Source organism: Oerskovia sp. USHLN155, assembly GCF_037145535.1.
GTDB lineage: Bacteria > Actinomycetota > Actinomycetes > Actinomycetales > Cellulomonadaceae > Oerskovia > Oerskovia rustica.
This window is the reverse complement of the sequence record NZ_JBBCXG010000004.1, coordinates 1-57,671: the sequence shown is the minus strand read 5'-3', so window position 1 is coordinate 57,671 and position 57,671 is coordinate 1. Positions and strand designations below refer to the sequence as shown.

Sequence of the window (57,671 nt, the reverse complement as noted above, 5' to 3'; positions counted from 1 at the left end):
CGGTGTCGGCGTCGATGTCCGCGGCCTCGAGGACCTCGGCCGGGACGGTCCACCACACGGCGGTCGTCGGGAGCGTGTGCTCGGGCAGGTCGAGCGGTTCGGTGCCCAGGATCTGCAGGTCCGGCAGGCGCCGGCGCTGGAAGCTCACGACCTGGCTCGTCACCTCGACAGGGCCGAAGCCCCAGCCGATGGGTCCCCACCAGCGCTGGATCGCGGGGTGCGCGGTGTCGTTCGGGGACGTCCCCTGCGGGACGGACGGTTGGGGCCCCGGGGTGGGCTCCGCCGTCGGGCCGTCGCTCGGGGCGTCGACGGGGTCCGTGGCAGGGACCGCCGCCGGGGCCTCGCCCGGCTCCTCGTCGCGGACGCCGTGGATCGCGATCTCCGTGACCGAGCGCGACCACGTCCCGAAGTCGACGTCCCGGCGGGCGACGAGCGCGACGCCGTCCCGCAGGTCGAGCGACTCCACGACGTAGCTCACGCCCTGGTGGACGTAGACCGCGCCGTCGTGGACCGAGCCGTCGGCCGAGGCCGCGTCGACCGTGCCGAGCAGGCGTCCGGTGCCGGCCTCGACGACGCGCACGGGCGAGCCGCCCGAGCCGCGCAGGTCCGTCATCGCGGCAGCCGACCGAGCGTGCGTCCAGTACCACCCGGACGCCCGACGGCGCAGCGCACCCCGTGCGACCAGCACGCCCAGGAGCTCGGTCACCGCGGCGGCGTCGCCGAACTGGGGGAGGTCGGACTGCCGGAGCGGGACCTCCGCGGCGGCCGCGCACAGGTGCGGCGCGAGGACGTACGGGTTGGCAGGGTCGAAGACGGTGGCCTCCAGGGGCGCCGCGAAGATCGCCTCGGGGTGGTGCACGAGGTAGGTGTCGAGCGGGTCCTCGCGCGCGACGAACGCGACCAGGCCGTCTGCCCCGGCGCGCCCCGCACGCCCGGCCTGCTGCCAGACCGACATGCGCGTGCCCGGCCACCCCGCGATGAGCACCGCGTCGAGGCCCGAGATGTCGACCCCGAGCTCGAGCGCGTTGGTCGTCGCGAGGCCGCGGATCGCGCCGCTGCGCAGCGCCTGCTCGAGCTCCCGGCGCTCCTCGGGGAGGTAGCCGCCGCGGTAGGCCGCGACGCGGCGCGCGAGCTGGGGCGAGACGACGCGCAGGTGGTCCTGGGTCTGGGTCGCGACGGCCTCGGCGCCGCGGCGCGAGCGCGTGAACGCGAGCGTGCGGGCACCTGCCGCCGTGAGGTCGGCCAGGAGGTCCGCGGCCTCGGCCGTCGCGGACCGGCGCGGACGCTCGGGGGAGTCGCCCGGGGTCGCGGGCTCGTCGGGGTCGCTCGTCAGGCCCAGCTCGTCGTGGGCCGTGGGGTCGATCAGCAGGGCCTCGGCGAGGGCCGCGTCGGCTGCCGGGTCGTTCGCCGCCGCCGCCCTGGCCTGCGCGGCCTCGTAGCCCAGGACCTCGGGTGGCTGCCACAGTGCGAACGTCTTGCGTCCGGCCGGGCTCGTGTCGGCGTCGACCGTGACGATCTGCTCGGGCGGGACCCCGATGAGCCGGCCCGCGCTCACGGCGGGGTCGGCCGTCGTGGCTGACGCGACGACGAACGTGAGGCCCCGAGCGGGTACGTCGTCAGCAGCGGGCCGGACGATCCCCCGGCGGGGCGCCGACGACCCGGGGCGGGACGTCGCGGGCGCTGACGCGTAGTGCGTCGCGAGCCGTGCGAGGCGCCGCAGCACCAGGGCCACGTGCGCCCCGAACACGCCCCGGTAGGAGTGCCCCTCGTCGACGACGACGTAACGCAGGTTGCTCAGGAAGCGTGTCCAGCGCCGGTGGTTGGGCAGGAGCGCGAAGTGCAGGAAGTCGGGGTTGGTCAGCACGACGTCCGCGTACTCCTGCACCCACTTGCGCTCCTCGAACGACGTGTCGCCGTCGCACGTCGAGACCTTGACGTCGTTGGCGCGCGAGGCGTCGAGGAGGCGTTGGAGGCCGTCGACCTGGTCGGCCGCCAGGGCCTTGGTCGGGCTCAGGTAGAGGACCGTGCCGCGCGTGCGGGCGCTCTCGATCCGGCCCGGGGCCAGGGTCTCGGCGGCGCGGTCCGCGCGCACCGCGGTGAGCGCGGGCAGCCAGAACGCCAGCGACTTGCCCGAGCCGGTCGACGTCGCGAGCGCGACGTGGCGCCCCGACCAGGCGGCCTCGGCGGCCTCGACCTGGTGCGACCACGGGCGCTCGACGCCCATCGAGCGGTAGCCCGCGACGAGCGACGCGTCGGCCCAGCCGGGCCAGTCCGCCTGCTGCCCGGGGCGACCGGGCAGGTGCTCGACGTGCGTCAGCCGGTCGGCACGACGGCCGCCCGCGAGCAGGACGTCGAGGAGGGCACCGGGCCGGTCGGAGAAGGACTGACGGCCGCTGCTCGTCCCCGGACGTCTGGCGCCCGCCGTGTCGTCCGACGCGGCGTCCGGTTCCGGGGTTCGCGACGGGCTGGGCACGTCTCAGAGTCTCCCACCTGGCACCTGCGGGCGCCGAACCGTCGAGCGGGCGCTGCCCCCGAGGGCGACGAGGTAGAACGTTCCGCGCGACGTAGTGCGCGAGGGGTTCTACCTCGCGCACTACGTTCTACCGCGGTGACGCGGTGACGCGGTGACGGACGTCCGCCGGTCTCAGCCGGCGAACACCTGCGCGATCGCGCGGGACAGGTAGTACGGGTCCGCGACGGCCGTGAGCTCGCGCGCCGAGTGCATCGAGAGGATGGGCGCGCCGACGTCGACCGTCCGGATGCCGAGGCGGGTCGCGGTCAGCGGCCCGATCGTCGAACCGCACGGCACCGTGTTCTCCGAGACGAACTCCTGGCTCGGGACCCCGGCCGCCGCGCAGGCCGCGGCCCAGGCCGCCGCCCCGTGGGCGTCGGTCGCGTACCGCTGGTTGGCGTTGATCTTGAGGATCGGGCCACCGCCCGCCACGGGGCGGTTCGCCGGGTCGTGCCGCTCCGGGTAGTTGGGGTGGACCGAGTGCCCGACGTCGCTCGACACGCACAGCGACCCGGCGAGCGCGCGGTGCCGGTCCTCGTCGCTCGCCCCGGACCCGCCGCTGATGCGCGACAGGACGTCCGCGAGGAACGGCCCGCTGGCCCCCGAGCGCGTCTCGCTGCCGATCTCCTCGTGGTCGAACGCCGCGAGGACCGCGATCGGCGCCTCGCCGCCCGGGGGCTCGGTCGCGGTCCCTGCCGCCACCTCCAGCAGCGCGACGAGTCCTGCGTGCACCGAGAGCAGGTTGTCGAGCCGTCCCGACGCGAGCAGCTCCTCGTGCGCGCCGAAGATCCGCGGCGCCTGGGTGTCTGCGACGACGAGGTCGTACCCGCCGACCTCTGCTGCCCGGATCCCCGCGTGCTCGGCGAGGAGCGCGAGCAGGTCGGCGTCGGGGGCACCGAGCGCCCCGAGACCCCACACGGGCTGGGTGTGGCGCTGCTTGTCGAGCTTGAGGCCGTCGTTCGCGGCGCGGTCGAGGTGGATCGCGAGCTGCGGGATGCGGAGCAGGGGGCCTGTCCGCACGAGGTGGCTGCGGCCGTCGAGCGTCACGAGCCGCCCGGCGAGCTCGAGCTCGCGGTCGAGCCACGAGTTGAGCAGTGGCCCGCCGTAGACCTCGACGCCCGCCTGCCACCAGCCCTCGCGGCCCGTGGTCGGCCTGGGCTTGAGCTTGAAGCCGGGGGAGTCGGTGTGCGCGCCGAGGATCGCGAAGGGCGTCGTCCGGTTCGCGCCCGCGGGCGTGACCCACGCGATGACGGCACCGTCACGCACGACGACGTAGCGGCCCCCGGCGGTCGGGTGCGGCCAGGCGTCGGCCTCGTCGAGCAGTGTGAAGCCTGCCTCGAGGGCGCGGCGTGCGACCTCGTGGGCCGCGTGGAACGACGAGGGCGAGGCCTCGACGAATCGCGCGAGGTCCTCCGCGTGGGCTCGCGCCTGCGGGGACGGGCCCCGTGGGGTGGCGGCCACGGGGGAGGTGGGACGGGCGGGGGCGGGGGCTGCGTCGTCGGGCATGGGTTCATTGTCCGCCCGCGAGCGGGGCCGGGTAGTAGCGTGAGTCCCCCCATGAGCCCGTCAGACGTCGTGTCCACCCTGCGTGCAGCGGGGTGCGTGTTCGCGGAGGAGGAGGCCGACCTTCTCCGTTCGGCCGCGACGTCCGCGGCCGAGCTGGACGCCATGGTGGCGAGCCGGGTGGCGGGCCTGCCTCTGGAGCAGGTCCTCGGTTGGGCGGAGTTCTGCGGGCTGCGCATCCTGGTCGAGCCGACGGTGTTCGTGCCGCGACGACGCACGGAGCTCCTCGCGTCGCTCGCGAGCGGGCTCACGGGCGAGCGCGCGACGGTCGTCGACCTGTGCTGCGGCACGGGCGCGCTGGGGGCGGTGCTGATCGCGAGGCACCCGGGCATCGACCTGCACGCCGCGGACATCGATGCCGCCGCGGTGCGCTGCGCCCGCCGGAACCTTGATGGACAAGTGTACGAGGGCGACTTGTACAACGCCCTGCCGGCGCGGCTGCGCGGGGGCGTCGACGTCCTCGTCGTCAACGCCCCCTACGTCCCGACCGGCGCGATCGAGACCATGCCACCCGAGGCGAGGATCCACGAGGCCCGCGTCGCGCTCGACGGCGGCCACGACGGCCTCGACGTGCACCGCCGCGTCGCCGCCGAGGCGTCGGTCTGGCTGGCCCCCGGCGCCCACCTCCTGATCGAGACGAGCGAGCGACAGGCGCCGGTCGCGATCGGGCTCTTCGAGCGTGCGGGACTTCAGGCGCGCGTCGAGACCGACGACGAGCTCGGGGCGACGGTCGTGATCGGCGAGAAGCCGTAGCGCCTCGGGACGGGGCCGTCCCGCGCAGGCCCGGCCCGTAGAATCAGGGAAATGCAGTGCCCTCACTTCGACGCCCACGAGTGCCGTTCGTGCACCCTCATGGGCCAGGGCTACGCCGCGCAGCTCGCCGACAAGCAGCGGCACGCGGGCGAGCTCCTCGCGGCACACACCGACCTGCGGTGGGAGCGACCGGTCGCGAGCCGCGAGTCGGGCTTCCGCAACAAGGCCAAGATGGTCGTGGGCGGCACGGTCGAGCGCCCGACGCTCGGCATCCTCGACGGGGGCGGACGCGGCGTCGACCTCCAGGACTGCGGCCTCTACCCAGCCGATCTCCAGGCCGTCTTCCCCGTCCTCGCGCACTTCGTCACCCGGGCGGGCCTCACGCCCTACGACGTGGCGACGCGGCGCGGCGAGCTCAAGAACGTGCTGGTCACGCAGTCCCCGGACGGCGAGCTCATGGTGCGCTTCGTGCTGCGCTCGCAGGAGCCGGTCTCTCGCCTGCGCAAGCACCTGCCGAGCCTGCTCGACGCGCTGCCGCAGGCGCGCGTGGTGTCGGCCAACATCCTGCCCGAGCACAAGGCAGCGCTCGAGGGCGAGCAGGAGATCCTCCTGACCGAGGCGGACACGCTGACCATGCGCGTCAACGGGATCGAGATGCACCTGCGTCAGCAGAGCTTCTTCCAGACCAACACCGAGGTCGCCGCGGCCCTGTACCGACAGGGTCGCGAGTGGGTCGACGAGGCCGCGCCGGACAGCGTCTGGGACCTGTACTGCGGCGTGGGCGGCTTCGCGCTCCACTGTGCGACGCCTGGTCGTGAGGTGGTCGGGATCGAGTCGAGCCGCGAGGCGATCGTGAGCGCCGAGCGCAGCGCGGCCCAGGCCGGGCTCGACGACGTGACGTTCACGGCCGGCGACGCCACGGCGTTCGCCCTCGCGGCCCAGCACGTCCCCGACCTCGTGATCGTGAACCCGCCGCGGCGCGGGATCGGCGCCGAGCTCGCGGGGTGGCTCGAGTCCTCGACCGTGCAGCAGGTCGTCTACTCGAGCTGCAACGCGGTGTCGCTGGCCCGCGACCTCGCTGCCATGCCGTCGCTGCGCCCCGTGCGGGGCCGCGTCCTGGACATGTTTCCGCAGACCACGCACTACGAGGTCATGGTCCTGCTCGAGCGCACGGATCAGGCGCCGGTCTGAGGCTCGTGCCGCGGGGCCGTCAGCGGTCCAGCGCGGTGAGCCGCTCCGCCGCTGAGAGCGCGGCGGCGGCGAGCGCGGCGCGCAGACCGGTGAGGTCGACGGGTGTCCCGTCGGCCGTCCGGTCCGGCACGCCGGGCAGGAGGTCCGCGGCGGACGGGGGCTCGGGGACGTCGGGAGGTGTCGGTAGCTCGCCGAGGGTCCGCCGGCCCGACGGCGCAGCGCCCGTTCCCTCGTTGCTCGCCGGGGCGCCGGTCGGGTCGGGCGCGCTGTCCACCGACGGGTCCGGCGGCTCGGCGGCCGGCGCGGGCGACGAGAGCCCGCGCAGCGCGTCGAGGACCTGCTCGCGGGACCGCCCGCGCAGGAGGAAGAGCACGAACGGGTCGGCGTCGAGCAGCCAGCCCGCCTGGTAGCTCAGCGCTGCGGCGTGCAGGCAGGGGAGGTCCCAGGTGGGGCAGTCGCACTCCGGTTCGAGGTCGCCGATCCCCGGGAGCAGCGAGATGTCGGCGTCGACCGCGGCGGCGACGACGTCGCGGGGCATCTCGCCCGAGAGCAGCGCTGCGAGCCGCCCTGACCGGGACGCGAGGATGCGCAGGAACCGGTCCCACTCGTCGTCGGTCAGCGGTTCGAGCGAGACGACCGTGTGGTACATCTCGCCATCATCATCTTGTACACGCGCCTGGACGGCTCCTGGGCTGACCGTGATCGACCCCACGCGCCCCGTCCGGGCGTAGGCGCGCCCCTTCTTGAGCGGCCCTGCGTCCAGGGCGAACTCCTCCATCGACCGGACCCAGGCACGTGCCCACCACGACTGGCCACGCCGGACGGCCCCCTTGGTCGCGGTGCCCGTCGGGGGGAAGGCGGGGAAGCCCACGGCGCTCACGGGCGCCTCCTCTCGTCGCCGCCGGGCGTTCGTCGGTCACCCTCGGCGGCAGGCACGTCGCCCTCGGCGGCCTGCGCGTCGCCCTCGACGCTCCGCAGGGCGACCAGCTCGGCGAGGTCGGCGGTGCTCAGCTCGGAGATCGCTCCCTCGACACCGCCCGCCCCCAGCACGGCGTCGGCGAGCTCCCTCTTGGACTCGATCATGCGGGCGATGTGCTCCTCGATGGTTCCTTCGCTGGTCAGGCGGTGCACCTGGACGGGCCGTGTCTGCCCGATCCGGTACGCCCGGTCGGTCGCCTGCTCCTCGACGGCCGGGTTCCACCAGCGGTCGAAGTGGATGACGTGGTCGGCACGCGTGAGGTTGAGCCCGGTCCCCGCGGCCTTGAGCGAGAGCAGAAAGACGGGCGGCATCCCTTCGGCCGCCTGGAAGCGAGCGACCATCTGCTCGCGCTGCGCCACGGGCGTCCCGCCGTGCAGCAGCATCGTCGGCACGCCGCGCCGAGCGAGGTAGGACTCGAGGAGCCGGGCCATCGCGACGTACTGCGTGAACACGAGGATCGCGCCCTCCTCGGCGCGGACGGTCGTGACGAGCTCGGTGAACGCGTCGAGCTTGCCCGACCTCCCCGACAACCGAGGATCCTCCTCGTGCAGGTACTGCGCCGGGTGGTTGCAGATCTGCTTGAGGTGCGTGAGCAGGCCGCCGATCATGGCGCGACGCCCCATGCCCTCGGCCCGGTCGATCTCCGCGAGGGCCGATCGCACGGCATCCTCGTAGAGCCCGACCTGCTCGGCCGTGAGCGGCACCACCTGATCGGTCACGGTCTTGGGCGGGAGCTCGGGCGCGATCCCCGGGTCGGACTTGCGCCGCCGCAGCAGGAACGGCCGCACCAGGCGCGCGAGGCGTTCGGCGAGGACCGGGTCGCGGGTCCCTTCGATCGGGTCGGCCCAACGCCGCCGGAACTGCCCGCGCGTGCCCAGGAGGCCCGGGTTGAGCCAGTCCATGACGGCCCACAGCTCGGTGAGGTTGTTCTCGACGGGCGTCCCGGTCAGCGCGACGCGGGCCGCGGCGGGGATCGTGCGCAGCGCCTTCGCGGTGCCGGACCCCGGGTTCTTGACGTGCTGCGCCTCGTCCGCGACGACGAGCCCCCAGCGGTGCGCCCCGAGCACGGGTGCGCTCCGCGAGGCGTCCGACAGGACGGTCCCGTAGGTCGTCAGCACGAACCCGTCGTCGACCCCGCGCAGGTCGCGTGACGCACCGTGGAATCGGCGCACCGCGACCCCGGGCGCGAACCGGCGGATCTCCTGCTCCCAGTTGCCCAGGAGGGAGGCGGGGCACACGACCAGGGTGGGCCCGGTGGCCGTGGCGCCCACCTGTGGCGGCGCGGCGTCGTCGGGCCGGGAGCGGTGCAGGTGCAGCGCGATCAGCGTGATCGTCTTGCCGAGTCCCATGTCGTCGGCCAGGCACGCGCCGAGCCCGAGCCCGGTCAGGCGCGCGAGCCAGCGCAGGCCGTCGAGCTGGTAGTCGCGCAGCGAGGCGTTCAGTCCTTCCGGTACGACGACGTCGCGCGCCGGGCTGGGGTCCTCGAGCTCGGCGCGGAGCCGGTCGAGCCACGGCGTCGGCGTCACGACCAGGTCGTGGTCGCCCACGCGGGCCACGCCCGTGAGCGCTGCGGAGACGGCGTCGAGCGCGGAGACGGGCTGGGCCGTGCGTCGGGTGGCCGCCTGCGCCGCGGCAGGATCGGCGAGGACCCATCGCCCGCGCAGCCGCACGACGGCGGAGCGCCCCTCGGCGTGGACGCGCGCCAGGTGCTCGCGCTCGGCCGCGGTGAGGCGGACCCCGTCGAGCGTGAGCTCGTGCGTGAGCGTCATGGGGCTCGACAGGGAGCCGGACGACGCGGAGGCGCCCCCGTGCGCGCCGGTCCGCAGCAGGGCGGGGAGCGCGCCGACCGCGTCGGGGGCCTCGGTCGGTGAGAACACCGCGACGGACCGGACCTGACCGGCGAGGCTCGCCGGCCACTCGACACCGACGCCGGTCGCGGCAAGCGCTGATGCCCCTTCGGCGAGGAGCTCGCGCACGTCGGCCGGGGCGAGGACGAGGCAGTCGGGGACCGGCCGGTCGAGCAGCCCGTCGAGCGGGGGCCAGGCGTGGGCTCCCGCACGCAGCCGGACCAGGACGTCCCCGACCGCCTCGCGGGCACCCGTGTCGGTGCGGGCGGACGCCCACAGCGCGTCCGCCGTCCGGGCCCCGTCGCGCCCGCGGACGACGACCGTCGCGAGCCAGTCACGGACGGCGAGGTCACCGTCGACGGACGGTTCGTCACCCTCGGCGGACGGGCCGCCTCCCTCGGCGAGCGGGCCGTCGTCCGGCAAGGGTGCGAGCCGGAGGGTCACGGTGACGCGAGGGTCGAGCAGCGCGGCGGCGTCGTGCGCCCATCCGGCGAGCTCGGCGTCGGCTGCACCGGGGGTCTCGTGCGGCGTCGTGTCGCCCGACGAGCCCACCAGCAGGCCGGCGGGCCCCTGGGGAACGTCGGCGGTCGTCGCGGCGCGCCGGACCCACGCGTCCGCGACGGCATCCATGACCTGTCGCACCGTGCTCGTGCGTGCCGCTCCGTGCATCGCGACGCCGTCGGTGCGCGTCCCGTCGTCGACGACGCGGTCCGCAGGCGTCCCGGTCCCGGCGCCGAGCGCCTCCGGGACGGCGACGTCGTCGGGCATCGCGTCCGCGAGGGCGTCCACACGGTCGAGGGCGGCGCCGTCGAGCGGGCCGACCCGCCAGCCCGCGCGGCCCGCGTCGAGCACGGGCACGAGACGACCGGCCGCGACGTGCCCGAGGGCCTCGGCGCACACTGCTCCCCAGAACACGTCGGCGGGGCTGCCGTCGCCCGCCGCCCAGGCGTCGAGCAGTCCGTCGAGGAGGTCGTCGGGCACCACCGCTGGTTCGTCGCTCGCCGGGTGGCCGACAGTTGGGCGTGGCGCTGGTCGCGGCACAGGGCCTCTTTCCTGGTGCGTCGTACGTCGATCTTCCGAGCGATCAACGTACGATGTACGCAGATCATTCCCGACAGGTCGGGCATCCGTCGAGCCCCTTCGATGATCCCCGATCGCTCACGAGGAGGCAGCCCGTGCCGACCCCGACGTCCCCCGCGACCCCTCGCGACCCCGCGCGCACCCTCGCGCTCCTGTGGGGCCTGCACGCCGACCGTGGCGCGAGGGGACCCCAGCAGTCCCGGACGCCCGACGAGGTGGCGCGGGCCGCCGTCGGGCTCGCGGACTCGGAGGGTGCGCTCGCCGGGCTGTCCATGCGCAAGGTGGCCGCCGAGCTCGGGATCGGCACCATGTCGCTCTACACCTACGTCCAGAACAAGGACGACCTCGTGGACCTGGTCGTCGACCGCGCGTACGGCGAGCTCTACCCGCAGGGCGAGGCGCGGGGTGCCACGTGGCAGGACCGGCTGCGGTCGGTGGCCCGCGCCAACTGGGACCTCTTCGCGGCGCACCCCTGGCTCCTCGACATCGACCTCGCGCGCCCTGTCCTCGGGCCGGGCGAGACCCGCAAGTACGACGTCGAGCTGCGGGCGATCGAGGGAGTCGGCCTCGACGACGTCGCGATGGACGCGACCGTGACGCTCGTCGTCGGGCAGGCGACCACCGCGGCGCGCCGTGCCCGCGCGGCCCGCCTCGCCCACGAGGAGAGCGGGCAGACCGACGACGAGTGGTGGACCGCGAACGCCCCGCTCCTCGAACGGATCAGCGAGATGAGCACGTTCGCCGTGGCCGGGCGCGTGGGCGCCACGGTCGGCGAGGCGCAGCAGTCCGCGTACTCGGCCGAGGCCGAGCTGGAGTTCGGGATCGACCGCATCGTCGCGGGCGTGCAGGCTCTGGTCGCGTGAGGGGGGCGCAGGCCGCCCGGACAGGGCCCACGAGCCGGCTCGTCACGGTCGCTCAGGTCCTCCTGACCCTTGCCGGGATCCTCTACGTGGGCGTCGTGCTGGAGGCGGCCGCCGGGTGGCCCCTCGACCCGACCCGTTCGTACCTGTCCGAGCTCGCGGCGCTCGACCAGCCGACGTCCGCGCTCTTCCGGGGGACCGATCTCGCCGCGGGCGCGCTCGTGGTCTTCGGGCTCGCGGTCCTGGGCGTCGCGTACCGGCGTCGGCGCGCGGCCGGGCACCCGGCAGCGACCCCCGTGCAGCGGGTCACGTTCTGGGCGCTCGTGGCGTTCGGGCTCGCGACCATGGCCGACGCCCTGCTGCCCCTCGACTGCGCGCTGTCCGTCGGGACCTGCGCCGCGCGCGAGGAGGCGGGAGCCGTGAGTGCTGCCCACCACGCGCACACGTTCTCGAGCGTCGCGTCGGGGATCGGCTCGTTCGTCGCGAGCGCGGGGATCGTGTGGCTCGCGCGGGCCCGACGTCGGACCCCCCTCGGGCTCTCGGCCCGCCTCGCGGGCGCCCTCGGGCCGGTCCTGGGGATCGTGACCGGCACGATCGGCATGTTCGGCAGCCCGTTGCCGCTCGGGACGGGGATCGCGCAGCGCGTACAGATCGTCGCGTTCTCGGTCGTCCTGGTGCTCGCGGTGCAGGTCCTGAGGATCCCGCAGCGCCGCTCGCGCCCCCGGGAGGACCGCACAGCGGAGGTGGGGACCGAACCCACAGCCTCCTCCGAGGCGAGTCCCAGGGACGCGTGATGGACTGGGCTCCATGACGACGGCGACCCCGCCCCCCACCACGTGGGTCATCCTGCCCGGGCTCCTGCTCGCCCCCTCCGACATGGAGCCTCTGGCGCGCGTCGTGCGGGAGCAGTTCCCGGCCGCGACCGTGCTCGTGCTCGACTCGTGGGAGACGGCGGTCACCGCGCCCGTCGCCGCGATCCGGGCGTCTCTCGGGCTGGAGGGGCGGCACGCCCCCGCGAGCATCGGCCTCGTGGGGCACAGCGTGGGCGGCCTCGCAGCGATCGAGTGGGCGCTGACGCACCCCGAGGAGCTCGGGGCCGTCGTGCTCCTCGACCCGACGGCACCCTTCCTGCCGCGTCGCCCCGAGCGGCCCGCCCCGGTCGGGGCGACGCTGTTCGCGGAGCGGCTGCTCCACGCGGGCGGCACCCTGCTCGCGCGCTGCGGGGCGGTGACGAGGCGCGGGCCCGCGCTGCGCCGTCGGGCCTGGTACGACGGGACGCACCGCCCCGACCCCATGCCCGACGACGAGGCCGCCCGCCGCTACGGCACGCCCGAGGCGTGGCGACTCCTGGTGGGGCAGTACGAGCAGAGCTGGTCGCAGGCCGAACGCGTCACCGCCCTGTTCGCCGGCCGCTCCGACGCGCTCGACCGTCTCGCGGTCCGCCCCGTCCAGCTCGTCGGGTGGGGGAGCCGAGGGCAGGGGCCGTTCCTGCGGGAGGAGCGCGAGCTCGGGGCGCGCCTCGGCGCGAGCGTCTACGGGCTACCGGGCGAGGGACACATGTTCCCGCTCACGAGGCCCGACGTCGTCGCGCAGGTCCTGCGAGGAGAGGTCCCGGACGGGGCGCTCGCGCCCGACCGGGACGCGGCGTTCCGCTGAAGGACGGCGGCTACCAGCCGGCCGCGTACTCGAAGTGCCAGGGCTCGGGCTTGGACCCGTTGGGACGGGCCCACGCGGGGTTGTCCCACCCGTACAGGGGGGCGTTCGAGCGCAGCCACTTGTACTGGGCCGAACCGGGGCTCGATGCCGGCGCCGCAAGATCGATCGCGAGGCCCCAGCCGTGGTTCGAGGTCCCGGGGACGGCCGCGAGGCCGGGCTTGGCGGCCCGCGTCGAGACCTGCTCCGAGTAGGACCGGTACGTGTCCGTGAGCGGGATCGACGTGCCGAACCGCTGGGCGTAGGCCGCGGACAGCTCCTCGAGCATCGCGGCAGCGTCGCAGCGCAGGGACTGGCTCGGTGCGAACGACAACGACGTGAGGGCCGACGCCGGGATCTTGCCGTTGGAGAAGTTGGCGGACCCGCACTGGTCGAGCAACGTCGCCGCACGGGTTCGACGCTCGGCCGCGAGCTCTGCCGGGGTCGCGGGGGCCGGCGTGACGACCGACTGGGACGTCTCACCGAAGTCGTTGAGCTGCATCGCCACGTTGTTCATCGCCTGGCCGAGGTCCGCGGTCGTGAGCGGACCCGTGGCCGCACCCTCGTCCTGCGTGACCGTCGTGTCGGCGACCTCGGCGCTGTCGGCGAGGGACGTGCGCTCGTTCGAGCGGGACGCGCGCTGCGAGCCCTCGCTGCGCTCGGCCAAGATCTGGTCCTTGAGGGCTGCGAGCTCCGCACGCGCGGTCTCGAGCTCGTGCGTGGAGGCCGAGGATGCCTCGGCACGTGCCAGGAGGGCCTCCGCCTTGGCGATCATGTCGTCCTGGGTGGCGTCCGCCTGCCCGGCGAGCGTCGTGGTGTTCCCGCCCTCGTCGTCCGCGAGGTCGGCCTGCTGCCCGCCGGGGGCGAGGTCGCCCGACGCCGTGCCGGGGATGATCATGGGCACGCACGCCAGGGCACCGACGAACGCGGCGCCCGTCGCGGCGCGTGCCACGAGACGCGAGCCGAACAGGGTCCCCCGGGCCGGTGTCGCGGGGGCGACCGGGGTGGAGCCGGTCGCGGGGCCGCCCGACTTGCGCTCACGCCGGCTCAGCGGCGGGAAGGTCGGGTCGGTGGTCGGAGCGGCGGGCGCATCCGCGGCGGTGGTGACGACCGGCGTGGGCGTCGAGCGCAGCGGCGTCGGGGCCGGGACCAGGACGACGGGGATCTCGCCCGACGGTGTCCGGAGCGGCGCGGCGGGCTCGGGGGCCGCGCGCAGGATGCCGGTCGGCGGGAACGGAGAGGTCCGAGGGGCAGCCGCCACGGCCGCTGCCGGTGCGACGACCTGCGGCGCGGGGGACGTCACCGGGGTCGCCGCCGTCGGCACGGGGAACGGTGCCGGGCGTGCCGCGGTCTGCGGCACGGCGAACGTCGCGGGGCGCGAGCTGCTGGTGTGCCGGTGCTCGACCTGCAGGTGGTCGACGTGGGGGCGTCCCTCGAGTCCGGCCGCGGCGAGCTCTCGCGCGCGAAGCTCGGCCTGACGTTGACGCCGCGTGGGGGTCGGCGCGGCGCCGTGCGGGCGCTGCTGGACCGGTGCGGACGTTTCCACCTGACGTGACTCCTGTGCTCTGGGACGGCCTCCGGCTGGAGGTCGGTACCGACTTCGTGGTGCGGGAGCCAGTGGTCGTTGCCGTCCGTCGTGCGCCCGATCGCGGCCTACGTTACTCGTTCGTTATCGACAAGTGTGACGCCGTCGGCCCCCGAGACGGCCGGGGCCGCACGGTGGTGCGGAAAACTCGTCCGATCCCGCCGTCGTCCCACGTTCGTCCCGTCCTGCGGCTGGCCGACGCGTGTCCGGTACGTCATGGTTGGTGCGGACCGACCCCCGACCGGGACGAGGGATGACGATGCTGTACCTGTTCGCCGTGGTCTTCGGGGCCGCGACGGGAGTGGTCCTCGACCACCTCAAGCAGCAGCGCGCCACGACGGCGATGCTCGCGCTCGTGCTCGCCTTCGGCGCCGGGGGCGGGGCCTTCGGTGCGGTGGCGGACGCGCCGTTCGCGGTCGGGGCCGCACTGGTCTCGCTCGGGCCCGGGATGATGCTCGGCGCGGGTCTCCGGCGCGCGGCCACGCGCTGACCGCGGGGCCGGTGACCGGGCCCGGACCGGGTCAGCCCCGCCCCGACGGGCGGACGAACGGGAACGCGAGCGTCTCGCGGATGCTCGCCCCGATGAGCATCATGTAGACGCGGTCCACCCCGATCCCGAGCCCGCCGGTGGGCGGCATCGCGAACTCCAGGGCGGAGAGGAAGTCCTCGTCGACCTCCATGGCCTCCGGGTCGCCCGCCGCGGCGAGCAGCGACTGCTGCGTGAGGCGGTTGCGCTGGTCCACGGGGTCGATGAGCTCCGAGTACGCGGTGCCCAGCTCGGCGCCGAACGCCACGAGGTCCCACCGCTCGGCGAGCCGCGGGTCGCGGCGGTGGGTGCGCGTCAGGGGCGAGGTCTCGAGCGGGAAGTCGGTGTAGAACGTCGGCTCGACCGTCTGCCCCTCGACGAACGCGTCGTACAGCTCGGTCACGATCGCCCCGTGCGTCATGTCCGGCGTGAAGTGGACGCCCTTCTCCTCGCAGATCGCCTGGAGCGTGGCCATCGGGGTGTCCGGGGTGACCTCCTGGCCCACGGCCTCGGACACCGCCCCGTGCACGGTGCGGACGGGCCACTCGCCGTCGAGCCGGACCACGGTGCCGTCCGCCCGCCGCGAGACCGGCTCGCCGTGCACGGCGATCGCGGCCTCGACGATGAGGTCGCGCGTGAGCTCGCGCATCGTCGTGTAGTCCCCGTACGCCTGGTACGCCTCGAGCGACGTGAACTCGGGGTTGTGGGTCGCGTCGACGCCCTCGTTGCGGAAGTTGCGGCCCAGCTCGAAGACTCGCCCGACGCCGCCGATCGCGAGCCGCTTGAGGAACAGCTCGGGCGCGATGCGCAGGTACAGGTCGAGGTCGTACGCGTTGATGTGCGTCGTGAACGGCCGGGCGTTCGCACCGCCGTGCACGCGCTGCAGGATCGGGGTCTCGACCTCGATGAAGTCGCGCGCCGCGAGCGAGTCGCGCAGCGACTTCACGGCTGCGCTGCGCCCGCGCAGGATCTGCGCCGTCCGGGTGTCGAGGGCCAGCTCCATGTGCTTGAGCCGCACCTTCGCCTCGGCGTCGGCGAGCCCGCGGTGCTTGTCGGGCGGCGACGTGAGGGCCTTGGACGCCATCTGCCACGCGTCCGCGTGCAGGGACAGCTCGCCGCGGCGGCTGCGGGTCAGGTCGCCCGTGACGCTCACCTGGTCGCCCAGGTCGACCGCGCGGCGCCAGAGCCCGAGGTCTGGTCCGGGCCGGTCGGCCGTGAACATGACCTGGATCTCGTCGACGCCCTCGCGCAGGTCGGCGAAGATCACGCCGCCGTGGTCGCGCAGACGCACCACACGCCCGACGACGGACAGGTCGCCCTGGGCGGCCACGTCGCCCGGTGCGGTGCTCGCCCCGGCCGGTGCGGCGCCGTCGGGCCCCGGAGCGTCCTGCGACCGGCCGAGCGACGTGCCGCGTCGCACGGCCTCCGCGATCGAGACGGTGCGCGGGACCGAGACGGGGTAGGGCTCCATGCCCGCCGCGCGCAGCACGCCGAGCTTGGCGTGGCGCGTGGCCTGCTGCTCGGTCAGGCGGCGCGTGGGCGCCGAGACGGTGAGCAGCGCGGTCTCCTGGGCCCGCACGGCCTCGGCGAACGCCGCGGAGACCTCGGGGCGGTGCAGGTCCGGCGACCGGTCGCGGCGGTGGAACAGGTTCGGGGTGTTCGGCAGGAAGCCCTCGGCCTGGCCCACCGCGAAGATGACCTGCGTGAGCTGGCCCGCGTTCTGGAAGCACAGGAGGCGCGGCTTCCAGTCCGGCAGGTACTTCTCGTTCGACTTGTACAGCGAGTCGAGCTGCCAGAACCGCGACGCGATCAGCAGCAGGCGGCGGTTGAAGCGTTGGATCGGGGTCGCGCCGATGCGTGCCCCCTGCTCGAACGACCCGCGGAACATCGCGAAGTTCATCGAGATGCGGTCGACGCCCATGCTGCGCCCGGCGGCGACGAGCTCGGTCACCATGAGCTCGGTGACCCCGCTGACGGCCTGCGGGTGGCGGCGCATGACGTCGAGGGACAGACCACGGCGGCCCCAGGGCACGAACGACAGGAGGCCCCGCGGGTTCCCGTCGGCGTCGTGCGCGGAGACGATCATCTCGCGCGGGTCCGCGGCGTCCCCCAGACGGCTCAGCGACATCGAGAAGCCGCGCTCCTCGCCGTGTCGCCACTCGTCGGCGGCGGCGACCAGGGCTGCGAGCTCGTCGGCCGGGATCTCGGCCTGGCGGCGGACCAGGACCCGGTACCCCTCGCGCTCGGGGCGTGCGACCGCGTGACGCACCGACCGCATCGCCGGGCCGTCGAGCGTGAACGTCCGCGTGTTGATGATCGCCTCGTCGCCCAGCGCGATCGGGTGCAGGTCCACGGCCTGGAACGCCTTGGCGCCCAGCTCGCTCGTCGACAGCACCGCGGGCACCCAGCCGAAGCGGCGTGCGTGCGCGCGCCACTGCTCGATCGCGTCGGGCCAGCTCGCCTTGTCGCCGATGGGGTCCCCCGCCGCGAGGCACACGCCGGAGATGACCCGGTAGGTCACGGCCGCCCGCTGGTCCTGGGAGAAGATCGCGCTGCGGTCCCAGCGCGTCGCGAAGTACTCGAGCGAGTCGTCGCTGGGGTGCTCCAGCAGGAGCTTGCGCACGGCGAGCTCGTCGGCCGCCTCGACCTTGGCGTCGTGCGGGGCCGAGCGCATGAAGACCGCGATCGCGAGCACCAGGGCGAGCGCCGAGATCAGACCCGCGACGAGGGCCAACCAGCCAGGACCCGAGCCGTCGGCGTGCAGCGGGTAGTCGCTGGGCTTGAGGCCGAGCGCGACCGACAGGCTCCAGTTCACCCGGTTGCGCATCCCGTGCAGCGTGTGGGGGAAGACCTCGAGCAGCAGGAGCGTGAGGAACGCCGAGACGGCGACACCGCCCACGAGCACCAGGATCGCCCGCCACCACGCACCCTTGCTGACCCGGGCAGGGAACGCGGACCGGGCCGCGATCAGCAGGACGACCGCCGCGACGGCCACGACCCACGACGCGATCTCGAGCGGTGAGAGCACCAGGCCGTCCGCTCGCAGCGCCTGCTTGTCCTCGTCGAAGACCCACAGCAGGCCCACCGCGAGCCCCAGCACCGCGACCGGGAACTGCCACACGATCACGACGAACCACAGGGCCGCCCGCTGCCGGCGCAGGAGGCCGCTCGCGATCACGCCGACCAGGACCACCGAGAAGACGCTCGGGAACGTGGGGATGTTCAGGACCGCCAGCCAGTCGCTCACCGTCCGCACGAAGCCGGGAGCGAACAGCAGCAGGATCAGCGCGAGCACGAGCCAGAAGGCCACGGCCTGCACGATCCTCCCCGCCCACGAGGCGACGGTCTCGGCCCAGGGTGGGGCGGAGGTGCGGGACAGGGAGGTCGAGCGGGGCATGCGTGCTCCTCGGTGCAGGTCGGTGCACTCATTCAAGCGCAGGAGCGGTGGATGCGAGAGGTGGAACACGGCTGACCACGCCGCTGACGTGGTGCGGCGGCCGGCTCGACGTCTCGTCGGGCCGGCCGCCGCGACGGCGCAGTCGTGGGCGGCTACTGCACCGTGAACGTGACGGGGGCGGATACGAGGCGGCCCTTGAACAGCGCCTCCGCTCCCGCCTCCCGCTGGATGGTGCGTCCCCACGTCCCGTCCGTCTGCTGCAGCGCGTACGAGTCGATCATCCAGGGATAGATCGCATGCAGCTGGTACGTGCCGGGGGGCAGCGGCTGGGGCGTGCTCGTGCCGTACGGGTCGCACGACGCGGTGGCCGCCAACGTGAACCGGCCGTCCTGCACCGACCCGGGCTGCATCTCCGCGTTCTCGTACGAGTCGGTGGCGATCAGGGGGCTCGAGACGATCACGCCGTCCTGGGAGATCACGTACTCGTAGAGGAAGGACCAGTCGACCACGTCGAGCCTGGCGTGCGCGTGCGTCGTCAGGCGCGCGGTGACCGACTTCTCGGACGAACCGCTCATCACCGGGACCGGTCCGGCGACCTTGAGACGTGCGAGCGCCCCGTCACCCGTGGCGGCCGGCGCGGGGCTGCCGCACTGGAGGTCTTCCCACTCGACAGGGGCGGGGAAGGTCGCCTTCTCGGAGTCGAAGGCACCGGGCAGGTAGGTCGGCGGCTCCGGGGTCTCAGGGACCTCGGGGGGAGTGTCGGGCTGGGCGGGAGGGACGGCGACCGTGCGGCCGTCGAGGCTCGTCACCCTGCCCTGGTCGTCGACCGTCACGGTCCACGGACCGCCGACGACGGTGCCCGCGGCTGCGACCCCGTCCGCGGGCGTGGTCTCGGTGGCGAGCGACCCGATCGCGGACCAGGTCCCGGCCGCCGGCAGTGCCGCGTCGCCGCAGGGCCCGACGCCCGAGAGACCGAGGCCACCGGACTCGCCGGGGGCGAGGTCGAACGGCTGCGGTGCCTCGTTGGTCGCGGGGTCGTCGGGCACGTGGGTCGAGGCGACCTTGCCCTCGGCATCGAGCAGGTAGACCGCGACGCGGCCCGCCGACGCGACGGTGAGCGGGGTGTCGCCGGTGTTCGTGACCTGGAGAGGCGTCTCACCCGTGCCGTCGGACGTGTCGGGCCCGAGCGCCACGGGGGTCGTGGTCGCGAGGAGGTCCGAGAGGTCCTCGCCGCACGCGGGAGCGAACGCACCGTCGAGAGGCTCGACGGCCTCGGGGGTCGGCGACGGCACCGGCGGGGCCGGCAGGATCTCGACCGGGGCAGGTGAGAGGACGCCCGAGAGCCCGATGCCCGCGACGCCCAGGAGGACGAAGCCGGCGGAGCCGAACGCGGTCGCGCGCTGGCGGCGCGAGCGCTTGACCAGGCGGCGCACCTCGGCCGAGCCCGTGAGCCCGTCGGAGGCGGCACGGCTCGCGTCGGTCGCGATCTCGGAGAGGGCGGCGTCGAGGTGAAGCGGTGTCGACGGCGGGATCTTGTCGTTCATCGGGCTCCTCCCAGGGGAGTGACGTCGAGGTCGTCTGACGGGGTGTCGATCGGGCCGAGGGAGGCCGCAAGCTTGCTGTTCGCGTCGCTGAGGTACCGCTTGACCGTGCCCTCGCTGAGCGAGAGCTGTTCGCCGACCTGGCGGATCGTGAGGTCGGAGTAGTAGCGCAGGACGACGCAGGCGCGCTCGCGGGGAGCGAGCGTCATCAGCGCCTTCTGCACGTCGAGGCGGGCGTCCGTGGCGGCCGGGGTGCCGGGGCCGGTCGCTTCGGTCTCGTCGGAGCCGCTGAACAGGTGCCGGATCCCTTCCCAGTGCCGCTGGCGTCGGAACCCGTCGAGATAGGTCGTGAGGATCGCCTTGCGGACGTAGCTCTCGGCGAGCTGGAAGTCGGTCGCGGCACGCCCGCGCCGGAACGTTCGGACGAGCCCTTCCTGGACGAGGTCCTCCGCCTCCCGCAGGTCGCCGCACAGGAGGTACGCGTACCCCACGAGCGCTCTCCGACGGGTGCGGACGATCTCGTCCAGCACCTGCTCCCAACGGGCCATGAAGTCCTCCTGCGTCGATCTGCGTGCCGTGTCACTGCTCTCAACGAGCAGCAGCGACGAAAGGTTGGGGTGAGGTCGGGGCGGACCGTCGGGTGTGGCGCACGTCGGCCCCGCTCACCGTGGGGTGAGCGGGGCCGCGGCCCGGGGGGCGGGGTCAGGATCCTTCGCAGATCAGGGCGAGGGAGTCTCCGCCGACGTCCGTCGTACGCATCAGGTCCACGCCATGGACGATGGACCACCAGGCGCTGGGGGAGCTGATCCACCGTGCTCGCAGCTCCCGGTAGAGCGAAGAGTCCGCGGCAGGAACCGTGTCTCCGGCGAGCAGGACGAGGTCGTCCATGTACGTGCCCAGGGGGCCGCCGGCGGTGTCGACGCCCCTGCTCGCGTCGATGTAGGCGTCGCAGACTTCTCGATCCTTGGTCGCCGGGGCCTCGACGGCCATCCCTCCTTCGATCACCTGGAGGCTGATGGTCGGGGTCGCTCCCGAGTCGTCCACCAGCACGTCGTAGGTCCCGACGAAGCGGGAGAAGGCCAGGCCCGACGGCGTCGGGGCGGAGAAGGGCGCTCCACCCCGCAGGACCAGGGTCCATCCGTCGTCGCTGGTCGTCCGCTGACGCTCACCGGTGCTGGCGTTCGGGGCGACGGTGAGCGTCCACGTCCCGTACGGTCCGTCGGCCACGGGGATCCGCGAGGGATCGACGAGGAGGTCGAGAGCCACGGGGTCGCCTGCCTCCGCCGCCTGGCGGAGGGACGCGTAGACGGCCGACGTGTCCGTGAGCAGGACGTCCTGGAGCGCGACAGGATCGGTGTCCGTCGCGGGCGTGATCGTCAGCGGCACGGGCTCCGAGACGAGCCACCCGTCGTACAGCGCTCCTGTGGTCTCCGGTCCCACGGTGCCGTCGGGCCCGACGGGGGCCCAGGAGTCGAGCTGGAACCGGGACAGCGCGAACACCTGGTAGTCGCCCGGGAGCATCGAGGGCGAGTGGTCGTTGAGCCCCTCAGGGTCGCAGGAGGCGAACGAGTCGACGCTCAGCTCCTGGGTGACCGAGGAACCCGGCTCCGGGGCGAGGGGGCCGTCGGTCTCCGGGAGGGGGAGGAGCGAGCTGACGATCACCCCGTCCTGCACCACGACGTAGGCGCCCGACCACTTCTCCCCGGCGAGGGTGATCCTCGCGTCGTCGGTGAAGGTCGACGTGACCGTGGTCTCGACGAGCTCGAGGTTCTGCACCGTCAGCGCGGCCGCGTCGATGCTCAGAAGGGCGGGGAGCCGGTCGCCCGTCGGGGTCGGGGCGGGCTGCTGGCACTCGAGGGCCTGCGCGGTGAGCGGCGTCGGGAAGGTCGGCAAGGACGCAGGCGTCGGCGAGGGGGTCGCTGACGGCGACCGGGCCGGTGCGATCGGCTCCGGCCGGGCGTCTTGCGGGAGCGAGACCGCGGCGATGCCGAGGGCCCCCGCGACGCACAGCGTCGTCGCCCCGAGGGCGACCTTCTTCGCTGCCCGACGGCGTCGCGTCCGCCCGCGGACGACGTCGAGGTGGGCGTCGAGACCGGGCAGGGACGCGTCGTCGACCAGGTCACGCAGCGCGCGGCCCAGGTCGTCCTCGTGGTTCGAGGGGCCGTGGTAGGTGGTGCTCACTTCGTGTTCCTCCCGTTCGTCGTGCGCTGTGCCGTGACTGTGGGCGCCGGGTAGGCGGTGGGTGCGGCGGTGGACCCGGCGGAGGGTGCAGAGGAGGTCGCCGTCGCCGCGGCGGAGGCCGTCGTCGGGGACGCTGCGCCCAGCGTCTGCTGCATGACGGCCATCGCGTCCGACAGGTGACGCTTGACCGTCCCCTCGGCGCACCCGAGCTCCTCGGCGATGCGCGGGACCGTCAGGTCCTCGTAGTACCGGAGCACGACGCACGCCCGCTGCCGCGGAGTCAGCCGGGCGAGCGCCCTGGCGGTGTCGGCACGGGCCGTGGCCGGAGCCTCCGGTCCGGCGACGCCCTCCCGCTGACCGACGAGATGTCTCAGCCCGAGCCAGTGCCGTCGGCGGCGGTACCCGTCGAGGTAGAGCGTGAGGATCGCCCGGCGCACGTACCCCTCGAGGTGCGCGACGGGGCGGTGCGCCTCCCGGTCGGCGGTGTCGTCGAGCATGAAGAGCCGCGTCCCGCCCGAGGGCGAGCCGGGCGGCGCCTGCCGCTCCGTCGTCGTGCCCCTTCCGCGGAGCCTCGAGAACACCTTGACGAGTGCGTCCTGCACCACGTCCTCCGCGTCACGCCTGTTCCCGCAGAGCAGGTAGGCGTACCCCACGAGCGCGTCACCGCGCTGGCTGCTCAGCGCGGTGAGCTCGTCGTCCCAGTCGGCCACCGTTCCCCCCTTCTTCCGTCCGACCGCCCCTGGTGGGCGGTGTCACTGATCATGACGCTCGGCGCCCGTGGATCGTTGGGGGTGAAGTCGGGCGCGCCTCCTCGTGACGTCTCTCACGACGTCTCGTGACGCACGCCACACATGGCTAGACTCGGGCGCATCCTCCGGGGGTGCCGGAGGACCAGCCGGTGATCCCGGTCCAGCAGTCGTCAAGGAGGACGGATGCTCACGCTCAGCTCCACCAGTCTCACGATCGTCGCGGTGATCGGGGCCATAGGCCTCGCCGCGCTGGTCTTCGCCTTCGTCCTCAGACGCCAGGTCCTGGCCGCTCCCGAGGGCACCGCGAAGATGCAGGACATCGCCCAGGCCATCCAGGAGGGGGCCTCGGCGTACCTCAACCGGCAGTTCCGGACCCTGGCGCTGTTCGCGGTGATCGTCTTCGGTCTGCTGTTCCTCCTGCCGGGCGACGCCGGGATCAAGGTGGGCCGGTCGGTCGCGTTCCTCGTCGGTGCCGGGTTCTCGGCGTGCATCGGCTACCTGGGGATGTGGCTCGCGGTGCGCGCGAACGTGCGCGTCGCCTCGGCCGCGACCCGGCCCGGGGGACGAGCCGAGGGGGCGCGCGTCGCGTTCCGGACCGGTGGTGTGGTGGGGATGTCCGTCGTGGGTTTAGGCCTGCTCGGTGCGGCCGGCGTGGTGCTGCTGTACCGAGGGGACGCACCGGCTGTGCTCGAGGGGTTCGGGTTCGGGGCTGCACTGCTCGCGATGTTCATGCGCGTGGGCGGCGGGATCTTCACCAAGGCGGCGGACGTCGGTGCGGACCTGGTGGGCAAGGTCGAGCAGGGGATCCCCGAGGATGACCCGCGCAACGCCGCGACCATCGCGGACAACGTGGGCGACAACGTGGGCGACTGCGCGGGCATGGCTGCCGACCTCTTCGAGTCGTACGCCGTCATGCTCGTCGCGGCCCTCATCCTCGGCAAGGCCGCGATGGGCGAGCAGGGGCTCGTCTTCCCGCTGATCGTCACGGCCATCGGCGCGTTCGTCGCGGTGCTGGGCGTCTTCGTCACACGCGTGCGCGGCAGCGAGAACGGCCTGCGGGCGATCTACCGCGGCTTCTACCTCTCGGCGCTCCTGGGCGCGGTCCTCGCGGGCGTCGCGGCGTTCGTGTACCTGCCGTCGTCGTTCTCCGAGCTGTCGGGCACCGCGGACCTGGGCGACGTCACGAGCGACCCGCGCGTGGTCGCGGCGCTCGCGGTCCTCATCGGCGTGGTCCTGGCGGGCATCATCCTGTGGGTCACGGGCTACTTCACGGGCACGACGTCGAAGCCCACCCTCCACGTGGCCGCCACCTCCCGCACGGGTGCGGCCACGGTCGTCCTGTCCGGGATCGGGGTCGGGTTCGAGTCCGCGGTGTACACCGCGGGCATCATCGCGGCAGCGATCTGCGGCGTCTTCCTCATCGCGGGCGGCTCGGTCTGGCTGTCGCTGTTCCTCATCGCGCTCGCGGGTTGCGGGCTCCTGACGACGGTCGGCGTGATCGTCGCGATGGACACGTTCGGGCCCGTCTCGGACAACGCGCAGGGCATCTACGAGATGGCCGTCGGCGAGTCGGGCGACGGCAACCCGGAGGCCGCGCAGATCCTCACGGACCTCGACGCCGTGGGCAACACGACCAAGGCCATCACCAAGGGCATCGCGATCGCGACCGCGGTCCTCGCGGCGACCGCGCTGTTCGGGTCCTACGCCGACGCCGTGGGCGGGGCGCTCGCGGACATCACGAACCCGGCCGGCGGGCTCGTCGTCTCGATGCTCGACTACTCGATCATCTCGCCCATCACCCTGGTCGGGGTGATCCTCGGCGCCGCGACCGTGTTCCTGTTCTCGGGGCTCGCGATCGACGCCGTGACCCGCGCGGCCGGCGCGATCGTGTACGAGGTGCGTCGCCAGTTCCGCGAGCACCCCGGGATCATGACGTACGACGAGCGCCCCGAGTACGGCAAGGTCGTCGACATCTGCACCCGTGACTCGCTGCGCGAGCTCGCGACCCCGGGCCTGCTGGCCGCGTTCGCGCCCATCGCGGTGGGCTTCGGGCTGGGGGTGGGGCCGCTCGCGGGCTTCCTCGCGGGGGCCATCGGTGCCGGCGTGCTCATGGCGGTCTTCCTGGCGAACTCGGGCGGTGCGTGGGACAACGCGAAGAAGATCGTCGAGGACGGCGCGTACGGCGGCAAGGGATCGCCCGCGCACGAGGCGACCGTCGTCGGCGACACCGTGGGCGACCCGTTCAAGGACACGGCCGGTCCGGCGATCAACCCGCTGCTCAAGGTCATGAACCTGGTCTCGGTGCTCATCGCCCCGGCCGTGGTGCTGCTGAGCGTCCCCGAGGACGCCAACCACACGTTGCGCATCGCGATCGCGGTGGTCGCGGCGGGCATCGCGTTCGGAGCCGTCATCCTGTCGAGGCTGCGCGCGGCGCGCGTGGACCGTGAGCAGATGTCGGAGGAGCCGCAGGCGGTGCGGACGAGCTGAGGCCCAACCGGGGGAATCTCGTCGGAAGGGGGTCGGGCGCTGTCGCCCGGCCCCCTTCTGTCGAACCGACCCCACGCGCGCGCTGTCTCCTGACGGTCGTCGCGCCCGTCTCAGCGCCAGTGCTCCAGCAGCCGCGCCGTCGTCCCTGTCGCCCTGTCGAGGACGTCCTCGGTCCCGTCGGCGGCCGCGGACAGGAGCGCGGCGTCGATGAAGTGACCCAGGAGGTCGACGTCGGTGACGTGGTCGTACCCGCTGGCCTCGAGCACGGTCCGCAGGGCCGCGAGCAGCCGGGGGCGGCTCGCGCGCAGGATGGGGCGCAGCGCGGGGTCGCGCATCGCGGTGAGCACGGGGTCGAGCCTGACGTCGACCACCTGGTCGTCGACCGAGGGCGCGTAGAACGTCTCGATGAGCAGCCGTGCGGTCGTCGCGGTCGAACGGTCGCGACGTGCGAGACCGTCGGCCTTCTCGGTCGCCGCGGTGCCGCGCAGGTCCTCGGCGGCCTCGACCGCGGCCGTGACGAGCGCGGAGCTCGACGGGAAGTAGTACGAGGCCGAGCCCTGCGGGACCTGTGCCGCGCGTGCGACCCGTCGGTGCGTGACGGCCGGGAAGCCCTCGGCGAGCAGGAGGCGTGCGGCGGCGTCGACCATGGAGCGCTGACGGTCGCTGCTGCGGGCCTGGACGGGGACGCGCGCGTCGGTGCTCCGCCGTCGGGCGGTCGTGGGGTCCGGGGGGACGGTGGGAGGGGTGTCGGGGCGGGCGAGGAGGGGCTCGCCCTCCGGTCCCGTGGCGTGGGAGGGTCCGACCGTCTCTCGCTGCGTCGCGCTCACGCGGTCATCCTAGGGAGAAACCGGACCAAGGGGGCGTCGTCCACCGTGGAGAACTGGTGACGGTCGCGGGGCAGGTGGTCGGGGACCGGGTCGGCCGAGCGCTGACGGAGTCCGTTCCGCGTCGATCCGGCTGCTCCGGCGCGGGTCGGGCGGTTTCGGTGCAGGGCCTCCAGCCCGCATCATGGAGGGATGAAGACCTCGTTCCTGCGCCCGACGACGGCGCTCGCCGTCGTCGGGCTGCTTGCCCTGGGAGCCTGCTCGGGTGGGGGCGACCCCGAGTCGTCCGCCGCGTCGCCCACGTCGTCCGCGACCGACGGGGCTGCCGAGACGGCGGCCGACAGCTCCGCGGTCGACGCTGCGACCGACGCTGCGTCGGCGGCCGACGCGGACGCCGACGCAGCAGCGGAGGGTGACCCGGCCGCCCCGGCCGACCCCGCCGTCGACACCTCGTTCTGCGCCGAGACCGAGGCCGCGTGGGCCGCGGCCAACACCGCGCAGGTGTCGATGAGCGTGGACCATCCCCGCACCCTGGTGACGGGGTTCGAGAACGCCCGGGTCGCGCTCACCAGCGTCGAGCCCCCCGCGGACGTCGCGGCCGACTGGAAGACCGTGACGTCCTACGTCTCGACCGCGGCCAAGGCGCTCGCGAAGGCCGACAGCGACGCCCCGAAGGAGATCGTCAAGGCGCTCGACGACGCGGGCAAGGACCTCGACACGGACGCCATGACGGCGGCGTCGGCACGTGTGACGGCATACCTGGACACCACCTGCCGCGCGTGAGGCGCATGGGGAGAACTGCCCAGGGGGCGAATTCTGGCGCCGATGCTCACAGCAATGCTCCAGGATGGGGTCCGTGACCAACCGAAAGAGCACGACCACGACCCTCGGCGGTATCGCGACCGCCGTCCTCCTGACCTTCTCCCTCGCCGCGTGCAGCGGCGGCGGCGCGGACGTCGCCGCGTTCTGCAAGGCCGGCGAGGACCTCGACGCCACCATGGCCGACGTCGACCCGTCGGACCTCGCGAGCACCGGTGGCGCCTTCACCACCCTTGCCGCCGAGATGGAGAAGATCACCGCCCCCGACGACGTCGCCGCGGACTGGAAGGTCCTGACCGGAGCCATGGGCGACGCCGGGGCGGCCTTCACCGAGCTGAACGACCTCGACCCGACCGACCCGGCGTTCGTCGACAAGGCGACCGCCGTCGGTGACGACATCCAGAGCGACGAGGTGACCGCCGCGATGAAGAACCTCGAGACGTTCTCCGCGGAGAACTGCAAGGCCTGACCCGAGAGCCGTCCCGGAGGGGCCGGTCCCGCAGCGCGCGCTGTGAGGCCGGCCCCTCGTCGTCGGCCCGGGCGCCCCGCGGGTCGCCCGGGGGAGGATAGGGGCATGTCCCTCGGTGAACCCACGATCGACCCACGCCTCCTGCCGCTGCTGCGCGACGACCTCGCGGCCGCCTCCTACACGGTCGACGGGGTCGAGGACTTCCTCGGTCCGCTCGCGGCCGCGGCCCTGCACCGCGAGCAGGCCGTCCCCGCGCTGCGCGTCGCCCGGGCCGCGCTCGACGACGCGACCGGTGCGGCGTCGTCGGGCAGGAAGGACCCGCGGGCCGTCCTCGCGGGGCTCTTCCTGCTGGGCCTCGAGGTCCGCCGCGCGGACCTCGACGCCGCGCTGCCGGGCGTGGGGACCGACGGCGCCGCCCGCCTCGGGCTCGTGACCGCGGCGGGCAACGGGCCCGACGACGGCGTCCGTGCCCTCCTCGACCTGCGCCCCTACGCCGCGGCCGACGCGGCCGGTCCGGTCACGTGGTGGCTGGCCTCCGACCTGGGCGAGCTCGCGACCGGGCGACGCCTCGCAGGCGACCACGTGCTCGGCGCGGGCGGCGCCTCGATCACGCTCGCGCAGGTCACGATGCGCACGCCCGTGGACCGGGTGCTCGACCTCGGGACCGGCTGCGGCATCCAGGCCCTGCACGCCTCGCGGCACGCACGGTCGGTCGTCGGGACCGACATCTCCCGGCGAGCGCTGCGGTTCGCCGAGTTCAACGCGGCCCTCGACGGGGTGAGCCTGGACCTGCGGGAAGGGTCGATGCTCGACCCCGTCGCGGGCGAGCAGTTCGACCTCGTGGTCTCCAACCCGCCGTTCGTCATCACGCCGCGCGGTGTTCCGGGCGGGACCAGCAGCGCCCTTCCTGAGTACGAGTACCGCGACGGGGGCCGCGCGGGCGACGACCTGGTGCGCGACCTGATCGTGAACGTCGGGGACGTGCTGGCGCCGGGCGGCGTCGCGCAGATGCTCGGCAACTGGGAGCACCGGCGTGGCGAGCCGTGGACCGAGCGCGTGGGTGCCTGGCTCGAGGAGGCCGGGCTCGACGGCTGGATCATCCAGCGCGAGGTCCTGGACCCGGCCGAGTACGCCGAGACGTGGATCCGTGACGGTGGCACGACCCCCGAGCGCGAGCCCGGGGCGTGGGCCACGTCGTACGAGGCGTGGCTCGACGACTTCGCGACGCGCGACGTCGAGGCCGTGGGCTTCGGGATCGTCACGCTCCGCAAGCCCGCCGAGGGGCACGGGGTGAGCCTGCGCCGACTCGAGGAGCACACGGGGTCGGTGCGTCAGCCGCTCGGCGGGCACCTGGCCGCCTCGCTCGCGGCGCACGACTGGCTCGCGGCCCGCGACGACGCGACGCTCGCGTCCTCGCGCCTCGCGGTGGCTCCCGACGTGACCGAGGAGCACTACCTGACGCCCGGCGCCGAGGACCCCAACGTCGTGATCGTGCGCCAGGGCGACGGTCTGGGGCGGGGGATCCAGGCGTCGACCGGGCTCGCGGCGCTCGTCGGGGCGAGCGACGGAGAGCTCACCGTGGGACAGCTGATCGGGGCGATCGCGTCGCTGTTCGAGGTCCCGGCCGGCGACCTCGCGGGCGAGCTGCTCCCTGCGGTGCGCGGCCTGGTGCGGGACGGCTTCCTGCTCCCGTGACGCTCGGGTGCCGAGCACGGGGTTGAGGTCGTTCTCCCGGCGACGACGGCCTCAACCTCGTGCTCGACCGCACGGAACCCCGTGGTCGGCCGCAGCGACCGGAAAGGCCGTGCGGCGGGCGACGCGCCTCCCTAGGTTGAGCCCATGACCTCTCGCATCCAGCACACGACGTTCGACGCCCGCGACGCCTACGCACAGTCGGTCTGGTGGTGCGGGGTCCTCGGCTACGTCGAGGACCCCGACGACCCGAACCTGCCCGGCCACGAGGAGTGCATGATCTTCCCGCCCGCCGGCACCCACGCCCCGGCCGAGTCCCGCGGGCGGCTGCTGTTCATCGAGGTCCCGGAGAGCAAGGAGATCAAGAACCGGCTCCACCTGGACCTGCGGCCCACCGACGGGACGCGCGAGCAGGAGGTCGAACGGCTCCTCGGCCTGGGGGCGACCAGGCTCGCCGACCACCGACGACCCGACGGGTCCGGGTGGGTCACGCTCGCGGACCCCGAGGGCAACGAGTTCTGCATCCTGCGCAGCGACGCCGAGGTCGCGGCCCAGGGCGGCTGAGCCGCACCCCGCTCGGACCCGCCGTCAGTCCCGCCCGAGGATCATCGCGAGGCTCAGCTCGCGCACGGCCCGCGCGTCGTCCCCCGTGGGCGCCAGGTCCGGGGTCGCGAGCGTCAGGTGCTCGGCGCCCACGACGGTCGCGAGCGCGATGGTCGCGCGCGCCCGGGCCTCGTCGGGCGAGAAGCCTGCCGAGCGCAGGAGGCGCGTGACGACGTCGAGCCGCTGGGCCGTGACGCGGGACATGGCCGCGGCGACGCCCGGGAGGTCGGTCTGCGCGTAGAGGAGCTGCTCGCCCGTCCGGGGCGAGCGGCGGCGGGTCACGGCGGTGAAGAGCGCGGCGAGCTGGTCCGCGGGGCTGCCGGGCGTGTTCTCGACCTCCTCGACGATCCGCGCGGTCTCGGCCTCCCAGCGGGCGAGGACGGCGTCGACGAGGGCCTGCCGGTCGGCGAAGTGCCAGTAGAACGACCCCTTGGTCGCGCCGAGCGCGCGCGCGACGGGCTCGACCTTGACGGCGTCGAGCCCGGCGGTGGTGAAGGCGTCGTAGGCGGCGTCGACCCAGGTGGCGGCGTCGAGGCGGGTGGTCGGCGGCATGTTCCGTACGCTACCGTACGGAGAAACCGTACGGCGACGTACGGTCCGGTTCGAGGAAGGCGATCCCATGACCGCAGCACCCGTGAAGCCCCACTTCTCCTCGCTCGCGTTCGAGGACGTCCCCCGACCCGACCACGCCGACGTCGTGGTCGTTCCCTTGCCCGACGGCGCCACGACCGACCCCGCCGCATGGGCCCGCGCGATCTTCGACGTCCGTTCGACGTCCCTGTGGGTGCGTGCCGCGTTCGTCCTGCGCCAGGCCCTCGTCCCGCTCATCGGGGTGAGCCGCGGCGACCAGAGCGTCTTCGACGTCTCTCGGGTCGAGGGGGAGGAGGCGCTCATCGTCGCGGACGACACGCACCTCGACTTCCGCTGCGCGGTAGGGGTCGACGGCGCCGCTCGTCTCGTGCGCGTCACGACCGTCGTGCGTCTGCACGGCTGGAAGGGGCGCGCCTACTTCCTCCCCGTGCGCCTGGCCCACGGTCCCGTGCTGACCGCGATGCTTCGCCGGGCGGCCCGCCGCATGGGCAGCTCTCCCGGACGGTGACCTGCCGAGCACGGGGTTGCGGTCGCCATCCGGGCGATCGCGACCTGAACCCCGTGCTCGACCGCTCGGAACCCCGTGCTCGCGCACCGCGCAGGCGCGGAACATCACCCGCCGCGCTAGTTTCAGGCGCATGGACCTCGAGCTCCGTCACCTGCGGCTGATCGTGGCCGTCGCGGACCACGGGAGCGTGACGCGGGCCGCGGCGGCCCTCGGGATCGCCCAGCCGGCGCTGACCGCGCAGCTCAACCGCATCGACCGTTCGCTCGGCGGGCAGGTCTTCACGCGCGACCAGCGCGGCGCCCACCCCACGGCCCTCGGTGAGCTCGTCCTGGGTCGGGCCCGCATGGTCCTGCCCGCCATGACCTCGCTGCTCGACGACGTCCAGCAGCACGTCAACCGTGACGAGGACGGCCCGGGGACGCTGCGCGTCGGGACCGTGGCGAGCGCGCTCGCGGGACGGTTCGTGCACCGCCTCGTCACGGCCCTGCCCGACGTCCGGGTCACGACCGCCACGAGCTGGTCCGTGGACGACACCGCGCAGCAGATCGCGGCGGGCACGCTCGACGTCGCGCTCGTGGGTCTGTGCTCCGACGCGAGCCCGCCCACGACGGGCGGCGTGACGTGGTGGCGCGTCGACGTCGACCCCGTGTTCGTGCTGCTGCCGGACGCGCACCCGCACGCCGACCGCTCGTCCGTCCCGCTGGGCGAGCTCGCCGACGAGGTGTGGCTCAGCGGCCCCGGGGACGGCTGCTTCGAACGCTGCTTCGCGCAGGCGTGCGCACGGGCGGGCTTCACGCCGTCGGGCCTGAGCGAGGCCGACCGCCCGACCGTGATCGACCTGGTCCAGGCCGGGCACGCAGTCGCCCTGGTCCAGCCGACGTTCCCCGACACCCCGGGCACGCAGGTCGTGCCGCTCGACGGTGCGCCGCTGCGGTGGGCGCACTACGTGGGGTGGCGCGGGGGCGCGGCGCACCTGCCCGTCGAGGTGCTCGTCGACGCCGCCGTCCGGTCCCACCACGACGCCGTGAGCCGCAGCCCGCGCTACCTGTGCTGGCTCGACACCTACGGGGAGACCCGTACATAACGCCCCGGTATGACCCGGCTGGCATCTGTGCCGCCCGCTTCCCGCTCCCTAGCGTGAGCCTCGTTCACCCGGCGATCCCGGGACCCGACGAAGGGACAGCGAGATGGCACGATCATTCTGGAGGACGCTCGCCACGGCGTGCGCCGCGACGGCGATGGTTGCCGGACCCACAGCGCTCGCCGCGAACGCGGTGACACCCAGCCCCGATGCACCGACGATCTCACCCCAGACGTCCTCGAAGGTCTCGCCCGAGGTGCTCCGCGCCCTCCAGCGGGACCTGGGGCTGAGCGCCAAGGACGCGACGAGGCGTCTGGCGTTCCAGTCCGACGCGGCGAGCACCGAGGACGCTCTCGCCGAGAGCCTGGACGCCTACGCGGGCGCCTGGGTCGACCCCGCCAAGAACACCCTGTACGTGGGCGTCGCCGACGACGCCGAGGCCAAGGAGGTCCGTGCGGCGGGCGCGACCCCCGTGGTCGTCGACCACACGCTCGCCGAGCTCGACACGTGGAAGGCGGCGCTCGACGGCGAGCTCACCGACCCGGCCGCGGTGCCGAGCTGGTTCGTCGACGTCACGACCAACCAGGTCGTCGTCAACGTGCACGACGGCGGCCGCGCCCTCGCGGAGCAGGCCGCCGCGAGCGCGGGCGTTCCCGCGGGCGCCATCACCTACGTGACGACGACCGAGGCACCTCGCCCGCTGATCGACGTGGTGGGCGGCAACGCGTACACGATGGGCTCGGGCGGACGCTGCTCGGTCGGCTTCGCCGTGAACGGGGGCTTCATCACGGCTGGGCATTGCGGCACGGTCGGTACCCGGACATCCGGGCCGGGCGGCACGTTCCGCGGGTCGAGCTTCCCCGGCAACGACTACGCCTGGGTACAGGTCGACGTGGGCAACACCCCGGTCGGCGCGGTCAACAACTACAGCGGCGGGCGCGTCGCGGTCGCGGGCTCGACGGCCGCGCCCGTGGGGGCCTCCGTCTGCCGGTCCGGTTCCACGACGGGCTGGCACTGCGGCACGATCGCGGCCTACAACAGCTCGGTGACCTACCCGCAGGGCACCGTCTCTGGGCTCATCCGCACGAACGTGTGCGCCGAGCCGGGCGACTCGGGCGGCTCGCTCCTCGCGGGCAACCAGGCGCAGGGCGTGACCTCTGGCGGGTCGGGCAACTGCTCGTCGGGCGGGACGACGTACTTCCAGCCCGTCAACGAGGCGCTCGGGGCGTACGGGCTCACGCTCGTGACCTCGGGTGGTGGGGGCACCGAGCCGCCGCCGGCCGGGTGCCCGGGCTATGCGCGCACCTACCAGGGCAGCGTCTCGGCCGGGACCTCGGTCGCGCAGCCGAACGGTTCGTACGTCACGGCCGGCAGCGGGGCGCACCGGGTGTGCCTGAGCGGTCCGGCGGGCACCGACCTGGACCTGTACCTGCAGAAGTGGACCGGGTCCGCGTGGGCGAACGTCGCGCAGTCGACGTCGTCCGGTGCCGCTGAGGCGATCACGTACACAGGGACCGCCGGGTACTACCGGTACGTGGTCCATGCGTACGCGGGCTCGGGTGCGTACACGCTAGGGGCGACGACGCCGTAGCCCCCTCGGTCGAGAACGGGTTTGAGGTCGCTACCGGTCCGGTGGCGGCCTCAACCCCGTTCTCGGCACCTTCGACCGACGCCGGCGGCATGTTCAGCGAGCCCTGTGGGCGGCGAGGGCCTAGTCTCACGATCGTGCTGATCGCCATGGCGGGACTGCCCGGAACCGGCAAGAGTCGACTCGCGCGCCTCCTCGCGCGCGACCTGGGGGCGGTGATGCTCAGCGTCGACCCCGTCGAGGACGCGTTCCTGCGGGCGGGGGCCGTGCACGACGACGTCACGGGCCTGGGCGCGTACCTCGCCGTCGAGGCGGCCGCCGAGGAGAACCTGCTCCTGGGCCACGCCGTGATCGTCGACGCGGTCAACGACCACCCCGCGGCCCGGCAGCAGTGGGTCGACCTCGCGGCGCGGGCGGCCACCCGGCTCTGGTTCGTCGAGGTCTACCTCGCGGACGAGGACCTGCACCGCGAGCGCCTCGTGACCCGGGGCACGCGGTACCCCTCGCTGCCGGAGCCCTTGTGGGACTCGCTCGCCGAGCGTGCCCGGGCGCTCGCAGGCTGGACCGACCCGCGGCTGCGGCTCGACGCGTCGCTCGACGACGCGGAGCTCCTCGCGGCGGCCAAGGACTGGCTGGACGGCTGAGCCCCCTCCCGCCAAGCCCCAACCCAACCCCGGCCCCTCCGCCCGCCCAGCCTCGCTGCCGAGCATGCGGTTGGCGTCGGGATCCGGCCCGGATCCGACCACGACCGCATGGTCGACAGACGCCCACCGCACGTTCGGCCAGCGGCGCCGTCCTCACGCGCCGTCCGACCGGTGGCCACCCACCGAGTCCACCGGGGTCCGCGAGTCCACCGGGGTCCACAGGACCCGCCGAGTCGGCCGGAGCGGCTCGCTCGCCCCGCCCCGAACCGGTGTCCTTCGAGTCGTCCTTCTTCGCGTCGCTCCCGAGCCCGAGCAGCACCCACACGGGACCGAACACGACCCACGCCCCGAGCACGACCGAGACCCGCAGCGCCCAGGTCCACAGCGGGTCGTCGGGCCACTGCGCGGGCGGGAGCAGGCCGTCGCCCGCGACGACCGACAGGGTGCTGATGACTCCGAGCGCGATCACGGCGGCGATCAGCGCCTTGCCGAGCTCGCGCATCTCGTGCACGAGCCCCGCCAGGCCGTCCTTGGGGGGCTTGACGGGCGCGGGCCCGTCACCGAACCAGTGCGCGGCGCGGACGTCGGCCCACGAGACGATCGAGTGCCCGAACGCGACCGTGAACCCCAGGTAGACGGCCGCGAGCCCGTGCACGGCCTCGGGCGGCGACCCGCCCGCGACGTCCGCGATCGACACGGGCACGAGCAGCAGGTCGATGAGCGGCACGGAGAGGAGCAGGACCGTGCTGAGCCGCCTCCGGCGCAGCACGTACCGCGAGATCAGGCCCGCTCCGAGCACGACCCAGAAGCCGACCTCGCACGCGAGGATCAACAGGACCAGCGGGTTCTCCAGGAGGCTCGGCATGGTGTCCATGCTGGTCGGGTGCAGGCCCGACGGCGTCGCCCACCTCGCCGATCTTCGCTCGCCGCGCATACATCGTTCGACGGAGGGCTTCGACGGAGGTCCGCGTCGGCGGGCACCGGGTGTGCCGGACGACCGTGCCGATCCCGGGATCGTGGGACCCGGCGCCTAGGATGCTCGGTGCGGCTGATCGTGCGATCCCCTGCGGCGACCGCCCGACCGGCGCACGACCCAGCCCCCGGTCGACACCGACACCGGACACGCGCGAGAGGGCTTGAGTGCAGCACGACGACATCGACGCCCTGCGGCGCACCCCCGCCTGGCGCCTCCTGCGCTCGGACAACGCCCCGCTCGCACTGAGCTTCCTCGGCACGGTCTTCGTCGAGCAGAACGTCCGCTCGATCGGTGAGGCCGAGCTGGTCTCCCTCCTGGACGACGCGCTGTACGCGATCGACGGTCCCGTCCCTGCCCGCGTGCAGCCCCGGCCTGTCGCCGAGGGCGACGAACCCGCGACGGGGAGCGACGCCGTCGGGCAGGAGGGGGCGGACGCCGAAGGGGAGACCGCGGCCGGGGCGCGCAGGTACCCGCGCTCGCCCAAGGCCTACCTCGACCACTGGGCCGCGCCCGAGCAGGGCTGGCTGCGCAAGTTCTACCCGACGGGTTCGGAGGAGGCGCACTACGACGCGACCCCGGCCGTCGAGAAGGCCGTCTCGTGGGTCGTCGCGCTGCGCGAGCGCAGCTTCGTCGGCACGGAGTCGCGCCTCAACACGGTCTTCGAGCTGCTGCGCCAGCTCACGGTCGGCACCGAGTCCGACGCCGACGCGCGCCTGCGCGAGCTCGAGGCGCGGCGGGCACGGATCGACGAGGAGATCGAGCGCGTGCGCGCGGGCCAGCTCTCGCTGCTCGACGCCGCGGCCCAGCGCGACCGGTACCAGCAGCTCACGGGCACGGCCGCCGACCTGCTCGCGGACTTCCGCGAGGTCGAGGCGAACTTCCGGACCCTCGACCGTGAGATGCGCGAACGCATCACGGGCTGGGACGGCGCCAAGGGCGACCTGCTGGACGCGGTCGTCGGGAGCCGGTCCGCGATCGCGGACTCGGACCAGGGGCGCAGCTTCCATGCGTTCTACGACTTCCTCCTGGACCGCCAGCGGCAGGAGGAGTTCGCCGAGCTCGTCGAGAAGGTCCAGGCGCTGCCCGCGCTCGAGGAGCAGGTCGGGGACGACGGCGAGGCCGCTCCCGGCGTCACGGGTCGCGCGGCCGGGCGCCGCCTGCGCCGCATCCACTACGACTGGCTCGACGCGGGCGAGCGCACGCAGTCGACCGTGCGCGTCCTGTCCGAGCAGCTGCGTCGCTTCCTCGACGACCAGGTCTGGCTCGAGAACCGGCGCGTCATCGACGTGCTGCGCAGCATCGAGTCGCGCGCCCTCGCGCTGCGCGACACACCGGACCGCCTGCGGCTGGGGGCGGCCGAGACCGGGCCGCTCGCGACGACCATGGACGCGACGTCGGTCGACGTGCACCTGCCGACCGAACGCCCCCTCTACCGGCCCCAGCACCAGGAACCGCTCGCGAGCGAGGGCGTGACCGCAGGCGTCGCGGACTTCGACGCGTCGGCCCTGTTCACGCAGGTCCACGTCGACCCCGAGCGCCTGAGCCGCACCGTCCGCGACGCGTTGCGCCGCCGGGGCCAGGTCTCGCTCGCGCAGCTCGTTGAGGAGAACCCGCTCGAGCAGGGGCTCGCGGAGCTCGTGACGTACCTGTCGCTCGACGACCCGCGCTTCGCCGTCGTGCACGACCCCGCGCACACCGACGAGGTGCGGTGGGTGGTCGACGATCACGTGCCGGGCGACCCTGGCGGTGCGCCCGTCGGTGAGGGCGAGACGATCGAGACCACCGAGGCCGCCCGAGCCGCAGAAGCCCGGGTCGCCGGGGCCGAGGACGACGACGGGTTCGCCGCGAGGCCCACCGGGCCGCGCGTGCGCGTGGCCCGCGTCCCGCGCGTCACGTTCGCCCGGACGGGGGCCAAGGACCTCGCGGGCGCGGTCGCCCGCTCGCTCGCACAGGCGCAGCCCGCCGCGCCCGACCAGCCGTCCGCCCCGTCCGGCCAGCCGTCCGCCCAGAAGCCTCCCCAGCCGACTCCCCAGCCGACTCCCCAGGAAGGAACCCCGTGAGCCAGCAGCCCGTCCGGACCGAACGCCCCGGGCAGACCGGTGGGCCCAGCCCCGAGCTCTCGCTCGTCGTGACCTCGCTCGTCAAGGGCGTCGTCTACCGCGAGGCGGGCACGCGCACGTGGCGCGACCTGCTCGCGCTCGAGGCGCAGGCGCGGGACTTCGTCGCGACGCTGGGCCTGGAGATCGTGATCGACGAGTCCGAGGGGTACGCGTACCTGCGCGCACAACCCGAGGAGGAGCACGACGGTACGTTCATCCCGCGCCTCGTCGCGCGCCGCGAGCTGTCGTTCGACGTGAGCCTGCTGCTCGCGCTGCTGCGCAAGCGCCTCGCCCAGTTCGACTCCGAGGGCGGCGACACGCGCCTGGTCCTGACGCGCGACGAGATCGTGGACCTCGTCCGGGTCTTCCTGCCCGGCTCGAGCAACGAGGCCCGCGCGCGCGACCGCGTCGAGGCCAACGTGCGCCGCGTCGTCGAGCTCGGCTTCCTGCGCCCCGTGCCCGACACCCCGGACACCTACGAGGTGCGGCGCATCCTCAAGGCGTTCGTCGACGGGCAGTGGCTCGCGGACTTCGACGCGCGCCTCGCGGAGTACGCGGCCGAGCTCGCGTCGCGTGACGGGGGAGCGCTCCTGCCCGACGACGACCGCGTGCTCGGCACCGAGCCCGGCACCGGCACGACCCACGAGGAGGCCTGATGGCCGAGGCACTGTTCAGCGCGGTCGAGCTGCACGACGCGGCGGCGGACCTGGACCAGCGGTCGGGCTACCGCCTCGACCGGCTCGAGGTCCTCAACTGGGGCACGTTCGACAAGTACGCGTGGAGCTTCGAGCTCGAAGGGCGCAACGCGCTGCTCACGGGGGACATCGGCTCGGGCAAGTCGACCATCGTCGACGCGATCACGACCCTGCTGCTCCCCGCGAACCGCATCAGCTACAACAAGGCGGCCGGTGCGGACACGCGTGAACGCACGCTGCGCTCCTACGTCGCCGGGCACTACAAGTCCGAGCGCAACGAGGTCACGGGCGCGTCCCGGCACGTGGGCCTGCGCCGCGGGCACACCTACTCGGTCATCCTGGGCGAGTTCGCCAACCGCGGGTTCGACTCGCGCGCCGTGCTGGCCCAGGTGTTCTGGCTCAAGGACGGCGCGCAGGGCCAGCCCGAGCGCTTCTACGTCACGAGCACGTCACCCATGACGATCGCCGACGACTTCGCGGGCTTCGACGGGGACATCAACGTCCTGCGCCGGCGCCTGCGCGAGTCCGGCGCGCAGATCCGCGACCACTTCCCGGAGTACGGGCGCGACTTCCGCCGCCTGCTCGGGATCGAGTCCGAGCAGGCCATGGAGCTGTTCCACCAGACCGTGTCGATGAAGTCGGTCGGGGACCTCAACGAGTTCGTGCGCGAGCACATGCTCGAACCGTTCGACGCGGCCCGCTGGACCGAGAAGCTCGTCGCGCACTTCGACGACCTCACGAGCGCGCACGACGCCGTCGTCAAGGCCCGTGCGCAGATCGACCAGCTCGCGCCCCTGCTCGCCGACGCCGACGCGTACGACGCCGCGGGGGAGCAGGTGCGGACCCTGTCCGCCCAGCGCGAGGCCCTGCGAGGCTTCACCGCCGGGCGCCGGGTCTCGGCGCTCGACCTGCGCATCGGCGAGCTCGAGGCGTCGACCGCGGCTCGCGCCGACGGCCTCGACCGCCTCAAGGAGGAGCTCGCGCTGCTCGACGCCGAGCGCCAACGGCTCGAGGTCGAACGCGCCGGGCACGGCGGCGACCGGCTCACGCAGATCGAGGGCGAGGTCGCGCGCCGCGAGGTCGAGCGGGCCGAGCGCCGCGCCAAGGCCGACGAGTACGCGCGCTACCTGGCCGCCGCGGGCCTGGAGCCCGTGACGTCACGGGACGAGTTCGCGGCGCTGCGCGAACGCACGGCCGATCTGCAGTCGCAGGCGCAGGACTCGCTCGGTGAGATCGAGGGCCGCGCGGGGGAGGTCGCGGCCGAGCTGCGAGCGGTCGAGGCCGAGGCCCGCGAGATCAACGCCGAGCTCACGTCGCTGGCCGACCGCGAGTCCAACCTGCCCCGCACGAGCCTGGACCTGCGCTCGCGCCTGTGCTCCGACGTCGGCCTCACGGAGGCCGAACTGCCCTTCGCGGGCGAGCTCATCGGCGTGCGGGCCGAGCACGCCGAGTGGGAGGGCGCCGCCGAGCGCGTGCTGCGCGGCTTCGCGCTCTCGCTCCTCGTGCCCGCCCAGCACTACGACGCCGTCTCGGCGTGGATCAACTCGCACGACCTGCGGTCCAAGCTCGTCTACCACCGGGTGCCCGCGCCCACCGGCGGCCGCTCGGGGAAGGGGCGCGGCGCCGTCGGGAAGGCCGCGAGCCGGGACGACGGGCCGCTCCTCGCGGACCTGCTCGAGGTCAAGGACGGCGACCTCGCGACCTGGCTGAGCGACGAGCTCGAACGCCGCGCGGACTACGTGTGCGCCGAGGCCCTCGCGGACTTCCAGCGCGTGCCGCGCGCCGTGACGCGCGAGGGGCAGGTCAAGCACTCGGCGAGCCACCACGAGAAGGACGACCGCCGCGCCGTCCGCGACCGCAGCGGCTACGTCCTCGGGTGGAGCAACCAGGGCAAGATCGACGCGCTGCTCGACGAGGCCACCGACGTCACGACGCGCCGCACGGCCCTGGAGGAGCGGCGGGACGCAGTCGGGCGTGAGAAGAACGAGGCGATCTCACGGTCGGGTGCGCTCAACCGGCTCGACGTGTTCCGCGAGTGGCGCGAGCTCGACTGGGAGGAGCCCGTGCGGGCGATCGCCGAGCTCCACGAGGAGAAGCGGCGCATCGAGGGCGCGTCGACCGAGCTCAGCCGCATCGCCGACCAGCTCCGCGACCTCGCGCGCCGGGCCGCGGGCATCGCGTCCGAGCGTGACGCGTTGCTCTCGGCGGCAGGAGCCGACAAGCACGCTCTCGACAGTGCGCGCACACAGCGCGACCGGTCGGCGCGCGTGCTCACCGAGCAGGGTCCGCTCGACGCGGCACTCGTCGACGAGCTCGCCCGGCTGTTCGACGCCGAGGCCCGCGACCAGGCCACCGCCCAGGGCGGGGTGCCGGGCGACGTCGAGCCCGACGCGGTCGAGAGCGCGCTGCGGACCCGGCTCACGAGCCGCGTCGAGGAGGCGCAGGCCCGGCAGGGCCAGCTCGGGACGCGCATCGCCGCGCAGATGACGGCGTTCCGTGCCGCGTACCCGGTCGAGACGACCGAGCTCGACAACGACGTGCGGTCCGCACCCGAGTACCGGGCGCTGCACGAGCGGCTCACGCGCGACGACCTGCCACGCTTCGAGGTCGACTTCAAGACGTACCTCAACACCAACACGATCCGCGACATCGCGGGCTTCCACGCCGAGCTCTCCAAGCAGGCGGACCTGATCCGTGAGCGCGTCGAGATCATCAACGACTCGCTGCGCGCGATCGACTACAACCCCGGCCGGTACATCCGCCTCGAGATGGCGCCGACGCCCAACACCGAGGTGCGTGAGTTCCGGGCGGACCTGCGGGCGTGCACCGACGGCGCCCTGGGGCTCGACCTCGAGGGGCGCCGCGACGAGGACACGGGCGAGGAGGGCGTCGCGTACTACTCGGAGGAGCGGTTCCTGCGGGTCAAGGCGATCGTCGAGCGGTTCCGCGGACGTGAGGGGCAGGCCGAGGCGGACGAGGCGTGGAAGCGTCGCGTGACCGACGTGCGGAGCTGGTTCGTGCTGTCCGCGTCGGAGCGCTCGCGCGAGGACGACGTCGAGCACGAGCACTACTCCGACTCGGGCGGGAAGTCCGGTGGTCAGAAGGAGAAGCTCGCCTACACGATCCTCGCGGCCTCGCTCGCGTACCAGTTCAAGCTCGACTGGGGCGCGGTGCGGTCCAAGGCCTTCCGGTTCGTCGTGATCGACGAGGCGTTCGGCCGGGGGTCCGACGAGTCGACGCGGTTCGCGCTCGAGCTCTTCAAGAGCCTCGGGCTCCAGCTGCTCATCGTGACGCCGCTGCAGAAGATCCACGTGATCGAGCCGTACATCTCGGCCGTGGGCTACGTCGACAACCCGACGGGCCGCAACTCGCGCTTGCGGACCTTGACGATCGAGGAGTACCAGCAGGAGAAGGAGGCCCACGCGGCCCTCTGAGCGCCCTCCGTTGCCGAGAACGGGGATGAGGTCGCCATCCGACGGATGACGACCTCAACCCCGTTCTCGACCCCCTACGGAACGTTTTTTCGGGGCAGGCGGACCTCGAACGTCGTGCCCGACGACGGAGCCCGGCCCGCGTCGCGCACCGTGATCTCGCCGCCGTGCGCCTGGACCACGGCCTGCGCGATCGCGAGGCCCAGGCCTGTCGAGCCGCCGACCCGGTTGCGCGCCGAGTCCCCGCGGCTGAACCGTTGGAACAGCGACGGCACCAGGGCGGGCGGGATGCCGGGGCCGTCGTCGGTCACGGACAGGACGACGTGGTCGTCGCCGTCGGGCCGCAGACCCACGACCACGTGCGTGCCCGGCGGGGTGTGGACGCGGGCGTTGCCCAGCAGGTTCGTGAAGACCTGGCGCAGTCGCGCCTCGTCGCCCACGACCGTGACGTCGGGGATGTCGAACGAGTCGTCGTCGCCCTCGGCGAGAGGCAGGTCCAGGTCCCACACGTGGTCGCGGCTGGCCGCGTGCGCGTCGGCGACCGCGTCGATCGCGAGCGCCGCGAGGTCCACGGGCTCCCGCTCGAGCGGTCGGCCGGCGTCGAGCCGGGCGAGCAGCAGAAGGTCCTCGACGAGCTCGCCCATGCGCAGCGCCTCTGACTCGATGCGGTCGAGCGCGCGCAGGGTGTCGGGCGGAACGTCGTCGGGGGAGCGGCGCACGAGCTCGGAGTACCCGCGGATCGACGCGAGGGGCGTGCGCAGCTCGTGGCTCGCGTCGGCGACGAACTGGCGGACCTGGGTCTCGGACTCGTGGCGCGCGGTGAGGGAGGCCTCGACGTGGTCGAGCATGCGGTTGAGCGCCGCGCCGACCTGCCCGACCTCGGTCCGCTCGTCCGTGAACTGCTCGTCGACGCGCGGGATCTCGCCGACCTCTCCCCGGTCCAGGGGCAGCTCGGACACGTGGACGGCGGCGTCGGCGAGCGCGTCGAGCGGGCGCAGGGAGCGGCGGACGAGCCAGGTCCCGAGCACCGACGCGAGCGCGATCCCGATGACCGCGAGGACGACCTCGACCAGGAGGTAGCCCTCGACGGTCTGGCTCACCGAGGCGGTGCTCATGGCCGTGATGGACGGCTCGCCGTGCTGGGTCGTGGTCGAGATCGCGCGGAACGTCCCGAGGTCGGTGACCTCGACGTCGTGCGGCCTGCCGTCCGCGGGCACGGACTCGAGGTCGTCGATCTGGGCGGCGTCGAGCTCGCGCCGGTCGCCCAGGTCGTCGACGTACCCGGCGAACCGCACCTCGCCGCCCGAGTAGACGACGTTGATGGTCCCGGCGCCCTGGCCGGGGGGCAGGGGGTCGCCGTTCCCCGTGCCCGACGACGGAGCATCCCCCGGGGAGGCCGCGGCGCCCGGGTCCTGGGCCGGGTCCCCCGGCCGGTCGAAGGGACCGCGCTCGGCGCGCTGGCTCGCCTGGACGAGCTCGTCGTCGAGGCGGTCGACCAGGCTCGTGCGCAGGGCGAGGGTCGAGCTGACGGCGAGCGCGACGCTGAGCACGAGCAGGATCCCGACGAGCACGACGACGAGCTGTCGGCGCAGGGTGCGCGGTCGGGCGGTGAGCGACGCCCGGGGTGAGGTCACGCGTCAGGCCTTCGCGGCGCCGTCGGGCTGGGGGCGTGCGGTGTCCGCGGCTCCCTCGGCGGGCTTGATGACGTACCCGACGCCGCGCAGCGTGTGGATCATGGGCTCGCGGCCCTTGTCGATCTTGCGGCGCAGGTAGGAGATGTAGAGCTCGACGATGTTGGCCTGCCCGCGGAAGTCGTAGTTCCACACGCGGTCGAGGATCTGCGGCTTGGACATCACGCGCCGGGCGTTGCGCATGAGGTAGCGCAGGAGCTCGAACTCGGTCGCCGACAGGTGGACGGGGTCGCCGCCGCGGAACACCTCGTGCGAGTCCTCGTCGAGGACCAGGTCGCCGACCACGACGGTCGAGTCCTCGCGGGCGGCGGTCGCGCCGCCGCGACGCATGAGGCCGCGCAGCCGGGCCACGACCTCCTCGAGGCTGAAGGGCTTGGTCACGTAGTCGTCGCCGCCGGCGGTGAGCCCGGCGACGCGGTCCTCGACGGTGTCGCGGGCCGTGAGGAACAGGACGGGGACGTCGGGGGAGGTCGCGCGGATGCGGCGCAGCACGGTGAGCCCGTCGAGGTCGGGCAGCATGACGTCGAGCACGATCACGTCGGGCCCGACGTCGCGGGCCGTGCGGATCGCGGACTGCCCGTCGAGGGCGGTCGAGACGTCCCATCCCTCGTAGCGCAGGGCCGAGGTGAGGAGCTCGGCGAGGTTGGGCTCGTCGTCGACCACGAGGACGCGCACGGGGGAGCCGTCGGCCCGGGTCAGGCGCTCGGGGGCGCGCGGGGAGACGAGGGGTTCCGTGGGCGCGGGGGTCGTGGTCATGGGTCCATGGTGAGCGCGGTGTCTCGGTCGCGCCTGTGGTGTTCCTATGAATCGACTGTGAGGGCGTGCCGTCAGTCGAGCGGCCGCTCCCGGTGGGACGCCGCGAGCGTCGAGGCCAGGATCGCCTCGATCGCGAAGGCCGTGGCGCCGGCGAGGTCGACCGCGTCGGGGTCGAGCAACCACTGGGTCTGGAGGCCGTCCATGACGGCGATGATGGTGCTGGCGGCCCGGTCGAGGGCCTCGGGGTCGAGGTCGACGTCGTCCTCGGGGGTCAGGAGGCCGGCCTCGCGACGTTCGGCGATCACGGTGGTCAGGGCGCTCGTGATGTCTCCGCGCAGGCCGGCGAAACGGTTCGCGGCCCAGTCGCGCGCGGGGTGCTGGTCGGTCACGGACTCGCCGGTCAGGACGGTGTAGGCCTGTACGATGCCGGGGCGCTCGGCATTCATCCGGGCGGTCGTGACGAGGTGGCGGAACAGGTCGAGCCCGCCGGGGATGTGCTTGCCCTCGAGGTGCTCGACGTCGACGACGTCCCGGAACTCGAGGACCTCGATGAGGAGCTGGTTCTTGGAGCCGAAGTGGTGGAGCACCCCGGCGTGGGTGATCCCGACCTGCTCGGCGACCTCGGCGAGCGAGCCCTGGTGGTACCCCTTGGACCCGAAGACGCGCATGGCTGCGCGCAGGATCTCCTCGCGCCGGGCGGCGGTGCCCTTGCGCGGTCGGCGCGTGCGCGCCGGTGTGGCCTCTGTCATGACCGCAACCATACTGTGATCTTCGTTGACTTACTGACCTGTAAGTAAGTGTGGTTGTATATCGGCCAGCAGACAACGCCGTCCGAACGGAGCACCTGGTGTCACTGAAGACCCACGACGTCACGACCGACGTCACCCCCGACGTCAGCCCTGAGGGCGCGGTCGACGTCGACGGGACCGAGGAACGCCTCGCGCGCCTCACCGCAGACCTCACGGTCGAGGAGAAGGTCTCCCTCGTCGTCGGCGCGGGCATGTGGACCACGACCCCGATCGAGCGCATCGGCCTCCGCGCCGTCGCGATGTCCGACGGACCCGTGGGCGTGCGCGGCACGGGCGGTGAGACCGACGGGGCCACGCCGGGAGCGCAGACCTCCGCGATGCTCCCCGCCCCCAGCGCGCTCGCCGCGACCTGGGACCTCGACCTCGCGGCCCGCGCCGGCGCGCTCTTCGCGTCCGAGGCCCGCCGCCACGGCGTCCACGTGGTCCTCGCCCCGCAGATCAACCTCCAGCGCACGCCCGTCGGCGGCCGCCACTTCGAGTGCTACTCCGAGGACCCGCACCTGACGGCCGAGATCGCGGTCCGGCTCGTGCGCGCCTCGCAGGAGAACGGCGTCGGGATGAGCGTCAAGCACTACGTCGCGAACGACTCCGAGACCGAGCGCACGCGCTACCTCGCCCGCCTCGACGAGCGCACGCTGCGCGAGGTCTACCTCCCGCCGTTCGAGCGCGTCGTGCACGAGGCCCAGGCCTGGAGCGTCATGGGTGCCTACTCGGGCGTCGACGACGGCGTGACCGCCGCGCCCGTCCTCGAGCACCGCCCGCTCCTCACCGGGATCCTCAAGGACGAGTGGGGCTTCGACGGCGTCGTCGTGAGCGACTGGGTCGCGACCAAGTCGATCCGCGACGCGGTCGAGGGCGGGCTCGACCTCCAGATGCCCGGCCCCGACGGCCCCTGGGGCGACGGCCTGCTCGACGCCGTCCGCTCGGGCGAGGTCGCCGAGGCCGAGCTCGACGACAAGGTGCTGCGCCTCCTACGCCTGGCGCACCGGGTCGGCGCGCTCGACCTCGGCGCCGTTCCCGGCACCGCACGGGTGACCGGCCTCCAGCCCGACGACGCACCCTCCTCCGCGTCGTCGGCCCGCGACGGGCTCACGGGCCAGGAGGCGTCGGCCGCCTTCCTCCGTGAGCTCGTCGCACGCTCGATCGTCGTGCTCAAGAACTCGCCTGTCGCACCGCGCGCAGGGGCGTCAGGCGGGGTGGCCCGGCTCGTCCCCCTCGACCCGGCCGCCCTCGCCGCCCCGGGGCGCCCCCTGACCGTGGCGCTCCTCGGCCCGGCCGCGACGGCCCCCTTCCTGCAGGGCGGCGGCTCGTCGTTCGTCGTCCCGGACCGGGTCTCGACCCCCGAGGAGGAGATTCGCGCAGGCCTGCCCGAGGGCACGCGCCTGCTCGTCCACGACGGCGCGCGCTCCCGCTCCAACCCGCCCGCGCTCGACGTCTCCGGCCGGTGCAGCGACCCGCTCACGGGTGCTCCCGGGCTGCGCGTCGAGCTGCTCGACGCCCGCGGCGAGGTCCTCGACTCCCGCACGGCCCCGACGTGGGACGGCTGGCTCCAGGACGTCCGCGCGGACGCCGTGGCCGTGCGGGTCCGCGCCGACGTCGACCTCGACGAGCCCGGCACGCACGAGCTCGGCATCGGTACGGTCGGCGTCCACACCGTCACGGCCGACGGCCAGGTCGTCTCGACCGGCGACGTCGTGGTCGACGAGGACGTCGTGCTCAGCTCGGGGCACAACCACCCCGTCGCGCGCACCGTGACCGTCGAGGTCGCCGAGCCGCGCACCGCGCACCTGGACGCCACGCTCCAGGTGGTGCACGCCGTCGGGTACGCGTCGTTCGTGCGCGGCGAGCTGGTCCACCGGCTGCCCGGCGCGAGCGCCGAGGAGCTGCTCGACGACGCCGTGGCCGCGGCCGCGGCAGCCGACGTCGCGATCGTCGTGATCGGCACGACCGAGGAGGTCGAGTCCGAGGGCTACGACCGCCCCGACCTCGACCTGCCGGGCAACCAGAACAGGTTGGTCGAGCTCGTCCTGCAGGCGAACCCGAGGACCGTGGTCGTCGTCAACGCGGGCGCACCCGTCCTGCTGCCGTGGCTCGACGACGCCCCGAGCGTCCTGTGGGCCTGGCTCGGCGGGCAGGAGGCCGGGACCGGTCTCGCCGACGCGCTCCTCGGGGTGACCGAGCCCTCGGGCCGTCTCCCGTGGACGCTGCCCGCGCGGGCCGAGGACGTCCCCGTCCCGCACGCCGTCCCGCGCGAGGGCGTCGTCGAGTACACCGAGGGGCTCGACGTCGGCTACCGCGCGTGGGAGCGCACGGGCACCACGCCCGCGGCCCCGTTCGGTCACGGCCTCGGCTGGTCCGAGTGGGAGTACCTGGGGGCGACGGTCGTCGGGCCCGACGACGGCTCGGACGTCCTGCTCGACGTGACCGTCCGCAACGCGGGCACCCGCGCGAGCCGCGAGGTCGTGCAGGTGTACGTCGAACCCGGCGACGCCTCGGCCCACGACGCGTCCGAGGCGCCCTACCGTCCCGTGCGCTGGCTCGGCGGCTTCGCCGTCGTCGACGCCGCCCCGGGCGAGACCTCCATGGCTCGCGTGCGCATCCCCGCACGCGCCTTCCAGACCTGGGACGTCCCCGCGCAGCAGTGGGTCGCCGCTGCCGGTGGGCACGTCCTGCGGGCCGGCCGGTCGATCCGCGACCTCCGGCTCCGGGCGACCTTGCCCGACTGACCCCGGGGCGCTGGTCGACCGGTCGACCCGCTCGACCAGCTCCCCGAACGCACGACCCGCACCGCCCTGCACGACCAGCACCGCCCGCTCGACCCAGCACCGCCCCGTCCCACCAGCAAGATGACCGGTTCACCGCGGACCGCACGTACGGTTCGTTCAGATTTTCAGTGCAAGGAGGCACTCATGAACAAGCGCAGGATCAGCACGGCGATCATCGGGCTCACGTCCCTCGCCCTGGTAGCCACCGCATGCAGCGGCGGCAGCGGCGACGGGGGCACCTCGTCGGCAGCCAGCTCGGACGTGCTCACGATCGGCATGCCCAACGGCCCGCAGACCGACAACTCGAACCCCTTCGCGAACACGTCCTCGGCGATGTCGCTCGGCTACGCGTTCGCGATCTACGAGCCGCTCGCCCAGGTCAACACCGTGCGGCCCTCCGAGGACCCCACGCCGTGGCTCGCGAGCGAGTGGGAGTGGAACGCCGACTACACGCAGCTCACCCTCACGGCCCGCGACGGCGTCAAGTGGTCCGACGGCGAGGACTTCACCGCCGAGGACATCGCCTACTCGTTCCAGATCCGCAAGGACAACGAGGGCCTCAACACGTTCGCCCTGCCCTTCGGCGACATCGCGGTCGACGGCAACAAGGTCACGGTCTCGTTCACCGCGGGCCAGTTCGTCAAGCAGGCCCAGATCCTCCAGCTCTTCATCGTCCCCGAGCACATCTGGAAGGACGTCGACGACCCGACCACCTGGACCAACGAGGAGCCCGTCGGCACCGGCCCATACACCCTCAAGTCCTGGACCGCGCAGGCCGCGACCCTCACCGCGCGCGACGACTACTGGGGCGGCGAGCTCGGCGTCAAGGAGCTGCGCTACAGCTCCTACAACGACAACAACGCCCTCACCAACGCCCTCGCCTCGGGCGAGGCGCAGTGGGGATGGACCTTCATCCCCGACTACCAGAAGGTCTACATCGACGCGAACCCCGACGTGAACAACCAGTGGGCCCCCACGGGCCTCGGCGTCGACTCGCTCTTCCTCAACACCGAGACCGAGCCGTTCGACGACGTCGCCGTCCGCAAGGCCGTCCAGATGGTCCTCGACCGCCAGCAGATCTCCGACCTCGCGTCCTCGGGCGTCTTCCCGCCGCTGCTCAACGTCACGGGCATGCCCGAGCCCGCGGGCACCGACTTCATCACCGCGCCCTTCCAGGGCAAGAAGTACGCGGTGGACGTCGACGGCGCCAAGAAGGTCCTCGCCGACGCCGGCTACACCCTCGACGGCACGACCCTCAAGGACCCCGAGGGCAACGCCGTGACGTTCACGCTCACCAACCCCACCGGCTGGTCCGACTACCTGACCGAGCTCCAGATGGTCGCCGACGCCGTCAAGCCCCTCGGCATCGACGCCACCGTCGAGGGCCAGAACGCCGACGCATGGTTCACCGCGATCGCCGAAGGCGACTTCCAGGCCTCCATGCACTGGACGGACGGCGGCGCCACCCCCTGGGACACCTACTCCAACCAGATGGACGGTGCCCAGTACATGCCGCTCGGCGAGCGCGCCAACTGGAACTTCGGCCGCTTCAAGAACGACGAGGCGACCGCAGCCCTGGCCACGTACGCCAACGCCACGGACGAAGCAGCCCGCACCGCCGCGCTCGAGACCGTCCAGCAGGTCTTCGTCGACGAGGTCCCGACCATCGCGCTCCTCGGACGCCCTGCCGCGGCCCAGTACTCGACCAAGAACTTCGTGGGCTGGCCCTCGGACGAGGACCCGTACGCGAACCCGCAGCCGACGACGGCGAACGCGTCGCTGATCCTCACGAAGCTGAAGCCGGCTTCCTGATCGTGTGACTGCTCGTGAGTGAGGGGGCGGGGCCGTCGCCGGGCCTACCATCCGGCCTCGTTCCTCGGCCTCCCGCCAGGCCCGACCACGGCCCGGCAACGGCCCCGCCCCCTCGCGAGCAGCCGGTCAGCGCTGACTCCACCCCGTTCCCCCCAGCAGTCAGGTTCACCCATGAGTTCCGACACGTACCACGCCCCCGCGCCCCCGCCCGACGTGCCCGTCCTCGAGGCCCGCGGGCTCACCAAGCACTTTCCCGTCAAGGGGCTGCGGTCCCACGCCGTCGTGCACGCGGTCGACGGCGTCGACGTCTCGCTGCGCAGCGGCCAGGTCGTCGCGCTCGTGGGGGAGTCCGGCTCCGGCAAGTCGACCATCGCCCGGCTCCTCGCCCGTCTGTACACGCAGACGTCGGGCGAGATCCTGCTGCACGGCGAGCCCGTGACCGCGCACCGCGGCCGGGCGTTCCGCCGGTACTGCCGGCGCGTCCAGATGATCTTCCAGGACCCGTTCGGCTCGCTGAACCCGGTCCACACGATCCGCTACACGCTCACGCGCTCGCTGCGGATCCACCAGCCGAAGCTGCGCGGGCAGGCGCTCGAGGACGCCCTGGAGGCGTTGCTCAACAGGGTGCAGCTCCAGCCCGAGCGGTACGTCGACAAGTACCCGCACGAGCTCTCGGGCGGGCAGCGCCAGCGTGTCGCGATCGCCCGTGCCCTGGCCGCCGACCCCGAGGTCCTGCTCGCCGACGAGCCCATCTCGATGCTCGACGTGTCGATCCGCATCGGCATCCTCAACCTCCTCAAGGACCTGCGCGACCGCCTCGGCATCGCGATCCTCTACATCACGCACGACATCGCCTCGGCCCGGTACTTCGCCGACGAGACCCGCGTCATGTACGCGGGCCGCATCGTCGAGCACGGCGAGAGCGAGCTCGTGACGCAGGAGCCCGCGCACCCCTACACGCAGCTCCTGGTGCGCTCGGCCCCCGACCCCGAGAACCTCGCGGCGCAGGACCGCACGGGCGCGAACGGCGAGCCGCCGTCGATGGTCCGCCCGCCCGAGGGCTGCCGCTTCAGCCCGCGCTGCCCGTTCGCGACGGACCTGTGCCGGAGCACGGTCCCCGCCCTCGTGCCCGTAGGTGACGGCCGCAAGGTCGCCTGCTGGGGCTACGTGGATGCGTCCGACGTCGAACCTGCCGAGCGGGACCTGCTCCCCGTGCTCGGCGCTGCACGAGTGGGGGTGTCGGCATGAAGTACTTCCTGCGACGCATCGTCTTCTACGTGATCACCGCGTGGGCGGCCATCACGATCAACTTCTTCATCCCGCGCATGATGGACGGCGACCCGGTGTCGTCCTTCATCAACAAGAACCAGGGCCGCATCAGCTCGGAGGCCCGCGAGTCGCTGTACGTCCTGTTCGGGCTCGACAGCGGCGCCTCGCTCTGGGAGCAGTACGTCGACTACTGGAAGATGCTCTTCTCGGGCGACCTGGGCCTGTCGATCATGCTCTTCCCGAGCACCGTGAGCGAGGTCATCGCGCAGGCCCTGCCGTGGACCATCGGCCTGGTCGGCATCGCGACGGTCATCAGCTTCCTGCTCGGCTCGTTCCTCGGCGTGGTCATCGGCTGGCGCCGCGGGTCATGGGCTGACGGTCTCCTGCCGATCACCACCTTCTTCTCGTCCGTGCCGTACTTCTGGCTGGGTCTGGTCGCGATCATGCTCTTCTCGGTGACGTGGTCGATCTTCCCGTCGTCGGGCGCCTACCAGCCGGGGCTCGTGCCCGGGTGGAACTGGGAGTTCATCAGCTCCGTGATCCAGCACGGCACACTGCCCGCGATCACGATCGTGCTGTCGTCGGTCGCGGGCTGGATCCTCGGCATGCGGAACATGACGGTCACGGTCACCTCGGAGGACTACGTCACGGTCGCGCAGGCCAAGGGCCTCTCGGAGCGTCGCGTGATGTTCGGGTATGCGGCCCGCAACGCGATCCTGCCGCAGGTCTCGGGCTTCGCGCTGTCCCTCGGCTTCATCGTGTCGGGGACGCTCGTCATGGAGAAGGTCTTCTCCTACCAGGGTGTGGGCTTCACGCTCCTGCAGGCGATCGGCGCGCACGACTACCCCCTCATGCAGGGCATCTTCCTCATGATCACGCTGTCCGTCCTCGTGGCGAACATCCTCGCCGACCTCGCCTACGTGGTCCTCGACCCGCGCACCCGACAGGAGGGCTGAGAAGATGACCGGCATCCCCGTCCAGATGGACCACGCCCAGCTCGACACCGGCTCCGAGCCGCTCGCCCCCGAGGTGCCCCGGCGCCGCAAGGGGACGCGCAAGAAGCAGAAGCTCCTCTTCCTGCGCAACGGCAAGTCCTTCACCGGGCTCGCGATCCTGGGGTTCTTCGCGATCCTCGCGGTGATCGGCCCGTGGATCGCGCCCTACGACCCGAGCGCCATGTCGCCCGACGTCCTGCAGCCCCCGAGCGGCGCGCACTGGCTCGGGACCACGCACGTGGGCCAGGACGTCTTCTCCCAGATCCTCGTCGGCACGCGCGGCGTCATGATCGTCGGTTTCGTCGCGGGCATCGGCGCGACGCTCCTGTCGATCCTCGTGGGCGTGAGCGCGGGCTTCCTGGGCGGCGTGAGCGACGAGCTGCTCTCGTCGCTGTCGAACATCTTCCTCGTCATCCCCGCCCTGCCGCTCATCATCATCGTCGCGGGCCAGCTCCCCGACGCGGGCGGGCTGACGGTCGCGCTCATCCTGGCCGCGACGAGCTGGGCGTGGGGTGCACGCATCCTGCGCGCCCAGACCCTGTCGCTGCGCCGTCGCGACTTCGTCGAGGCTGCGCGCGCCAACGGCGAGTCGACGTGGCGCATCGTGTGGTTCGAGACCTTGCCCAACCTGACGGCCATCATGGCGTCGAGCTTCGTGGGCACCGTGACCTTCGCGATCCTCATGCAGACGACGCTCGCGTTCATCGGCGTCACGTCGATCTCGGACTGGAACTGGGGCACGATCCTCTTCTGGGCCGAGCAGCAGCAGGCCCTGTCGCGCGGCGCGTGGTGGTGGTTCGTCCCGGCGGGCCTGTGCATCGCGATGCTCGGCATGGCGCTGACCCTCATCAACTTCGGCATCGACGAGTTCGTCAACCCGCGCCTGCGCTCGACGGGCGCGAGCCCGCGCGCCCTGCGCAGGCGCCGCATCTCGCCGCGCATCGGCTTCACGGCCGTGGTCCGCGAGGGGGCTCCCGCCGCGGGCGCCACGACCAGCAGGCCCGACGGCGCCACGCGCCCGGGTGCGTCGACCGCCCCGACCGGTGCGACGCCGTCGGGCAGGGGCACGCCCACCCCGGGCGGGCCGGGCACCCCGGGGAGCACGCGCGACGACCGCGACACCGACGGCACGACCGCACGCAAGGAGAACGCCCGATGACCGTCACCGACCTTTCCCCCGCGGGCGCCTCCACCGGGACGAGCAGACCCGTGCTCGAGATCCGCGACCTGCACGTCGCCTACGGCTACGGCCCCGAGCCCGTGCGCGCGCTGCGCGGGGTGAACCTCACGCTGCACGAGGGCGAGGTCCTGGGGATCGCGGGCGAGTCGGGCTGCGGCAAGTCGACCCTCGTCTACGCCGCGACCCGCCTCCTGCCCCCGCCCGGCCTCATCACGGGCGGCGAGGTGCTGTTCCACGGGGGCGTGGGGAGCACGGGCGGCGAGCCCGTCGACATCCTGCGCATGAGCGACAAGGAGCTGCGGCGATCGCGCTGGCAGGACACCGCGATCGTGTTCCAGGGCGCCATGAACTCGCTCAACCCGGTCTACCGGGTCGGCAAGCAGCTCACCGACGCGATCGCGGCGCACCGCCCCGGCATGTCGCGCACCGACCGCAACGACCGGGCCGCCGAGCTGCTGTCCATGGTCGGGATCGCGAAGGACCGCATCTCGGCGTACCCGCACCAGCTCTCGGGCGGCATGCGCCAGCGCGTCATGATCGCGATGGCGCTCGCGCTCGAGCCCAAGGTGCTCATCATGGACGAGCCCACCACGGCGCTCGACGTCGTCATGCAGCGTCAGATCGTCGAGCAGATCATCGAGCTGCGCGACCGCCTGGGCTTCTCGGTCGTGTTCATCACGCACGACGTGTCGCTGCTCATCGAGGTCGCCGACCGGATCGCGATCATGTACGCGGGCGAGATCGTCGAGCAGGCGTCCGCGAGCGACGTGTACCGGCGCCCGCGCCACCCGTACACGCACGGGCTGCTCAACTCGTTCCCGCCCCTGCACGGGCCCAAGCGCCCGCTCGTCGGCATCCCGGGCTCGCCGCCCGACCTCCAGGCCCTGCCGACCGGGTGCCCGTTCCGGCCGCGCTGCGCGCACGTCATGGACGCGTGCGCCGACGTCCACCCCGCGCTGGGCCCCACGTCGCTGGGGCTGCCCGGCGTCGGCGAACCGGGACGGTCGGTCGCGTGCCTGCTCCACGACGGGCACGGCGAGGTCCCCGCGGAGCTGCGCGTCTGACGCGAGCCACGCACGCCAGGGTCGATGATCCCAGGCGACTCCTCGGTCGCGGGGACGCCCGGTCGTCCCCGCGAGCAGAGCCGGCCGGCACCCCGCGTCGGGTGCCGGCCCGCTCGTGCGCGTCGCAGGGCGCTCCCGGCCGACGTGTGAAAGACCACCCACCGCCACGCCCTGACCTGCCCGTTCTCTTTGCCGGATCCCCACACGCGGTGACCTACGGTGGACGGGTGACCTTCCCTCCTCCTTCGACGACGCAGCCGACCGCACGCCCGCTGGCACCCCCGCGGGCCGTCGGTGCACGCCCCGTGCACGCGCCGAGCACGGGCGCGACGCACGTCGGGGCGCGTGTCGCGGCGAGCCTGACGGCTCTCGTCTCGGTGGTCCTCGTGTGGCAGGTCTGGCAGTACTTCGTCGCGTCCGAGGCGGGGCAGCACCTGGACCAGGCGGCGCTGCGCGGCTCCGACTACGGACGCGGCACGCTGTGGGCTCTCGGGGAGCCCGTGCTCGACGTCGTCTCGGTCAGCTTCGTCGTGCTGGGCCTGGGGACGGCCATGGGGATCGCGCTGCTCCGTCGTCGCTGGGGGCTCGCCGTCCAGGTCGCGTTCGTCGTGGTCGGGTCGAACGTCACGACCCAGTTCCTCAAGAAGTCGGTCCTCGACCGACCGGACCTGATCGGCGGCGGGTGGGGCGTGGGGAACACGCTGCCCAGCGGGCACACCACGGTCGCCGCCTCGGTCGCGGTCGCGCTGCTGCTCGCGGTCCCGCGGGCGGCGCGCCCGGTCGTCGCCGTCCTGGGGGGGACGTACACGGCGGCCACGGGAGTCTCGACCCTGATCGGTCACTGGCACCGACCGAGCGACGTGGTCGCGGCGATCCTCGTCGTGACGGCGTGGACCGCGCTCGCGCTCGCGCTCACCCCCGCGAGCGCGCTCGACCCCGTCCCCGCACGTGGCAGCAGCGCCTACCCCGGCTCGGTCGTCGTGGCCGTGCTCCTGTTCCTGGGGGCCGGGGCGGCGATGCTCGGTGCCGCGTGGTGCCTGCGCGAGGTCTATCCCGCGAGCTGGGACATGACCGACCTCGCAGAGACCACCGCGTACGTGGGCGGGGCGCTGGGGGTGGTCGCCGCGACGGCGATCTCGTTCGCCGTGCTGCTCCTGCTCCGCCAGGCGACGTCCCGTCCCGGGAGATGACCGTCGCCCACAGGTCGGGGGACGGCACGCCCTGCGGGGGCGTCCACGACGACCGCGAGCCCCTGCCACGGGGGCCCTCCACAACGGATAAGGTGCCGCCTGGCGCCAGTGGCGTAACGTCATAGGCTGCCGGTGGGAACGGGACGGTGGGGTCGTGGGCCATGCCCCAGCCCGACGCCGGACCCCACCTCAGCACCTCGGCCCACCCGGAGATCGCTCCGGGCACGAGCCACACCAGCAGCAACGGAAAGCAGGAACGGATGTCCTCAGGTCGCAAGCTCGTCATCGTGGAGTCCCCCACGAAGGCACGCAAGATCCAGGGCTACCTCGGTGACGACTTCGAAGTGGAGTCGAGCGTCGGGCACATCCGCGACCTCCCGCAGCCGTCCGAGCTGCCCGCCGACATGAAGAAGGGGCCGTTCGGCAAGTTCGCGGTCAACGTCGACGAGGGCTTCGAGCCCTACTACGAGGTCTACGCGGACAAGAAGAAGAAGGTCGCGGAGCTCAAGCGCGCCCTGAAGAACGCCGACGAGCTCTACCTCGCGACCGACGAGGACCGCGAGGGCGAGGCCATCGCGTGGCACCTGCTCGAGGAGCTCAAGCCCAAGGTCCCCGTGCACCGCATGGTCTTCCACGAGATCACCCGCGAGGCCATCGAGCGTGCGCTCGAGAACACGCGCGACCTCGACGAGCACCTGGTCGACGCCCAGGAGACGCGCCGCATCCTCGACCGTCTGTACGGCTACGAGGTCTCGCCGGTCCTGTGGCGCAAGGTCCGCCAGGGGCTGTCCGCGGGGCGTGTCCAGTCGGTCGCGACGCGCCTGGTCGTCGAGCGCGAGCGCGAGCGCATGGCCTTCGTCGCCGCCGAGTACTGGGACGTGTCCGGCACGTTCTCGCTCGCCGACAAGACCGCCGAGGACGCCGACAAGAGCTTCGACGCCCGCCTGGTCCAGTTCGGCGGCGCCCGCGTCGCCTCGGGCCGCGACTTCGACGACCGTGGGCAGCTCAAGCCCGCGGCGGCACGCGACGGCGTGGTCCAGCTCGACGAGCAGGCTGCCTCGCTCGTGGTCGGTGGGCTCGAGGGGGCCGACTTCGCGGTCCGCAGCCTCGAGACCAAGCCGTACACGCGCCGTCCGGCCGCGCCGTTCACGACGTCGACGCTCCAGCAGGAGGCGAGCCGCAAGCTCCGCTTCAACTCGCGGCAGACGATGCGCACCGCGCAGGCGCTGTACGAGAACGGCTACATCACCTACATGCGTACGGACTCCCCGTCGCTGTCGGCCGAGGCCACGGACGCCGCGCGGCGCCAGGCCGCCGAGCTGTACGGGCCCGAGTTCGTGCCCGGTGCGCCGCGCGTCTACGCGTCGAAGGCGAAGGGCGCGCAGGAGGCCCACGAGGCCATCCGCCCCGCCGGCGACTCGTTCCGCACCCCGGCCCAGGTCGCCCGCGAGATCAGCGGCGACCAGTTCAAGCTGTACGAGCTCATCTGGAAGCGCACGGTCGCCTCGCAGATGGCGGACGCCAAGGGGTCGACGGCGTCGGTGCGGCTTGCTGCGCCGATCGGCCTGACCGTGGTGGCGCCGCTCTCGGGCAAGACGTTCGTGCCGGACGGCCCGGCCCCCGAGGCCGTGTTCGCGGCCTCCGGCACGGTCATCTCGTTCCGCGGCTTCCTCGCCGCGTACGAGGAGGGGACCGACGACGGTGCGGAGACGGCTGACGGCACCCCCGCGAAGTCCGGCCGTCGTCGCAACGACGAGGACGCCCGCCTGCCCCAGATGGGCGAGGGGGACCTGCTCGACGGGCGCGACCTCACGGCCGACGGGCACTCGACGTCCGCACCCCCGCGCTACACCGAGGCCAGTCTCATCAAGGCCCTCGAGGAGCGCGGCATCGGACGCCCGTCCACGTACGCGTCGACCATCTCGACGGTCCAGGACCGCGGGTACGTGCTGCCGCGCGGTCAGGCCCTCGTGCCGAGCTGGCTCGCGTTCGCCGTGATCCGGCTCCTGGAGGAGCACTTCGAGTGGCTCATCGACTACGACTTCACCGCGGAGATGGAGGCGGACCTCGACGCGATCGCGGCCGGCGACAAGGACCGCGTCGCCTGGCTGACCCGCTTCTACTTCGGGGACGGCACGGGCCGTGAGGAGGGCGAGGGGCTGCGCCAGCTCGTCGAGGACCTCGGCGAGATCGACGCGCGCGACATCAACTCGGTCCAGATCGGCGAGGGCATCCAGCTCCGCGTCGGTCGGTACGGGCCGTACGTGGAAGATCTGTCCGTCCCGGTCAAGGAGGGCGAGAACCCGCCGCGTGCCTCGGTGCCCGACGACCTGGCCCCCGACGAGCTCACGGTCGACAAGGCGCGCGAGCTCCTTGCCGCGGGTGCCGACGACGGCCGGATCCTCGGCACCGACCCCGAGTCGGGGAACCCCGTCGTGGCCCGCGCGGGACGCTACGGCCCGTACGTGACCGAGCAGCTCCCCGAGCCGAAGTTCGACGAGGGTCTGTCGGCCGCGGCGCTCAAGAAGGCCAAGGCCGCGCTGCCCAAGCCCCGCACGGCGTCGCTGCTCAAGGACATGAGCCTCGACACCGTGACGCTCGAGGACGCGCTGCGCCTGCTGTCGCTGCCGCGCGTCGTGGGTACGGACCCGGAGACGGGCGTCGAGATCACCGCGCAGAACGGTCGGTACGGCCCGTACCTCAAGAAGGGCACGGACTCGCGCACCCTCCCGTCCGAGGAGGCCATGTTCACGGTCACCCTCGAGGAGGCGCTCGAGCTGTACAAGCAGCCCAAGCGCGGTCGTGGAGCCACGGCCACCCCGCCGCTGCGCGAGCTCGGGGACGACCCGACGTCGGGCAAGCCCATCGTGGTCAAGGACGGCCGCTTCGGCGCGTACGTCACGGACGGTGAGACCAACCGGACGCTGCCGCGCGACCTGACGCCCGAGTCGATCACGCCGGAGAAGGCCATCGAGCTCCTCGCCGAGAAGCGCGCCGCCGGCCCGGCGAAGAAGAAGGCCCCGGCCCGCAAGGCTCCGGCCAAGAAGCCTGCCGCGAAGAAGGCCCCGGCCAAGAAGGCGACGGCCGAGAAGAAGTAGCGGTCGTCGGCTCACGCCGACGTCTGCACGACGCCGCGGTAGACCCGTGGGGGGGGGGGGGGCCCCCCCCGGGGGAGCA

General features: G+C 73.3%; 41 protein-coding genes (1 of these 41 running past the window's edge). 26 read left to right on the top strand and 15 right to left on the bottom strand.

All coding sequences use genetic code 11. The features are described from left to right. Both WFH32_RS06560 and WFH32_RS06555 read right to left on the bottom strand, forming a co-directional pair. A protein-coding gene (locus tag WFH32_RS06560) for a DEAD/DEAH box helicase (protein ID WP_336706820.1) crosses the window boundary here: on the bottom strand, positions 1-2,347 show its 5' portion. Its footprint begins 356 nt before the window's first position; the window shows 2,347 of its 2,703 coding nt (coding positions 1-2,347); its start codon is at positions 2,345-2,347; its stop codon lies beyond the left edge, outside the window. Between the two features lie 297 nt (positions 2,348-2,644). Next, complete coding sequence (locus WFH32_RS06555; protein ID WP_191795836.1) at positions 2,645-4,018, bottom strand: M18 family aminopeptidase; 1,374 nt, start codon at positions 4,016-4,018, stop codon at positions 2,645-2,647. A gap of 51 nt (positions 4,019-4,069) precedes the next feature. On the opposite strand from WFH32_RS06555, the gene WFH32_RS06550 reads away from it, so the two are divergent. Both WFH32_RS06550 and rlmC read left to right on the top strand, forming a co-directional pair. Then, entirely contained in the window at positions 4,070-4,828 is a 759-nt protein-coding gene (locus WFH32_RS06550; protein ID WP_191795837.1) for a putative protein N(5)-glutamine methyltransferase, read from the top strand. Between the two features lie 51 nt (positions 4,829-4,879). Further along, a complete protein-coding gene (gene rlmC, locus WFH32_RS06545) occupies positions 4,880-6,019 on the top strand; it encodes a 23S rRNA (uracil(747)-C(5))-methyltransferase RlmC (protein WP_336706625.1) in 1,140 nt (379 codons plus the stop codon). 19 nt (positions 6,020-6,038) lie between these two features. Here rlmC and WFH32_RS06540 read toward each other — a convergent pair whose 3' ends face one another. Together WFH32_RS06540 and WFH32_RS06535 are read right to left on the bottom strand one after the other, a co-directional pair. After that, positions 6,039-6,899 (bottom strand): SWIM zinc finger family protein, encoded by an 861-nt coding sequence (locus WFH32_RS06540; RefSeq protein WP_336706623.1) that lies wholly within the window; start codon positions 6,897-6,899, stop codon positions 6,039-6,041. Beyond that, a complete protein-coding gene (locus tag WFH32_RS06535) occupies positions 6,896-9,829 on the bottom strand; it encodes a DEAD/DEAH box helicase (protein WP_336706622.1) in 2,934 nt (977 codons plus the stop codon). The genes WFH32_RS06540 and WFH32_RS06535 overlap by 4 nt, the downstream gene beginning before the upstream one ends. Positions 9,830-10,020: 191 nt before the next feature. Here WFH32_RS06535 and WFH32_RS06530 point away from each other — a divergent pair, with 191 nt between their 5' ends. From WFH32_RS06530 to WFH32_RS06520, 3 genes are read left to right on the top strand one after another with little or no spacing between them, the layout of a single operon-like run. Further along, complete coding sequence (locus WFH32_RS06530) at positions 10,021-10,788, top strand: TetR/AcrR family transcriptional regulator (protein WP_336706621.1); 768 nt, start codon at positions 10,021-10,023, stop codon at positions 10,786-10,788. Then, entirely contained in the window at positions 10,785-11,579 is a 795-nt protein-coding gene (locus WFH32_RS06525; protein WP_336706620.1) for a DUF998 domain-containing protein, read from the top strand. Before WFH32_RS06530 ends, WFH32_RS06525 begins: the two co-directional genes overlap by 4 nt. 13 nt (positions 11,580-11,592) lie before the next feature. Beyond that, on the top strand, positions 11,593-12,441 hold the full coding sequence (locus WFH32_RS06520; RefSeq protein ID WP_191795843.1) for an alpha/beta fold hydrolase: 849 nt from the start codon (positions 11,593-11,595) through the stop codon (positions 12,439-12,441). Between the two features lie 10 nt (positions 12,442-12,451). Here WFH32_RS06520 and WFH32_RS06515 read toward each other — a convergent pair whose 3' ends face one another. Further along, positions 12,452-14,023, bottom strand: coding sequence for a M15 family metallopeptidase (locus WFH32_RS06515; RefSeq protein ID WP_336706618.1), 1,572 nt, complete (start codon positions 14,021-14,023; stop codon positions 12,452-12,454). Between the two features lie 292 nt (positions 14,024-14,315). On the opposite strand from WFH32_RS06515, the gene WFH32_RS06510 reads away from it, so the two are divergent. Beyond that, positions 14,316-14,552 carry a hypothetical protein gene (locus WFH32_RS06510; RefSeq protein ID WP_191795845.1) on the top strand — a complete coding sequence of 79 codons (237 nt, stop codon included), beginning with the start codon at positions 14,316-14,318 and terminating at the stop codon, positions 14,550-14,552. A gap of 31 nt (positions 14,553-14,583) precedes the next feature. Here the strand turns inward: WFH32_RS06510 and lysX are convergent, their stop codons facing one another. The 5 genes from lysX to WFH32_RS06485 all read right to left on the bottom strand — a co-directional run bounded on the left by lysX (position 14,584) and on the right by WFH32_RS06485 (position 22,417). Further along, complete coding sequence (gene lysX / locus WFH32_RS06505) at positions 14,584-17,985, bottom strand: bifunctional lysylphosphatidylglycerol synthetase/lysine--tRNA ligase LysX (RefSeq protein ID WP_336706617.1); 3,402 nt, start codon at positions 17,983-17,985, stop codon at positions 14,584-14,586. A gap of 152 nt (positions 17,986-18,137) precedes the next feature. Then, a complete protein-coding gene (locus tag WFH32_RS06500) occupies positions 18,138-19,529 on the bottom strand; it encodes a hypothetical protein (RefSeq protein WP_191795847.1) in 1,392 nt (463 codons plus the stop codon). Next, complete coding sequence (locus tag WFH32_RS06495; RefSeq protein WP_191795848.1) at positions 19,526-20,074, bottom strand: sigma-70 family RNA polymerase sigma factor; 549 nt, start codon at positions 20,072-20,074, stop codon at positions 19,526-19,528. The genes WFH32_RS06500 and WFH32_RS06495 overlap by 4 nt, the downstream gene beginning before the upstream one ends. Positions 20,075-20,228: 154 nt before the next feature. Then, complete coding sequence (locus WFH32_RS06490; protein WP_336706615.1) at positions 20,229-21,707, bottom strand: hypothetical protein; 1,479 nt, start codon at positions 21,705-21,707, stop codon at positions 20,229-20,231. Beyond that, positions 21,704-22,417 (bottom strand): RNA polymerase sigma factor, encoded by a 714-nt coding sequence (locus WFH32_RS06485; protein ID WP_336706613.1) that lies wholly within the window; start codon positions 22,415-22,417, stop codon positions 21,704-21,706. Before WFH32_RS06485 ends, WFH32_RS06490 begins: the two co-directional genes overlap by 4 nt. A 222-nt stretch (positions 22,418-22,639) precedes the next feature. On the opposite strand from WFH32_RS06485, the gene WFH32_RS06480 reads away from it, so the two are divergent. Next, entirely contained in the window at positions 22,640-24,943 is a 2,304-nt protein-coding gene (locus tag WFH32_RS06480; protein ID WP_336706612.1) for a sodium-translocating pyrophosphatase, read from the top strand. Positions 24,944-25,053: 110 nt separating this feature from the next. On the opposite strand, the gene WFH32_RS06475 is transcribed toward WFH32_RS06480, so the two are convergent. After that, complete coding sequence (locus WFH32_RS06475; RefSeq protein ID WP_191795852.1) at positions 25,054-25,770, bottom strand: TetR/AcrR family transcriptional regulator; 717 nt, start codon at positions 25,768-25,770, stop codon at positions 25,054-25,056. A gap of 189 nt (positions 25,771-25,959) precedes the next feature. Between WFH32_RS06475 and WFH32_RS06470 the strand changes: the two genes are divergently transcribed. The 4 genes from WFH32_RS06470 to WFH32_RS06455 all read left to right on the top strand — a co-directional run bounded on the left by WFH32_RS06470 (position 25,960) and on the right by WFH32_RS06455 (position 29,311). Continuing rightward, complete coding sequence (locus tag WFH32_RS06470) at positions 25,960-26,550, top strand: hypothetical protein (protein ID WP_336706611.1); 591 nt, start codon at positions 25,960-25,962, stop codon at positions 26,548-26,550. Between the two features lie 73 nt (positions 26,551-26,623). Further along, positions 26,624-27,055 (top strand): hypothetical protein, encoded by a 432-nt coding sequence (locus WFH32_RS06465; protein ID WP_336706610.1) that lies wholly within the window; start codon positions 26,624-26,626, stop codon positions 27,053-27,055. A 105-nt stretch (positions 27,056-27,160) separates the two neighbouring features. Further along, positions 27,161-28,750 carry a DUF7059 domain-containing protein gene (locus WFH32_RS06460; protein WP_336706609.1) on the top strand — a complete coding sequence of 530 codons (1,590 nt, stop codon included), beginning with the start codon at positions 27,161-27,163 and terminating at the stop codon, positions 28,748-28,750. A 144-nt stretch (positions 28,751-28,894) separates the two neighbouring features. Then, positions 28,895-29,311: a VOC family protein gene (locus WFH32_RS06455; RefSeq protein ID WP_336706607.1), complete on the top strand. Its 417-nt coding sequence runs from the start codon at positions 28,895-28,897 to the stop codon at positions 29,309-29,311. A gap of 24 nt (positions 29,312-29,335) precedes the next feature. On the opposite strand, the gene WFH32_RS06450 is transcribed toward WFH32_RS06455, so the two are convergent. Next, entirely contained in the window at positions 29,336-29,902 is a 567-nt protein-coding gene (locus WFH32_RS06450) for a TetR/AcrR family transcriptional regulator (RefSeq protein ID WP_336706606.1), read from the bottom strand. A 67-nt stretch (positions 29,903-29,969) separates the two neighbouring features. Between WFH32_RS06450 and WFH32_RS06445 the strand changes: the two genes are divergently transcribed. The 7 genes from WFH32_RS06445 (at position 29,970) to WFH32_RS06415 (ending at position 40,966) form a co-directional block, all read left to right on the top strand. Beyond that, the gene (locus WFH32_RS06445; protein WP_336706604.1) at positions 29,970-30,449 is read left to right on the top strand and encodes a DUF2867 domain-containing protein; all 480 of its coding nucleotides are present in this window, start codon (positions 29,970-29,972) and stop codon (positions 30,447-30,449) included. A 130-nt stretch (positions 30,450-30,579) separates the two neighbouring features. Beyond that, positions 30,580-31,533, top strand: coding sequence for a LysR family transcriptional regulator (locus WFH32_RS06440; protein ID WP_191795859.1), 954 nt, complete (start codon positions 30,580-30,582; stop codon positions 31,531-31,533). 103 nt (positions 31,534-31,636) lie between these two features. Then, the gene (locus WFH32_RS06435; RefSeq protein WP_336706603.1) at positions 31,637-33,121 is read left to right on the top strand and encodes a S1 family peptidase; all 1,485 of its coding nucleotides are present in this window, start codon (positions 31,637-31,639) and stop codon (positions 33,119-33,121) included. Between the two features lie 134 nt (positions 33,122-33,255). Further along, the gene (locus WFH32_RS06430; protein WP_191795861.1) at positions 33,256-33,762 is read left to right on the top strand and encodes an AAA family ATPase; all 507 of its coding nucleotides are present in this window, start codon (positions 33,256-33,258) and stop codon (positions 33,760-33,762) included. Positions 33,763-34,902: 1,140 nt separating this feature from the next. Then, entirely contained in the window at positions 34,903-36,798 is a 1,896-nt protein-coding gene (locus tag WFH32_RS06425) for a DUF3375 domain-containing protein (RefSeq protein WP_336706602.1), read from the top strand. Then, entirely contained in the window at positions 36,795-37,493 is a 699-nt protein-coding gene (locus WFH32_RS06420; RefSeq protein ID WP_191795864.1) for a DUF4194 domain-containing protein, read from the top strand. The genes WFH32_RS06425 and WFH32_RS06420 overlap by 4 nt, the downstream gene beginning before the upstream one ends. After that, entirely contained in the window at positions 37,493-40,966 is a 3,474-nt protein-coding gene (locus WFH32_RS06415; RefSeq protein ID WP_336706600.1) for an ATP-binding protein, read from the top strand. Before WFH32_RS06420 ends, WFH32_RS06415 begins: the two co-directional genes overlap by 1 nt. 74 nt (positions 40,967-41,040) lie before the next feature. Here WFH32_RS06415 and WFH32_RS06410 read toward each other — a convergent pair whose 3' ends face one another. The 3 genes from WFH32_RS06410 to WFH32_RS06400 all read right to left on the bottom strand — a co-directional run bounded on the left by WFH32_RS06410 (position 41,041) and on the right by WFH32_RS06400 (position 44,159). Beyond that, entirely contained in the window at positions 41,041-42,597 is a 1,557-nt protein-coding gene (locus WFH32_RS06410; protein ID WP_336706598.1) for a sensor histidine kinase, read from the bottom strand. Between the two features lie 3 nt (positions 42,598-42,600). Beyond that, positions 42,601-43,410 carry a response regulator transcription factor gene (locus tag WFH32_RS06405; protein ID WP_318244216.1) on the bottom strand — a complete coding sequence of 270 codons (810 nt, stop codon included), beginning with the start codon at positions 43,408-43,410 and terminating at the stop codon, positions 42,601-42,603. 71 nt (positions 43,411-43,481) lie between these two features. After that, entirely contained in the window at positions 43,482-44,159 is a 678-nt protein-coding gene (locus tag WFH32_RS06400) for a TetR/AcrR family transcriptional regulator (RefSeq protein ID WP_138826096.1), read from the bottom strand. A gap of 98 nt (positions 44,160-44,257) precedes the next feature. Between WFH32_RS06400 and WFH32_RS06395 the strand changes: the two genes are divergently transcribed. The 8 genes from WFH32_RS06395 (at position 44,258) to topA (ending at position 57,592) form a co-directional block, all read left to right on the top strand. Next, positions 44,258-46,945 carry a beta-glucosidase family protein gene (locus WFH32_RS06395; protein WP_336706597.1) on the top strand — a complete coding sequence of 896 codons (2,688 nt, stop codon included), beginning with the start codon at positions 44,258-44,260 and terminating at the stop codon, positions 46,943-46,945. A gap of 183 nt (positions 46,946-47,128) precedes the next feature. Next, the gene (locus WFH32_RS06390; protein WP_138826094.1) at positions 47,129-48,796 is read left to right on the top strand and encodes an ABC transporter substrate-binding protein; all 1,668 of its coding nucleotides are present in this window, start codon (positions 47,129-47,131) and stop codon (positions 48,794-48,796) included. Between the two features lie 171 nt (positions 48,797-48,967). Further along, on the top strand, positions 48,968-50,044 hold the full coding sequence (locus WFH32_RS06385) for an ABC transporter ATP-binding protein (protein WP_336706594.1): 1,077 nt from the start codon (positions 48,968-48,970) through the stop codon (positions 50,042-50,044). Further along, on the top strand, positions 50,041-51,021 hold the full coding sequence (locus tag WFH32_RS06380; RefSeq protein ID WP_191791805.1) for an ABC transporter permease: 981 nt from the start codon (positions 50,041-50,043) through the stop codon (positions 51,019-51,021). The genes WFH32_RS06385 and WFH32_RS06380 overlap by 4 nt, the downstream gene beginning before the upstream one ends. 4 nt (positions 51,022-51,025) lie before the next feature. Next, a complete protein-coding gene (locus WFH32_RS06375; RefSeq protein ID WP_225228342.1) occupies positions 51,026-52,219 on the top strand; it encodes an ABC transporter permease in 1,194 nt (397 codons plus the stop codon). Further along, positions 52,216-53,304, top strand: coding sequence for an ABC transporter ATP-binding protein (locus WFH32_RS06370; RefSeq protein ID WP_336706590.1), 1,089 nt, complete (start codon positions 52,216-52,218; stop codon positions 53,302-53,304). Before WFH32_RS06375 ends, WFH32_RS06370 begins: the two co-directional genes overlap by 4 nt. A gap of 227 nt (positions 53,305-53,531) precedes the next feature. Beyond that, positions 53,532-54,494 carry a phosphatase PAP2 family protein gene (locus WFH32_RS06365; RefSeq protein WP_318244214.1) on the top strand — a complete coding sequence of 321 codons (963 nt, stop codon included), beginning with the start codon at positions 53,532-53,534 and terminating at the stop codon, positions 54,492-54,494. A gap of 260 nt (positions 54,495-54,754) precedes the next feature. Then, positions 54,755-57,592, top strand: a complete 2,838-nt coding sequence (topA, locus tag WFH32_RS06360; protein ID WP_336706588.1) for a type I DNA topoisomerase — start codon at positions 54,755-54,757, stop codon at positions 57,590-57,592. Positions 57,593-57,671 lie beyond the last annotated feature (79 nt).

Coding starts and splice junctions, on each gene's coding strand:
- WFH32_RS06555 (WP_191795836.1), bottom strand. CDS start 4,018: ATGCCCGACGACGCAGCCCCCGCCCCCGCCCGTCCCACCTCCCCCGTG.
- WFH32_RS06550 (WP_191795837.1), top strand. CDS start 4,070: ATGAGCCCGTCAGACGTCGTGTCCACCCTGCGTGCAGCGGGGTGCGTG.
- rlmC (WP_336706625.1), top strand. CDS start 4,880: ATGCAGTGCCCTCACTTCGACGCCCACGAGTGCCGTTCGTGCACCCTC.
- WFH32_RS06520 (WP_191795843.1), top strand. CDS start 11,593: ATGACGACGGCGACCCCGCCCCCCACCACGTGGGTCATCCTGCCCGGG.
- WFH32_RS06510 (WP_191795845.1), top strand. CDS start 14,316: ATGACGATGCTGTACCTGTTCGCCGTGGTCTTCGGGGCCGCGACGGGA.
- lysX (WP_336706617.1), bottom strand. CDS start 17,985: ATGCCCCGCTCGACCTCCCTGTCCCGCACCTCCGCCCCACCCTGGGCC.
- WFH32_RS06500 (WP_191795847.1), bottom strand. CDS start 19,529: ATGAACGACAAGATCCCGCCGTCGACACCGCTTCACCTCGACGCCGCC.
- WFH32_RS06495 (WP_191795848.1), bottom strand. CDS start 20,074: ATGGCCCGTTGGGAGCAGGTGCTGGACGAGATCGTCCGCACCCGTCGG.
- WFH32_RS06480 (WP_336706612.1), top strand. CDS start 22,640: ATGCTCACGCTCAGCTCCACCAGTCTCACGATCGTCGCGGTGATCGGG.
- WFH32_RS06470 (WP_336706611.1), top strand. CDS start 25,960: ATGAAGACCTCGTTCCTGCGCCCGACGACGGCGCTCGCCGTCGTCGGG.
- WFH32_RS06460 (WP_336706609.1), top strand. CDS start 27,161: ATGTCCCTCGGTGAACCCACGATCGACCCACGCCTCCTGCCGCTGCTG.
- WFH32_RS06455 (WP_336706607.1), top strand. CDS start 28,895: ATGACCTCTCGCATCCAGCACACGACGTTCGACGCCCGCGACGCCTAC.
- WFH32_RS06450 (WP_336706606.1), bottom strand. CDS start 29,902: ATGCCGCCGACCACCCGCCTCGACGCCGCCACCTGGGTCGACGCCGCC.
- WFH32_RS06445 (WP_336706604.1), top strand. CDS start 29,970: ATGACCGCAGCACCCGTGAAGCCCCACTTCTCCTCGCTCGCGTTCGAG.
- WFH32_RS06440 (WP_191795859.1), top strand. CDS start 30,580: ATGGACCTCGAGCTCCGTCACCTGCGGCTGATCGTGGCCGTCGCGGAC.
- WFH32_RS06435 (WP_336706603.1), top strand. CDS start 31,637: ATGGCACGATCATTCTGGAGGACGCTCGCCACGGCGTGCGCCGCGACG.
- WFH32_RS06415 (WP_336706600.1), top strand. CDS start 37,493: ATGGCCGAGGCACTGTTCAGCGCGGTCGAGCTGCACGACGCGGCGGCG.
- WFH32_RS06405 (WP_318244216.1), bottom strand. CDS start 43,410: ATGACCACGACCCCCGCGCCCACGGAACCCCTCGTCTCCCCGCGCGCC.
- WFH32_RS06400 (WP_138826096.1), bottom strand. CDS start 44,159: ATGACAGAGGCCACACCGGCGCGCACGCGCCGACCGCGCAAGGGCACC.
- WFH32_RS06390 (WP_138826094.1), top strand. CDS start 47,129: ATGAACAAGCGCAGGATCAGCACGGCGATCATCGGGCTCACGTCCCTC.
- WFH32_RS06385 (WP_336706594.1), top strand. CDS start 48,968: ATGAGTTCCGACACGTACCACGCCCCCGCGCCCCCGCCCGACGTGCCC.
- WFH32_RS06380 (WP_191791805.1), top strand. CDS start 50,041: ATGAAGTACTTCCTGCGACGCATCGTCTTCTACGTGATCACCGCGTGG.
- WFH32_RS06375 (WP_225228342.1), top strand. CDS start 51,026: ATGACCGGCATCCCCGTCCAGATGGACCACGCCCAGCTCGACACCGGC.
- WFH32_RS06370 (WP_336706590.1), top strand. CDS start 52,216: ATGACCGTCACCGACCTTTCCCCCGCGGGCGCCTCCACCGGGACGAGC.
- topA (WP_336706588.1), top strand. CDS start 54,755: ATGTCCTCAGGTCGCAAGCTCGTCATCGTGGAGTCCCCCACGAAGGCA.